Source organism: Dyella sp., from assembly GCF_035685805.1.
Classification (GTDB): domain Bacteria; phylum Pseudomonadota; class Gammaproteobacteria; order Xanthomonadales; family Rhodanobacteraceae; genus Dyella_A.
Genome location: NZ_DASSAB010000006.1, coordinates 57,672 through 104,178, shown reverse-complemented (window position 1 = coordinate 104,178; position 46,507 = coordinate 57,672). Strand labels below are relative to the sequence as shown.

Below are 46,507 nucleotides of genomic sequence, written 5' to 3'. Positions count from 1 at the left end.
TCGGCAGCCCTGCTTGCCGCTGTGATGCTGGCGGGCTGCACTCAATCCCAGGCACCCGCTTCCGCGCCTGCGTCGTCCGCCGCGCGGCCCTCTGCTTCGGCATCGGCGGCCTCGGGCGCTACCGCGGAAGCGCCGACGCCGGTGACGGATGACCGGGCAGAGCCGGGCCTGGCGCGCTATGACGGCTATGGCGACATGCGGTTCGGCATGGACGAAGCAGCCTTTCGCCATGCCTGGCAGGGCGACCTGGCCGGCCAGGTCGATCCGGCCGGCGGCTGCAGCGTTCTGCGGCCGGCCTGGGTGAAGCAGCCGCAGAGGTTTGGTTTTCTGTTCGAGCAAGGCCGCTTCGCGCGCTATGACGTCGGCACCGACAAGGAGTCCGCGCCCGGCGGTGGTCGCGTGGGCATGCAAGCGGGGCAGATCCGGGCGCTGTACGGCGACGCCGTGCAGGTTGCCCCGCACAAGTACGAAGCGGGCGCCAGCGTGCTGCGTGTCGCCGCGCCCGACGGGCGCGGTGCGTTGGTGTTCGAGACCGATGCCGCCGGCAAGGTCACGCGCTGGCGCGTGGGCGTGCCGCCGGCAATCGATTACGTCGAAGGCTGCGGTTGAGCGCAGCACCCATGGAGCGTTGAAACATGAAACTTGGTTCGTTGAAGGAAGGCGGCCGCGACGGCACGCTGGTTGTCGTCAGCCGTGACCTGACGCACGCGGTGCGTGCTGTCGGCATTGCCGCCACGCTGCAGGCCGCGCTGGACGATTGGTCCAACGCCGCGCCGCGATTGAACGCGCTGTCCGACGAACTTCATGCCGGTACGGCACCGGGGCGCTTCGCGCTCGACCTGGACACCCTGGCCGCCCCGCTGCCGCGCGCCTACGAGTTCGTCGACGGCAGCGCGTACCTGCCGCACGTCGAGCGCGTGCGCAAGGCTCGCGGCGCGGAGGTGCCGGCGAGCTTCTACACCGATCCGCTGATGTACCAGGCGACCAGCGCCGGCTTCCTCGGCCCGCGCGATCCGGTGGTGGTACCCAGTGAGGAGTTCGGCATCGATCTGGAGGCCGAGGTGCTGGTGGTGACCGACGACGTGCCGATGGGCGTGACGCCGGCGCAGGCGTCGCAGCACATCCAGCTGGTGGGCCTGGTCAACGATGTGAGCCTGCGCGGGCTGATCCCGGGGGAGCTGGCCAAGGGCTTCGGGTTCCTGCAGTCCAAGCCGCGGTCGGCGCTGTCGCCGGTGCTGGTGACGCCGGACGAACTGGCCGACGCCTGGCAGGGCGACAAGCTGCACCTGCCGATGCGCACCTGGCTCAACGGCAAGTGGTTCGGCGAAGCCGAGTGCGGCGTCGACATGCAGTTCAGCTTTGCCGAACTGGTAGCGCACGTGGCGAAGACCCGTCCATTGACCGCCGGTACGCTGGTGGGCTCGGGCACCATCGCCAACCAGGACACCGGCAAGGGCGCCTCGTGCCTGGCCGAGCAGCGTACGGTGGAAACCCTGCGCGACGGCGCGCCGAGCACGCCGTTCCTGCACTTCGGCGACACCGTGCGCATCGAGATTACCGATGCACGGGGCCAGTCGATCTTCGGCGCCATCGAGCAGGTCATCGCTCCTCTGGCGCAGTAGCCCGGCCGGTGCACAGGCCGCCATGCGGTGCGTGGCGGCATATGCATAGACACAGCCGTTATCACGCGGGAGCCGGTCGCTGGCTAGAATCAGCGGCCTATGAGTGAACCCGCCATGACACCTGCCGCCAACGCCGCCGACACCGCCTCGCACCTGAAGCGGCTTGAAGCGGAGAGCATCCACATCCTGCGCGAGGTTGCCGCGGAGTTCGCCAACCCGGTGATGATGTACTCGGTCGGCAAGGACTCCTCGGTGCTGCTGCACCTGCTGCAGAAGGCGTTCCATCCCGCGCCGCCGCCGATCCCGCTGCTGCACGTGGACACCACCTGGAAGTTCCGAGAGATGATCGCCTTCCGCGATCGTCGCGCGGCGGAGGTGGGCGCGAAGCTGATCGTGCACATCAACCAGGAAGGCGTGGCCCAGGGCGTGGGCCCGTTCACCCACGGCGCCAGCGTGCACACCGACATCATGAAGACCCAGGCCCTGAAGCAGGCGCTGAACGCACACCGCTTCGACGCGGCCATTGGCGGCGCGCGTCGCGACGAGGAAAAATCGCGCGCGAAGGAGCGGGTGTTTTCGTTCCGCACCGCGCAGCACCGCTGGGATCCGAAGCGCCAGCGTCCGGAGCTGTGGAACCTCTACAACGGTCGCATCGCCAAGGGCGAGAGCGTGCGGGTGTTCCCCCTATCGAACTGGACCGAGCTGGATATCTGGCTCTACATCTATCGCGAGGCGATCGAGGTGCCGTCGCTGTATCTCGCCGCGCCGCGGCCGGTGGTCGAGCGCGACGGCATGCTGATCATGGTCGACGACCAACGCATGCCGCTGGCGCCGGGAGAAAAGCCCGAGTTGCGCAGCGTGCGTTTCCGCACCCTCGGCTGCTATCCGCTCACCGGGGCGATCGAGTCCGACGCCGACGACCTGCCCAAGGTGATCCAGGAAATGCTCATCGCACGCACCTCGGAGCGACAGGGCCGGGCGATCGATCACGATCCGTCGGCCTCGATGGAAAAGAAGAAGCAGGAGGGGTATTTCTGATGGGCTTCGACGACACCCCCTCCCTCGACAGCTACCTTGCCCTGCACGAGTCCAAGGGCCTGCTGCGGCTGATCACCTGCGGCAGCGTGGACGACGGCAAGAGCACCCTGCTCGGCCGCCTGCTGTACGACTCCAAGCTGCTGTTCGACGACCAGCTCGCCGCACTGGAGGGCGACAGCCGTCGCCATGGCACGCAGAACGGCGAGCTGGACTTCGCGCTGCTGGTGGACGGCCTGTCGGCCGAGCGCGAGCAGGGCATCACCATCGACGTGGCCTACCGGTTCTTCGGCACCGAGCGGCGCAAGTTCATCGTCGCCGACTGTCCCGGCCACGAGCAGTACACCCGCAACATGGCCACCGGTGCGAGCACCGCGGACCTCGCCGTGGTGCTGGTCGACGCGCGCAAGGGCCTGCTCACGCAGACCCGTCGCCACAGCTACATCAGCGCGCTGCTGGGCATCCGCCACGTGCTGCTGGCGGTGAACAAGATGGACCTGGTCGACTACGACGAAGCCACCTTCCGCACGATCGAGGCCGACTATGCCGCGCTGGCCCGCGGCCTGGGCATTTCCCACGTCACCGCCATTCCGCTGTCGGCGCTGCGCGGCGAGAACGTCAGCAGCGCCTCGCGGGTGATCGACTGGTATCGCGGCCCGAGCCTGCTGGAGCACCTGGAAACGGTGGCCATCGAGCGACCGGCAAGCGCGCTGGGCTTCCGCATGCCGGTGCAGTGGGTGTGCCGTCCCGACCAGAGCTTCCGCGGCTACGCGGGCCAGGTGGTGGCAGGGGTACTGTCGCCCGGCGACGAGGTGGTGGTGCTGCCCGGCGGCGCACGTTCGCGCGTGGCACGCATCGTCACCGCGGACGGCGATCGCAAGCGCGCCAGGGAAGGCGAGGCGGTGACGCTGACGCTGGAAGACGAGCGCGACGTCAGCCGCGGCGATGTGATTGCCGCCGCACACAACCCGCCGCAGGTGGCCGACCAGTTCGCCGCGCACGTGCTGTGGATGGACGAGTCGGCGCTGCTGCCGGGCCGGGGCTACTGGCTGAAGATCGGCACGCGTACCGTGGGCGCGCAGGTCAGCGAGATCAAGCACAAGGTCGACGTCAACACGCAGGAGGAGCTGGCCGCCAAGCGACTGGAGCTCAACGAGGTGGGCTACTGCAACCTCGCCCTGGACCAGCCGATTGCGTTCGAGCCGTACGCGCAGTGCCGGGAGCTGGGCGCCTTCATCCTGATCGACCGGCAGACCAACGCCACGGTGGCCGCCGGCACGCTGGACTTCGCCTTGCGCCGGGCCGACAACATCCACTGGCAGCACCTGGACATCGACCGGGCCGCACGCTCGCGGATCAAGGGCCAGGGACCGGCCTGCCTGTGGTTCACCGGCCTGTCCGGCTCGGGCAAATCCACCGTGGCCAACCTGGTGGAGAAGCGGCTGTTCGCGATGGGCCGGCATACCTACCTGCTCGACGGCGACAACGTGCGCCACGGCCTGAACCGCGATCTCGGCTTCACCGACGAGGACCGGGTGGAGAACATCCGCCGCGTCGCCGAGGTGGCGAAACTTATGGTTGACGCGGGGCTAATCGTGCTGGTGTCCTTTATCAGCCCGTTCCGCGAGGAGCGTCGCATGGCGCGCGAACTGTTCGCGCCAGGCGAGTTCCACGAGGTGTTCGTCGATACCCCGCTGGAGATCTGCGAGGCGCGCGACGTGAAGGGGCTTTACGCCAAGGCGCGGGCCGGCGGAATCAAGAACTTCACCGGCATCGATTCGCCCTACGAGGTGCCGGAGGCGCCGGAGATCCACCTGCATGCGGCCGAGCAGGTGCCCGAACAGATGGCCACGCGGGTGATCGAGGCGCTGCTGCGGGAAGCGTGACGGGTTCGATCGACGCGCCGGCTCCGCGAGGCGCCGGTATCGCCTACGATGGCGATCCATTTCCAATAGAGAGGTCGCTGCCATGTCGCATCACGTCACCCTGAAAGGCAATCCGGTCGAAGTGCTCGGCGACCTGCCCGCACGCGGCGACAAGGCGCCCGGCTTCCGGCTGGTGGGCAAGGACCTGTCCGACGTCTCGCTGGCCGACTTCACCGGCAAGCGCAAGATCCTCAATATCTTTCCCAGCGTCGACACGCCGACCTGCGCTACCTCGGTGCGCCATTTCAACCAGTCGGCGTCGAACCTGGACAACACCGTGGTGCTGTGCATCTCGGCCGACCTGCCGTTCGCGCAGGCGCGCTTCTGCGGCGCGGAAGGCCTGGACAACGTGGTCACGCTGTCGACCCTTCGCGGCGCGGATTTCCTCAAGCACTACGGCGTGGCACTGGCCAGCGGCCCGCTGAGCGGTCTGGCCGCCCGCGCGGTGGTGGTGCTGGACGCCAACGATCATGTGCTGCACGCCCAGCTGGTGCCGGAGATTGCCGACGAGCCCGATTACGATGCGGCGCTTGCGGCATTGAAGTAAGGCGCTTGCAGAGGGTGATCCAACAGTCGGCTGCCGGCCACACGGTCGCTTTGCGATTCGCCGGTCGCATCGCGCAGCGACCCCTAGGGTGAACCCGGCTACTCCCTGAGGCGTCATTCCCGCGAACGCGGGAATCCATCGTGCTGTTCCACGCCATCAAAGTGGATGGCCAGACGTTCGTCTGTTGAGAGCCCCGCTTGCGCGGGAATGACGGCAGAAGAGCGGGGCCGCCCGCCTTTGACCGCGCGGGCGTGCAGGGAAGGGTCCGTGGACGAGCCCGACAAAAAGAAAGGCGCCCTCGGGCGCCTTTCTTCGTATCAGCGGAAGCGAGGACTTATTTCGCCACTACCCGCACCATTTCCAGGCACTTGTTCGAGTAGCCCCACTCGTTGTCGTACCAGGACACCAGCTTGACGAAGGTGGAGTCCAGCGCGATGCCGGCCTCGGCGTCGAACACCGAGGTGCGGGTCTCGCCGCGGAAATCGGTGGCGACCACCTTGTCCTCGGTGTAGCCCAGCACGCCCTTCAGCGCGCCTTCGCTCTGCGCCTTCATCTCCGCGCAGATCTCGGCGTAGGTGGCGGGCTTCTCCAGCTCGCAGGTCAGGTCGACCACCGACACGTCGGAAGTCGGCACGCGGAAGCTCATGCCGGTGAGCTTCTTGTTGAGCTCGGGGATCACCACGCCCACGGCCTTGGCCGCGCCGGTCGATGACGGAATGATGTTCTCCAGGATGCCGCGGCCGCCGCGCCAGTCCTTGTTGGACGGGCCATCGACGGTCTTCTGGGTGGCGGTGGCAGCGTGCACGGTGGTCATCAGGCCACGCTTGATGCCCCACTTGTCGTTGATCACCTTGGCCAGCGGCGCCAGGCAGTTGGTGGTGCACGAGGCGTTGGAGATGATCGCCTCGCCCTTGTAGCTCTTGTCGTTGACGCCGTAGACGAACATCGGCGTGTCGTCCTTGGACGGGGCCGACAGGATCACCTTCTTCGCGCCCGCGTCGAGATGCTTCTGCGCGCCTTCCTTGGTCAGGAAGATGCCGGTGGACTCGATCACCACCTCGGCGCCGACCTCGTCCCACTTCAGCGCGGCCGGGTCGCGCTCGGCGGTGAGGCGGATCTTCCTGCCGTTGACCACCAGCGTGTGGCCGTCGACCGAGACCTCGCCCTTGAAGCGGCCGTGCACGGAGTCGTACTGCAGCATGTAGGCCAGGTAGTCCGGCTCGAGCAGGTCGTTGATGGCAACGATCTCGATATCGTCGTTGAAGTTCTGCACGGCGGCGCGCAGTACGTTGCGCCCGATGCGGCCGAAGCCGTTGATGCCCACCTTGATCGTCATTGCCCGGAACTCCTGCTCGTGGCGTGGCCTGTAGAAACAGCCTCTTATGGTAGCAGGGCGACCCTCGCGGTTGCATCGCCGCGCACCGCTCGCGGCCGCTGTGACGCGCCGTCGCGCGTCGCCGTGGCGCGCCTGCGGCACGGTTGCGCTGTGGCACACTGCCGCTCGTTTTGACCCTCCCCCAGCGATTGCCCATGACGCCACGCTCCGCCACGCCCGCCGCTACCACTCTCCCCGCCCGCCGAACCCGTTACCTGACCCGCGTCGCGGCGTTCGCCTGCGCCGCCGTGCTGACGCTCTGTGCACCGCTGGCCGACGCGTGGGGACCGGAAGGCCACGCCATCGTTGCCGACATCGCCCAGCAGCATCTTGATCCCGCCGCCGCGGCACAGGTCAGGACGCTGCTCGGCGTGGAGGGCTTGCAGCGGCTGGACCAGATCTCGTCCTGGGCCGACGGCAACCGCAAGGAGCGCCCGCACACCGGCAGCTGGCACTACGTGGATATTCCGCTGCACGCGAACAGCTACGTGCCGGCGCGCGACTGCGCGCGGAACAATTGCGTCATTGCGCAGATCAGCCATTTCGCGCAGGTGCTGGCCGATCGTTCGGCGGCGCCCGCGGCCCGGCTGGAGGCACTCAAGTGGGTGGTGCATTTCGTCGGCGACGTGCACCAGCCGCTGCACGCCGAAGATGATGACGACAAGGGCGGAAACACGGTGCAGGTGCAGTTCTTCGGCCGCGGCAGCAATCTGCACGCCGTGTGGGACGGCGGCGTGCTGCGCCATGCGCTTGGGCTGGTGCCCGGCCCTAACTACAGCTTCGACCATGCTGCGGTGCAGGCCGCTGCAATGCGGCTGGACGAGGCGATCAGCCCCGCCGATCGCACCGCGTGGTCGGCGATCGGCGGCTTGCCCGCGCTTTACCACCAGACCGTGAGCTGGGCCGGCGAGTCGCACACGCTGGCGCGCGATGTCGCCTATGCGCATCTGGATGGCCGAAACCAGGCCGGCTGGTCGCAGCGCTATCAGGATCTGGCCTGGCCGGTGACGCGCACGCGCCTGCAGCAGGGTGGCGTGCGGCTGGCGGCGGTGCTCAACGAGCTGCTGGGCGGCTGATTTGGACGGCCATTCGTCGGCGTATTGAAAACGAATGCAGTATGGCGGGGTCGTCGGCTTCTGCTAGGTTTGCGTGATGAACCCGACCTCGCTCCGCCGTACCAAGATCGTCGCCACCCTCGGCCCCGCCACCGATGCACCGGGCATGCTCGAGAAGATCATTGCCCAGGGCGTCAATGTCGCCCGGCTCAACCTGTCCCACGGTGCACCGGACGATCATCGCGCCCGCGCCAATGCGGTCCGTGAGGCGGCCGCCCGGGTCGGCGTGGAGGTGGGCATCCTGGCCGATCTGCAAGGCCCGAAGATCCGCGTGGAGAAGTTTGCCGACGGTCCGGTGATGCTGGAGCCGGGCGATGCGTTCACGCTCGATTGCCGCGCCGAGGCGCCCGACGGCGACGCCAGCCGGGTCGGCGTGAGCTACCTCAACCTGCCCAACGACGTGCATCCCGGCGACGTGCTGCTGTTCGACGACGGCCTGGTGGCGATGGACGTGGAGTCCATCGACGGCGACCAGATCCACTGTCGCGTGACCATCGGCGGCAAGCTGTCCAATCGCAAGGGCCTCAACCGGCAGGGCGGGGGACTGTCGGTGGACGCGCTGTCGGACAAGGACCGCAGCGACATCAAGCTGGCGGCCGAGATCGGCGCCGATTTTCTCGCCGTGTCGTTCGTGCGTTCGGCAGCCGACATGCATACCGCCCGGCGCCTGATGACCGAAGCCGGCGGTCATGCCGGCATGGTCGCCAAGATCGAGCGCGCCGATGCGATCCCGGTGCTGGGCGAGATCATCGATGCCTCCGACGTGGTGATGGTGGCGCGCGGTGATCTGGGCGTGGAGATCGGCGACGCGGAGCTGCCCGGTCTGCAAAAGAAGATCATCCGCGAGGCGGTGCAGCGCAATCGCGCCGTGATCACCGCCACCCAGATGCTGCAGTCGATGGTGCGCTCGCCCATTCCCACCCGTGCCGAAGTGCTGGACGTGGCCAACGCGGTCATCGACGGCACCGACGCGGTGATGCTGTCGGAAGAATCTGCCGCCGGCGCCCACCCCGACAAGGCCGTTGCCGCGTTGTGCCGCATCTGCCTCGGGGCCGAGCGCCAGTTCGAGCCCAAGGACGACCGCATCCTCGACGCCGTGCTGCAGCTGGACCGCGCCGACCAGGCGATCGCGCTGGCGGCAATGGTGCTGGCCGGCCACCTGGGCGTGCGCGCGATCGTGGCGTTGACCGAATCCGGCGCCACCGCCCAGTGGCTCTCGCGTTACCGCAGCGCGGTGCCGATCTACGGCATGTCGCCGTTTGGCGAGGCCCGTCGCCGCATGCTGGTGCTGCGCGACGTGCATCCGGTGGCTTTCAGCCACGGCGAGCAGCAAAGCATGGCCGCCTCCACCCGTGCCGCCGTGCGCCTGCTGTTCGAGCAGGGCAAGCTCGGCGAGGGTGATCGCGTGGTCATCACCTACGGCGACCGGGTTGGTCATGCCGGCGGCACGAACACACTGAAGCTGCTGCTGGTGGGTGCCGACGGATTCGTCGAAAGCCTGCGCGACCTCTAGCAGCCACCCATCCGACGCGAGGGATCGCCCACATGAAGACGACACTGCACACCGTGCTGTGCGTGGCTGTAAGACTGGGCGCCGTGCTGCTTGCCGTCGCTGCTTTGGAAAACCTCGCACGCGTGGTCGTGCAGGCGCAGGGCGACACCCGCGTGTGGCTGGGCACCGCCCTGTTTTCGCTGCGTTACCTGGCGACTGCGGCCGTGCTGTGGCTGTGGCCGGGCATGCTTGCCTGGTGGGCCAGTGGGCGTGCCGGCCATGAGGTGCTGGAAAGTCCGATCGAGGCGAACGCATTGCAGCGCATCGCGCTGTCGGTGCTCGGCGCATGGATGGCGGTTGCCGGCCTGTCCGGCGTCATGGGTCACGGCCTCACCATGTGGTTCCTGCATGACCGCCTGAGCGACTACTCCAGCGCGCGACTTCCGGCTTCCGAGTGGCGCTGGCTGATCTACTACCTCGTCCAGATGCTGGCCGGCGCGTGGCTGGTCGCGGGGGCGCGGGGGCTGACGGCACTGCTGGCCGGTCTGCGTGGCCCGGCCGTGCCGGTCGGCAGCGAAGACGCCGTCCCGCTCCGCTGAGGCTAGACTGGCAGCCCCACCCGAACCCGGAGGCTCCCATGAAAACCCTGCTTCGCCTGCAGCTGCCGCTGTGTCTGCTGGCTTTTGCCGTCGCCACGCCGCTGATGGCGCAGGCACGGCGGGTAGCTCCCGAGCGCCTCAATGCCTACTGGATACTGCTCAACCAGCACGTCGGCGTGGACGTGCCCAACAGCGGGCGCAACATCTACAAGCCCGGCTGCGTGGCGGTGACCTACACGATCGGCTCCGATGGCGTCACGCGCGATGTGAAGGCGGTGAACGTGGTCCCCGACAGCGACCTGGGTCCGGTCGCCGAGAGCGCCGTGAAGAGCTTCACCTATGGCCCCTCGTTGACCAACCGGGCCGGTGAGGTGGTATCGACCTACTACGTGGTGCCATTCAATGCGCCCGACGACAAGGCGGCCCAGCAGCAGCTGATGGCGCCGTGCCAGCTGCCCGGCTACGACGCCGGCTGAGCCGCCGCGCCGGCGTCGACGGTGAGTCCCGGCGATCTGGCATATACTCCGCCGTTTTCAGCCTTGCCGCCCCTGCCGGGGCGGCGTCATTCTGCGCGGCGCCACGCCGCCGTTGTTCCCACGGAGTCGTCATGAGCATCGAAGATCTGGAAAGCATCGCACTGGCAATGGTTGCGCCCGGCAAGGGCATCATCGCCATCGATGAGTCGACCAAGACGATCGCGAAGCGGTTTGAGGCGGTCGGCATCGAGAACACCGAAGAGAATCGCCGCGGCTACCGCGAGCTGCTGCTCACCACCCCGGGCCTCAACGAGCACATTTCCGGCGCAATCCTGTACGACGAGACGATCCGCCAGTCGACCAAGGACGGCGTGCCGTTTACCCAGGTCATGAAGAAGCTCGGCATCATCCCCGGCATCAAGGTGGACAAGGGCCCGGTGCCGCTGGCCGGGTTCCCGGGTGACGTGGTCACCGAAGGCCTGGATGGGCTGCGCGAGCGCCTGCAGGAATACGCCAGGCTCGGTGCGCAATTCGCCAAGTGGCGCGCCGTGATCAACATCTCCGAAGACAACCCCAGCTCCACCGCGATCGAGGCCAACTGCCACGTGCTGGCCCGCTACGCGGCGCTGTGCCAGGAAGCGGGCATCGTGCCGATGGTCGAGCCGGAAGTGATCATGGACGGCGACCACAGCATCGAAGTCAGCTACGAAGTGCACGAGGCGGTGCTGCGCAGCCTGTTCAACGCGCTTTACGAGCAGAACGTGATGCTCGAGGGCACCATTCTGAAGGTGTCGATGGTGATCCCGGGCAAGGACGCCGAGGAGCAGGTCGACGTGGAGGAGGTGGCCGAGGCCACGGTGCGCATGCTCAAGTCCACCGTGCCGGCGTCGCTGCCGGGCATCGTGTTCCTCTCCGGCGGCCAGACCGACGAGCAGTCCACCGCACACCTCAACGCCATGAACCGCATCGGTCCGCATCCGTGGCCGCTGTCGTTCTCCTATGGCCGCGCCATGCAGCAGGCGGCGCTGAAACTGTGGTCGAAGGACATGAAGGCGAACTATGCCGACGCGCAGAAGACGGTGGCCGCGCGGGCGAAGGAAAACGGCCAGGCCGCCCTGGGTCGGTGGACCGGCAAGTAAGCGACATCCGTCGCGGCAGCTTCGCCGCGGCATGAAAAAGGGCGCCCCGCGGGGCGCCCTTTTTTTGTTCGCGGAACCATCCCGGTTCCGCCCAGCGTCGCTGCTTAGAAGCGGTATTCGGCGCTGACCGAGACCATGTCGGTGCTCAGATCGACGTCGTGCTTCTTGGCATCGTAGTAGTCGTAGTTGATGCCGACGCTCACGTTGTTGCTGAAGTCATAGCCCACGCCGGCGCCTGCGTACCAGCTGGTTTCGTCCAGGCCCTGGCGGACCGGGTTCGAATCGTTGCTCAGGCCGTGGCCCTTCCAGGCATACAGGCCGGTGCGGCCGCTGAGGTACCAGTTGGGGCTCAGGTTGAAGTGACCGTTCACGCCGGCCGTCCAGCCGTGCAGCTGCGACTTGCCGGGCTCGACCACGTCGTTGCTGTTGAAGGCGTTCTTGACATGGATGTTGCCGAGATCGTTGTAACCCGCTTCCACGCCGATGGCGGCGTTGGGAGCCACGCTCCAGCGATAACCGCCGTTGATGGCGTAGCCGGTGTCGTGGCCGTCATACGGACCCTTGTTGATCGAGGTGCGTCCGGCGTTGCCGTTGACGAACCAGCCGCTGGCGTCCGCAGGCGCGTTCTGCGCGAACGCGGGCACGGCGGCGAGGCCGGCAGAAACGAAAGCAAGAGCGAGCAGAGTCTTTTTCATCGGGGAGATCCTTTGTTTTTATGGGCGGCCGGACCATCAGGCGCCAGCCGCCGGGGGACGTGCCGCCGGGGGAGGGCGTGCACCCGGAGTTAGATGTGGCGGCGTCGGAAAGATTCAATACCGACAAGTACAGTATTAATCGTCAGTTAAGCGAGGCGCCGCCATCGCGGCGGCGCCATGGCCATCAGAACCGGTACTCGGCCGTCAGCGAGGCCGTGTCGGTGGTCAGGTTCACGTGATCCTTGTTGGCGTGGAAGTAGTCGTAGGACAGCCCCAGGCCGAAGTGATCGTTGAAGTCGTAACCCACGCCGGCGCCGGCGTAGTAGTCCACCTGATCAAGATCGTGACGGTTGATGTCCTGGTCGCTGTAGCCGTGGCCCTTCCATCCGTACACGCCGGCCCGGCCGCTGACGTACAGACCCTGCCAGACGTTGATCCGGCCATTGACGCCCGCGGTCCACCCGCGCAGCGCATTGCGCCGGCCGGTCAGATTCACCTCGTCGCTGTTGAAGGCGTTCTTCACCTTGAAGTTGCCCAGATCGTTGTAACCCGCTTCCACACCGAGCCCGAGATCCGGTCCCACCTTCCAGCGGTAGCCGCCGTTGAGGGCATAGGTGGTGGGGTGATCGTTGAACGGGCCCTTGTACATGTGGGCTTGGCCGACGCTGCCGTCGATGAACCAGTTGCCGGTCCCGACCGGTTGGCTCGGCTGATAGTTGCCCGGCGCCGAGCCGGTGGTGTCGGTGTCGGTGAGGGTGGTGCCGGCGTCGTTACCCATGGTGTCCTGAGCCAGGACGGGCAGCGAGCAGGTGCCGGCAGTAACGAATGCAATGGCGAGCAAGGACTTTTTCATCGGGGAGTTCTCCTTCTTATGGTCCTGCGCTGCCGGGCGTGGGGACGCCGCGGCAGGCTGCGTCTGGGGAGTGACGCGGCGGCCATTGAACGCATGCGCGCCTGAAGCGCGCCGATATCCGGGGGCGCGAAGTTAAGCGCCAATTAAGAGCTCCGCCCTGGTGGACCCCATGGGGAAGCGAGGTTGCGCTGCGCCTGCAGGCGGACGGTGGCGCGACGTGCACGCACGAATCGGCGACAATGGCGGTCTTTAGTTCCCCTCCGGAGATGTGCTGATGACCACCCGCCGAGAACTCGCCAATGCCGTGCGCGCCCTCGCCATGGATGCCGTGGAAAAGGCCAACTCCGGCCATCCCGGGATGCCGATGGGCATGGCCGACATCGCCGAGGTGCTGTGGAACGACTTCCTGCAGTTCAATCCGGCCAACCCGAAGTGGGCCAACCGCGATCGCTTCGTGCTCTCCAACGGCCATGGCTCGATGCTGCAGTACGCGCTGCTGCATCTGAGCGGCTTCGACCTGCCGATGGAGCAGTTGAAGCAGTTCCGCCAGCTGCACTCCAAGACCGCCGGCCACCCCGAGGCCAGCGAAACCCCGGGCGTGGAGACCACCACTGGCCCGCTCGGCCAGGGCCTGGCCAATGCCGTGGGCTTCGCCCTGGCGGAAAAAGTGCTGGCAGCGCACTTCAATCGCCCCGGCCACGCCGTGGTCGACCATCACACCTACGTGTTCCTCGGCGACGGCTGCCTGATGGAGGGCATCTCGCACGAGGTCGCCTCGCTCGCCGGCACCTGGAAGCTGGGCAAGCTGGTGGCGATCTACGATGACAACGGCATCTCGATCGATGGCGAGGTCCACGGCTGGTTCACCGACGACACGCCGGCCCGGTTCGAGTCGTACGGCTGGAACGTGATCCGCCACGTCGATGGCCATGATGCCGATGCGGTGAAGCGGGCGATCGCCGCGGCGACTGGCCAGGGCGACAAGCCCACCCTGATCTGCTGCAAGACCATCATCGGCTTCGGCGCACCGCACAAGCAGGGCAAGGAAGAGAGCCACGGCGCCGCGCTCGGCAAGGATGAAGTGGCCGCCACCCGCGATGCGCTCGACTGGCGCCACGGGCCGTTCGAGATTCCGGCCGAGATCTACGCCGGCTGGGACCACAAGACCAAGGGTGCCGCGGTCGAAAAGGCCTGGGACGAAGCATTTGCTGCCTACGCATCGGCACACCCAGAGCTCGCGGCTGAGTTCGAGCGCCGTTTCAACGGCGAGCTGCCGGCCGACTGGGCGGACGAGTCGCAGGCGCTGGTGGCGCGGATTCAGTCCGAGGGCCCGGAGGTCGCTTCGCGCAAGGCCTCGCAGATGGCACTGGACGCGTTCGGTCCGCTGCTGCCCGAACTGATTGGCGGCTCGGCCGACCTAGCCGGCTCCAACCTGACCAAGTGGAAAGGCAGTCACGACGCCGCCAATGGCGACAGCACCGGCGGCGAGGGCAACTACGTCTATTACGGCGTGCGCGAGTTCGGCATGACCGCCATCGCCAACGGCCTGGCGCTGCACGGCGGCTTCATCCCGTACGACGCCACCTTCCTGGTGTTTTCCGATTACGCCCGCAACGCGGTGCGCATGAGCGCGCTGATCCCCGCGCATGCCATCCACGTCTACACCCATGACTCGATCGGCCTGGGCGAGGATGGCCCGACGCACCAGCCGGTGGAGCACCTGGCGAGCCTGCGCTACATCCCGGGCAACCAGGTCTGGCGACCGTGCGATGCGGTCGAGTCCTTCGCTGCCTGGAAGGTCGCCATCGAGCGCAAGGGGCACCCCGCGTGCCTGGTGTTCTCGCGCCAGACCCTCAAGCACCAGCAGCGCAGCGCCGAACAGCTGGCCGACATCGGTCGCGGCGGTTACGTCTTGTCCGATCCGGCCGACAACCAGTTCAAGGCGATCCTGATCGCGACCGGCTCGGAGGTGGAGCTGGCGATGGAGGCGATGCGCACGCTGGCCCAGCAGGGGGTGGCGGTGCGGGTGGTGTCGATGCCGTGCACCGAACTGTTCGACGAGCAGCCGGCGGCGTACCGCGAGGCGGTGTTGCCGGGCTGGTGCCGTGCCCGCGTTGCCGTGGAGGCTGCCACCGCCGACTTCTGGCGCAAGTACGTCGGACTGGACGGCGAGGTGATCGGCATGACCACCTTCGGCGCCTCCGCGCCGGCGCCGCAGTTGTTCGAGCACTTCGGGTTCACCGTCAGCCATGTGGTCGACGCGGTCAGGCGCGTGGTCGGCTGAGGCTGCCAAAACCGTCCTCGATCGGGCCGCGCAAGCGGCCCGATTTTCTTCACCAGGATGCTGCATGACCGGGAACGATCGCTTCATTGTCTTTGGTGCCCCCAGCATCGGCGAGGAAGAAATCGCCGAAGTCACCGCCTGCATGCGTACGGGCTGGCTTGGCACTATCGGTCGGTCCCGGAGCATCCCTACTACCAGCAGCGTTACGGCTGGACGCCGGAGCAGTGGCCGCACGCGATGAGGCTGGGACGGCAGACCGTCAGCCTGCCACTCTCGCCGGGGCTGTCAGACGCCGACGTTGAGCGTGTGATCGCAGCCGTGCGGCGCATCGTGGGGCGCGAAGCGCGTGCATGAAGAAGGCCGCGCCAGGCGCGGCCTTCCGGCGTCTCCTGCCACGGTGATCAGCCGTTGGCGCGTGCCCTGAGCGCGGCCACGGCGGGCAACTCCTTGCCCTCCAGGAACTCCAGGAACGCGCCGCCGCCGGTGGAGATGTAGGAGACCTCGTGCTCGATGCCGTACTTGTCCACCGCGGCCAGGGTGTCGCCGCCGCCGGCAATCGAGAAGGCCGGCGAGGCGGCGATCGCGCGGGCCAGCGTCTCGGTGCCCTTGCCGAACGCGTCGAACTCGAACACGCCGACCGGACCGTTCCACACCACCGTGCCCGCGTGGGCGATGAGCTCGGCGTAGCGTGCGGCCGTCTCCGGGCCGATGTCCAGGATCATCTCGCCGTCCTTGACCTGGTCCACCGGCTTCACCGTGGCCGGGGCATGTGCGGAAAACTCCGGCGCCACCACCACGTCCACCGGCATCGGCACCTCGGCGCCGCGCCGCCTGGCATCGGCCAGCACCTTACGGGCCGCGTCGAGCAGGTCGCGCTCGTACAGTGAGTTGCCGACGTTGTGGCCAGCGGCGGCGATGAAGGTGTTGGCGATGCCGCCACCGACGATCAGCTGGTCGACCTTGCCGATCAGGTTCTCCAGCAGGGTCAGCTTGGTGGACACCTTGGAGCCGGCAACGATCGCCAGCAGCGGCTTGGCCGGATGTTCCAGCGCCTTGCCCAGCGCATCGAGCTCGGCCGCCAGCAGCGGGCCGGCAGCGGCGACCGCGGCGAAGCGGATCACGCCGTGGGTGGATGCCTGCGCGCGGTGCGCGGTGCCGAAGGCGTCCATGACGAAGATGTCGCACAGGGCGGCGTACCGCTTCGACAGCGCCTCATCGTCCTTGCCTTCGCCAACGTTCATGCGGCAGTTCTCCAGCACCACCACCTCGCCGTCCGCCACCTCGACGCCGTCGAGGTAGTCGCGGACCAGTCGCACCGGCTTGCCGAGCTTGTCGCCCAGCCACGTCGCGACCGGCGCCAGCGAGGAGGCCTCGTCGAACTGGCCTTCCTTCGGGCGGCCCAGGTGCGACAGCACCATCACCCGGGCGCCCGCGTCCCGCGCGGCGCGGATGGTGGGCAGCGAGGCATCCAGACGCTGGGTGGAAGTGATACGGCCGTCTTCGATCGGGACATTCAGGTCTTCGCGGATCAGTACGCGTTTGCCGCGCAGATCGAGGTCGCTCATGCGGAGAAAGGACACGGCAGGACTCCTGTGGGGACGGGTGGCACGGGACGGGCAGGCTCAGCCGGCAGTCGACGCGCCGCAGCGGCGCATTGTCGTGGTGGCCTCCGGGCGATGCAAACGCTGGCGCCCGCTATGCTTGCGGCCGATATCGACTCATTTGCCGGGAGGATGCACGCATGGCTTCGGATCTGGCGTTATACGGCTACTGGCGCTCCACCGCGGCGTATCGGGTCCGCATCGCGCTGGAACTGAAAGGACTGCACTGGGAGAACCGCCCGGTTCACCTGGTGCGTGACGGCGGCGAGCAGCATGGTGCCGCCTACCGCGCGCTCAATCCGCAGGCGCTGGTGCCTGCGCTGCAGGACGGCGAGCGCGTGGTCACTCAGTCGCTGGCGATCATCGAGTACCTGGACGAAACCTGCCCGGAGCCACCGCTGCTGCCGGTGGATCCGCGCGGACGGGCGCGCGTCCGTGCGCTGGCCCTCACCATTGCCTGTGACGTCCACCCGCTGGGCAACCTGCGCGTGCTGCAGCAGCTGGAGCGGCAGTTTGGCGCCAGCGAAACGCAGCGGGCGGAGTGGACGCGGCACTGGATGGCGGCCGGATTTGCCGCGATCGAGGCGATGCTGGCCGACAATGTGGCCACCGGTGCGTTCTGTCACGGCGACACACCGGGGCTGGCCGACCTCTGCCTGGTGCCGCAGATGTACAACGCCGTGCGCTGGAACTTGCCGCTGGATCCGTACCCGACGGTGCAGCGCATCCACGCGGCGTGCGCGGAGCTGGAGGCGTTTCGGGCCGCCGCGCCGGAATCACAGCCGGACGCGCCTGCGGCGGGCTGAGATCACCAAAGGTCACGCCCAGGCTGGCGGCGGGTAGCGATGACTATCCGCCGGTCGCGCGCACGCCGTTCTGGCGATCGACAGCGGGCGCGGCGAGCACGTCCGCCGGGTTCAGAAGCCCAGGCCGTAGGGATCGTTGCCGGCCAGCTCATTGTCGGCGCTGGCGCCGCCACCCTCGGACAGGCGGATCTTCAGGGCCAGGCCATCGCGCGAGTCGGCCTTGGCCAGCGCCTCTTCCAGCTCGATCCGGCCTTCGCGGTAGAGCTTGTACAGCGACTGGTCGAAGGTGCGCATGCCTTCCTGCAGGCTGCGGTCCATCGCTTCCTTCACTTCGTGGATCTGGCCGCGGCGAATCATGTCGCGGATCAGCGGCGTGTTGAGCAGCACTTCGCTGGCCGGCAGGCGGCGGCCGTCCTTGCCGATCACCAGGCGCTGACTGATCACCGCACGCAGGTTGAGCGACAGGTTCATCAGCACGTTCTTGTGTGCCGATTCGGGGAAGAAGTTGAGGATGCGCTCCAGCGTCTGGTCGGCGTTGTTCGAGTGCAGCGTGGCCAGGCAGAGGTGGCCGGTCTCGGAGAACGCGATGGCGGCCTCCATGGTGTCGGTATCGCGGATCTCGCCGATCATGATCACGTCCGGCGCCTCGCGCATGGCGTTCTTCAGCGCCTCGGCGTAGCTGTGCGTGTCCAGCCCCACTTCGCGCTGGTTGACGATCGAGCGCTTGTGGCGATGCAGGTACTCGATCGGATCCTCGATGGTGAGGATGTGTCCCGGAGAATGCGTGTTGCGGTGGTCGATCATCGCCGCCAGCGTGGTCGACTTGCCCGAGCCGGTGGCACCCACCACCAGGATCAGTCCGCGCTGCTCCATGATCAGGTCGCGGAAGATGGTCGGCAGCTGCAGCTGCTCGATGTTGGGGATCTCGCTCTTGATCGCGCGGATCACCATGCCCACTTCGCCGCGCTGCTTGAAGACGTTGATACGGAAGCGGCCGGCCTCCTTCACCGCGAGCGCCATGTTCAGCTCGAGGTTGCGCTCGAACTGCGGCACCTGGCCCTCGTCCATCAGCGAATAGGCGATCTTCTTCACCATGCCGCCGGGCAGACCGGTGTTGCCCAGCGGGTAGAGCTTGCCCTCCACCTTGATGTTCACCGGGGCGCCGGTCGTCAGGAACATGTCCGACGCGCCCTTGTCCACCATCAGCTTGAGGAAGTAACCGATATCCACAGAAGTCCCCTGAATTCAACTACATTGCATTGGGCGATTATGCCCACCGACAATACGCCGCAACACTACGAGGTAATGAGTGATGGTGCACAGCTTTTCCCGGCCTGACGCGTGCTCCGGACATATCGGCCGCGGCCTGCAGGGCTTGACCCTGACGGCGCTGCTGATACTCGGCGGCTGCGCCAGTGCTCCCCCTCCCGACGGCGCGATGAACATTGCCCAGGCGCAGCTGCAGGCGGCGCGCGATGCGGACGCGGCCGATTATGCGCCGGTGGATCTGGGTTTTGCCCAGAACAAGTTCCAGCAGGCGCAGGCGGCCATGGCGAGTCGCGATTACGAGGAAGCTGCAAATCTGGCCGATGAGGCCCGTGCTGATGCCGAACTGGCGCTGGCCAAAGCTCGACTGGGCGAGGCTCGGGCGAAGATCCAGTCCAAGATGAACGCCAATGCGCGCCTTCGCGAGCGCATGGAGCAGGCCCACCCGGAGCTGACAGCACCCCCTGCGCAGCGCGCCGTGGCACTGCCGCCGTTGCCCGGAGCGCCGTCACAGCCCGGTGCCGCAGACATGCCGGCACCGGCGAGTTCGGTGCTGTCGGCCCCGTTGCCCCAGGAGGGTGGTTTCCAGACTGTTCCGCAGCAGGCACCGCCATCGGCGGCTGATCAGGGAGAGCAACCATGAACCGCTGCATCAGGGTCGCCGCCCTCGTGCTATTCGCCATCGGCGGCAATGCCGCGTGGGCAGCCAGCGACGATATCGACGTGAACCGTCTCAGCAACAGCCTCGATCAGCTGGCCGCCGATCCGGTGCTTGGCAATTACGCGCAGGCCGAGCAGGCGCGCGCCCGCGACGCGCTCGCCCAACTGGCCCAGGCGCGTTCACGCGATCACGCCCATGCGCTCTACCTGGCCGAGCGCCGGGTGGATCTGGCGCGGGCGGCGGCGCAGTTGCAGGACGCCCAGTCGAAGCTGTCCCAGCTCGACCGTGAGCGGGACCAGATCATGCTCGAATCGAGCCGGCGCGATGCCGAGGCCGCGCGGATGGAGCTGGAGCGCCAGCGCATGCAGTTCCAGATGGCGCAGGAGGAGGCGGCGCGCCTGCAACAGCAGGGCATGGAGGCTTCGCAGGCGGCCGAGCAGGCGCGTGCCGAGGCCGAGCAGGCGCGCAAGCTGGCGGCGGCGCAGCGCAAGGTCGCCAATGCGGCCAAGCGCGAGGCCGCACTGGCAGCCCAGGCGGCGCGCGCCCTGCGCTCGCAGATGCAGGATCAGGATGCGCCGGCGTCCTCCGACGGCGCTGCCAAGCCACCTGGCAGCGGCAAGCGCTGAGGCCAGGCCGCCCGCCGCCCGCTGGCCACCGGGCGGCGGCGCGAGGCTGTTTCATAAGCAACTGAAAAATAACGTTTTCAGCCTGCATATCATTGCATTGGCCGTGCCATCGTCGGCGCTTGCGGGGCCCGGCGACGCGGAGTAGCGTCGATCATCCACGCGGCATTCCCGCCGCGTGGATCATGACCCGAATGCATGCGCCTACCTGCACAACCCACGCCTCGTCCGTTGCCGCCCTGCGGCAGCGGGCGTCGGCGCATGCGCACACCGCCACGGGCGCACCGGTCATGCGTCCGCTTGCCAAGCGAGGAGGTCGAACCATGTTCGAAAACCAGCAGCGTGATGATGTCGAGGCATTGCTCAAAGCCGATGCGAACTTCCGCCGGCTCTACCAGCGTCACCGCGAGCTCGACAGCAAGGTGCACGACGCCGATGCCGGCGTCCTTCCGATCCCCGAGGCAAAGCTCTCGGTGATGAAACGCGAGAAGCTCTACACGAAGGACCGGTTGCAGCGCTTGTGGGACACGCGGACCGCGCGAAACCACTGATCACGCTTGTTGCACGACCACCGGATGGCCCGGAGTTCCGCAGGAGCTCCGGGCCATCGCTTGTTGAGCAGGCTCAATTCGGCGGTTCGCGATGCTCGGTTATCATGCCGCACTGCGTGGTCGGCGGCGTGTCGTTGTCGACCCATTTTTTGATCCCGCGGAGTCTTCATGACGGTTCAGCACAGTGTCCTCGAGTTGATCGGCAATACCCCGATGGTGCGTGCCAACCATCTCGACGCGGGACCGTGCGAACTCTTCCTGAAACTAGAGAGCGCCAACCCCGGCGGGTCGATCAAGGACCGCATCGGCCTGTCGATGATCGAGGGCGCGGAAAAGGCCGGCAAGATCACGCCCGGCGCCACGCTGGTGGAAGGCACCGCGGGCAACACCGGTATCGGGCTTGCACTGGTGGCGCAGCAGAAGGGTTACCGCCTGATCCTGGTGGTGCCGGACAAGATGAGCCGCGAGAAGATCTTCAACCTCAAGGCCATGGGCGCGGAGGTGGTGCTCACCCGGTCGGATGTGGCCAAGGGCCATCCCGAGTACTACCAGGACATGGCCGAGCGGATCGCACGGGAAACGCCGGGGGCCTACTTCATCAACCAGTTCGGCAACCCGGACAACCCGCGCGCACACTACGAGACCACTGGCCCGGAGATACTCGAGCAGATGGACGGGCGCGTCGACGCCATCGTGTTCGGGTGCGGCTCCTCCGGCACCATGACGGGCCTGTCGCGCTACCTCGCCGAGCAATCGCCACACACCGAGCTGGTGCTGGCCGACCCGGTCGGATCGATCCTCGCGCAGTACATCAACGAGGGCACCCTGTCGGAAAAATCCGGCAGCTGGATGGTCGAGGGCATCGGCGAGGATTTCCTGCCCAGCATCAGCGACTTCTCGCGGGTGAAGAAGGCCTACGCCATCTCCGACAAGGAAAGCTTCCTGGCCGGGCGCGAGCTGCTTGCCAGGGAGGGGGTGCTGGGTGGTTCGTCCGCCGGCACGTTGCTGGCCGCGGCGCTGAAGTACTGTCGCGAGCAGACGGTGCCCAAACGGGTGGTATCGATCGTCTGCGATACCGGCAACAAGTACCTGTCCAAGATGTACAACGACTACTGGATGCTCGACAACGGCTTCCTGGAGCGCGAGCAGCATGGCGACCTGCGCGACCTGCTGTTGCGGCCGTTCGCGCAGCGCGACACGGTGGTGGTCGGGCCGAACGAACTGCTGATGACCGCGTACACGCGCATGAAGCTCTACGACGTGTCGCAGCTGCCGGTGATGGACGGCCAGCGCCTGGTCGGCATCCTGGACGAATCCGACGTGCTGCTGCACGTCCATGCCGAGCAGTCGCGCTTTCGCGATCCCGTATCCACCGCGATGACCCGCAAGCTGCAGATGCTCGACGTGCACTCGCCGATCGAGGCGCTGTTGCCGGTGTTCGAGCACGGCCTGGTGGCCATCGTGATGGACGGTGACCAGTTCCTGGGCCTGATCACCCGCATCGACCTGCTCAACTACCTGCGCCGGCGGGTGCCGTGAAGCGCTGATCGAAAGGACGCTGGAAGATCTCCGGCACATACAGAGCACGACCGGCTTCGATGCCGGCACAAGAGCGAAAAGGAACCGACCCATGTGTGGAATTGTTGCCGCCGCCGCCCAACGTGACGTGGCACCGCTGCTGATCGCCGGCCTGAAGGCGCTGGAATATCGCGGCTACGACTCAGCCGGCATGGCCGTGATGGAGGAAGGGCAGATCGCCCGCGTGCGCGCCAAGGGCAAGGTGCGCGAGATGGAGGCGCTGTACCTGGCCGAGCCGCTCGCCGGCGGCACCGGCATCGCCCACACCCGCTGGGCCACCCACGGCGTGCCGAATCAGGTGAATGCCCACCCGCACATGGCCGGTCGCGTGGCGCTGGTGCACAACGGCATCATCGAGAACTACGTCAGCCTGCGTGCCGAGCTGCAGGCGGCCGGGCACGTGTTCACCTCCGACACCGATACCGAAGTCATCGCGGCGCTGGTGGAAGCGCGTCTGCGTGCAGGCGGCAACCTCCTGCAAGCGGTGCTTTCGGTGGTGCGCGAACTGGAGGGCGCGTACGCCATCGCCGTGATCAGCCAGGACGAGCCGGGCCGGGTGGTGGGCGCGCGCCGGGGTGCGCCACTGCTGGTGGGCGTAGGCATTGGCGAGCACTTCCTCGGGTCCGACGCCCAGGCGCTCATCCAGGTCACCCACCGGATGATGTACCTGGAAGAGGACGACGTGGTGGAGATCACCCGCGAGGCGGTGCAGGTGTACGGCCTGGACGGCTCGCCCGTGCAGCGCGAGGTGCATGAGAGCGAGCTGTCGACCGACGCCGTCGAGCGCGGCGAATACCGCCACTACATGCAGAAGGAAATCTTCGAGCAGCCGCGCGCAGTCGCCGACACGCTGGAGGCCCGGCTCGGGCCGCACGGCGTGCTGCCGAATATCTTCGGTGTGGGTGGCGACGAGCTGCTGGCCCGGGTGCGCAACATCCACATCGTTGCCTGTGGCACCAGCTACCACGCCGGCATGGTCGCGCGTTACTGGATAGAAGAGTTCGCGCGCCTGCCGGTGACGGTGGAGGTGGCCAGCGAATACCGCTACCGCGAGGTAGTGGTACCGGACGACACGCTGTTCGTGGCGATCTCCCAGTCCGGCGAAACGGCCGACACGCTCGCGGCGATGCGCGAGTCGCGCCGGCGCGGCTACCTCGGCACGCTCGCCATCTGCAACGTGCCGGAGTCGTCGGTGGTGCGCGAGGCCGACCTCAAGCTGATGACCCGCGCCGGCCCCGAGATCGGCGTGGCCTCGACCAAGGCATTCACCACCCAGCTGGCGGCGCTCGCGCTGCTGTCCCTGCAGCTGGCCGGCCACCGTGGCCTCGATGAAACGCGTCGTGCCGATCTGTGCGCGCAGCTGCTGCATCTGCCGCGCGCGATCGAGGATGCGCTGGCGCTGGAGCCGCAGGTGATCGAACTGGCCGGCCGGTTCATGCATCGCCAGCACGCGTTGTTCCTGGGCCGCGGCGCGCAGTACCCCGTGGCGCTGGAGGGTTCGCTCAAGCTCAAGGAAATCTCCTACATCCACGCCGAGGCGTATCCGGCCGGCGAGCTCAAGCACGGCCCGCTGGCGCTGGTGGATGAGGAGATGCCGGTGGTCGCCGTGGCTCCCAGCGGACCGCTGCTGGACAAGCTCAAGTCGAACCTGCAGGAGGTGAAAGCACGTGGTGGCGAGCTGATCGTCTTCGCCGAAGACGCCGGCCTGGGATCGGAGGCCGGAAACGGCATCACCCTCCAGGTGGCCTCAGGCGGCGACTTCATCGCCCCTGCCGTGTTTACCATCCCGCTTCAGCTGCTGGCTTATCACGTCGCCGTGCTGCGCGGCACCGATGTGGATCAGCCGCGGAATCTGGCCAAGTCGGTCACGGTGGAGTAGTTTCCGACGCCGGCCCGGGTACCGCTCGCGCCGGCATCCATTTGGTTTTTCTGCAGCGCCGATCGAAGATGGCGGCGTTCATGGGGTGGCAAAGCGGGCCACGCCAGATCGGCTTGTCGTGCAGTTTGAGCAGACGCACGTAGAGGCCGGGCGAAGCAGCCGCGATCGCGGCGATCGTCTGTTGCTTTCGGGTAAGCGATTGTATGCGCCGTCTTCCCAGGCTCTCAAAAGCACCGTGTTGCCGAGGCTGTTTCCGCTGCTCCTGCGCGCCGCGCCGGTGGCGTCAGGCGCGCCCGTAGACGTCGTCGTAGCGCACGATATCGTCTTCACCTAGGTAGCTGCCGGACTGCACCTCGATCAGTTCCAGTGGGACCTTGCCCGGGTTGCGCAGGCGGTGAACGCTGCCCAGCGGGATGTAGGTGCTCTGATTCTCGCCAAGCAGGAACACTTTCTCGTCGCAGGTCACTTCAGCGGTCCCTGACACCACGATCCAGTGCTCTGCGCGATGGTGGTGCTTCTGCAGGCTCAGTGAGGCGCCGGGTTTCACCACGATGCGCTTGACCTGAAACCGCTCGGCCGACTCCAGCGAGTCGTAACTGCCCCAGGGGCGCAGCACCACGCGGTGCAGCGAGTGTTCGCTGCGGCCGGAGGCCTTGAGCTGCTCGACGATCTTCTTCACGTCCTGGGTGGCATCCCGGTGGGCGACCAGCGTGGCGTCGGGCGTGGTCACCACCACCAGGTCGCGCACTCCGACTGCCGCGATCAGGTGTCGATCATGCGAACGGAGCAGGCTGTCGTGCGTGTCCACCGTCAGTGTGTCGCCCTCGCGCAGATTGCCATCGCTGTCGCGCTCGCCGGCCAGCCATAGCGCGCCCCACGAGCCGATGTCGCTCCAGCCGCAGCTCACCGGGAGCACGGCAGCACGCGAGGTCCTTTCCATCACGGCGTAGTCGATGGAGTCACCAGGCACCTGCGCGAAAAGCGTGGGGTCGATGCGTACGAAGTCCAGGTCGGCCTTGGCCGAGGCGTGTGCCTCGCGCACCGCGGCGAGCATCTCCGGGGCGTGCAGGCCGAGCTCTTCGAGAAAGCGCGCAGCCTTGAACAGGAACATGCCCGAGTTCCAGTCGTAACCGCCGTCGGCGAGGTACGACTCGGCCACCGCGGCGGAGGGCTTCTCCACGAACTGCTGCACCCGGAAGCCCGCCTCCGGTAGCGGCTCGCCACGGCGTATGTAGCCGAAACCCGTTTCCGGCCGGTCCGGCCGAATGCCGAAGGTCACCAGCCACCCGGCTTCGGCCATCGGCAGGGCGCGCGTGACGGCGTCCACGAACTGTGCGCCATCGCCGATCAGATGATCGGCAGGCAGCACCAGCAGCAACGCGTGCGGATCGGAAGCCGCGGCCTGCAGCGCACCCAGCGCGATGGCGGGCGCCGTGTTGCGTGCCAGCGGCTCCAGCATGATCGTCGCTCGCTCGATGCCGGTGGCGCGCAGTTGCTCGGCGGCCAGGAACCGCTGGTCCTCGCTGGCCACGACCAGCGGTGGGCCCACCTCCGGCAGCTGCCGCGTGCGCCTGACTGTCTGTTCGAACAGAGTGCCATCGCCTGCCAGTGACAGAAATTGCTTGGGCAGGTTGCTGCGCGAGACGGGCCAGAGGCGGGTGCCGCTGCCGCCGCTGAGGATCAGGGGTATCAACATGGGACGCGGTTCCTGGGGATCGGGACGGGGGCATGGCAGGGGGACTGGGCCGACGCGCCCGCGACCGCTGATTTTCACGTAGCGCCGGCAGCTATGCCAGCCTTGCTGCACTCACGGCCAATCGGGCGTGAGGCTTTCAAGCCCTTGCACGAAGTCGCGCAGGTCCTCTTGCCACGGCGGCAGAACCGCGCCAAACGTCTCGGTGAAGCCGCGATTTTCGAGCACCGCATGGCGTGGGCGGCGCGCCCGGGCAGAGAACATCGCGCTGTCGACCGCTTCGATTGCGGGCGTCGCATCAAGCAGGCCGGCCGCGCTCGCCTGCGCCATGATTTCGGTGGCGAAGCCATGCCAGGTGGTGGCGCCGCTGGCGACCAGGTGATGAATGCCCTGCATGCTCTGGCGTTCGCCCGCTTCGGCGGCGAGCCACCGCGCCAGTGCAGCGCACGTGCCGGCGGCGACGCGCGGCGTACCGGTCGGCGTGCCGTGCTGGTCGTCGACTACTCGCAGCGGGGCGCGCTCGGCCGCACGGCGAAGCATCGTGAACAGGAAGTTGGGCCCGTGCCGGCCGTACAGCCAGGCTGTGCGGAAGATCATGTGCGCCGCACCGCTCGCCTGCAGTGCCCGTTCCCCGGCGAGCTTGCTTCGCCCGTATACACCCAGCGGCGCCGTCGGGCTGGCCGGCGTATACGCCGCGTTCTGCGAGCCATCGAATACATAGTCGGTCGAGTAGTGGACGACCAGCGCCCCGTGCGCTGCGGCCCACCGGCCCAGCTGCCGGGGTACATCGCCGTTTACACGCGTGGCCAGTGGCTCGTCGAGCTCGGCCTGATCCACCGCCGTATACGCGGCGGCGTTGACGATCAGTTGCGGTGCGACGCGATCCAGCAGCGCAGAAAGCGCCGCCTCGCTGGTCAGCTCGACCGACTCGGCGAGAGCACCGCTTCCGTGGCGGCCGTCGCGCGTGGCGGGAGTGAGCTCCAGCGCGGGGTGGCGAGCCAATGCCTCGTGCAGATCCCTGCCGAGCAGGCCGTTGGCACCGAGCAGCAGCGTCTTCACGGGGCGCAGGAGGGCAGCCGGTGACGCGGGATATCCGCCAGGAACGGTGCGGCCGCGTCCTTGTCGGAGAGCAGCGGCTCGCTGACCGGCCAGTCGATCTTGAGGCGGTCGTCGTTCCAGCGGATCGCCGCGTCGGCCTGGCGGTCATAGAGTGCGGTGCACTGGTAACTTAGCGTGGCGAAGTCGGAGGTCACGCAGAATCCATGCGCGTAACCTTCGGGGATCCAGAACTGGCGCCGGTTCTGCGCCGTCAGCATGACGCCGGTCCATTGCCCGAACGTGGGCGACTCGGGGCGGATGTCCACCGCCACGTCGTAGGCTTCGCCCTCGAGCACCGTGACCAGCTTTCCCTGCGGGTTGGGCCACTGATAGTGCAGCCCGCGCAGCACACCACGAGCGGAACGCGACACGTTCGACTGCACGAACGACACATCGATGCCCGCTTCCCGGAACGTCTGCTGGTTGAAGCTTTCGTAGAAGAAGCCCCGTGCATCCGACAGCACACGCGGTTCGACGATCAGCGCCCCTGGCAGGCTGGTGGTAATCCACTTCACGACGTGCGTCCCTGCTGCGCAAGCGTTCGCAGATAGTCGCCGTAGCTTGTCTTGGCCAGCGGTTCGGCCAGGCGCAGCAGCTGTGCGGCGTCGATCCAGTGCTGCAAAAATGCGATCTCTTCCGGGCAGCACACCTTCAGACCCTGGCGCTTCTCGATCGTCTCGATGTAGTTGCCCGCGTCCATCAGCGACTCATGGGTACCCGTGTCGAGCCATGCGAAGCCACGGCCCAGCTGCTCGAGATGGAGTGCTCCATCGCGCAGATAGCGCCGGTTGAGGTCGGTGATTTCCAGCTCCCCGCGCTCCGAAGGCGTAAGTTCGGCGGCGTAGTCGCAGGCGTTGGCATCATAGAAATAGATGCCCGTCACGGCGTGGTGGGACTTGGGTGCCGCCGGTTTTTCTTCCAGCCCGACAACGCGTCCTGCCGAGTCGAACTCCGCCACGCCGTAGCGCTCCGGATCCTTTACCCAGTAACCGAAGACGGTCGCGCCGTGGTCGCGCGAAGCCGCCCTGCGCAGCCGTTCCGTGAGTCCAACGCCGTAGAAGATGTTGTCACCCAGCACCAGGCAGCTCGGTTGCCCGTCGATGAACTTGCGCCCGATCACGAACGCCTGCGCCAGCCCGTCGGGCGAGGGCTGCACGGCGTACTGAATCTCGATGCCCCACTGCGATCCGTCGCCCAGCAGTCGCTGGAAAAGCGCCTGTTCGTGCGGGGTATTGATGATCAGGATCTGCCGGATGCCTGCCAGCATGAGCGTGGCAAGCGGGTAATAGATCATGGGCTTGTCGTACACCGGCAGCAGTTGCTTGCTCACCGCCTGGGTGATCGGGTAAAGCCGGGTGCCGGTGCCGCCGGCCAGAATGATGCCCTTTTGCGTGGTCACGAGCCGAGGCGCTCCATGCGATAGCTCCCGTCGAGCACGCGTTGGATCCACGGCTGGTTGGCGAGGTACCAGTCCACCGTGAACGCCATGCCGGAGTCGAAGGTGTGGGTGGGGCGCCAGCCAAGCTCGCGGCGCAGTTTGCCGGCGTCGATCGCGTAGCGGCGATCGTGCCCGGGGCGGTCCTTCACGTGCGTGATGAGCTTGTTCCGGGCAGCGCCGTTCGCCAATGGCTGCCTTTCGTCCAGGAGCGCGCAGATGGTTCTCACCACGTCCAGGTTGGTGCGTTCGGCGTTCCCGCCGACGTTGTAGGTTTCACCCACGCTGCCTGCCTTCAGCACCTGGCGAATCGCCTGGCAGTGGTCGCCCACATAGAGCCAGTCGCGAACGTTCAAACCGTCGCCGTACACCGGCAGCGGTTCTCCGGCGAGCGCTTTCTGGATCACCAGTGGAACAAGCTTCTCCGGGAACTGGTATGGGCCATAGTTGTTGGAGCAGTTGGTGGTCAGCACCGGCAAGCCGTAGGTGTGATGAAACGCCCGCACAAGGTGGTCCGAGGCCGCCTTGGAGGCCGAATACGGGGAGTTCGGGGCGTAGGGCGTCTGCTCCGTGAAGGCGCCCTCGTCCCCAAGCGAGCCATACACCTCGTCGGTCGACACGTGCAGAAAGCGGAAAGCGCGGCGCTCCTGCAGCGCCAGGGCGGTCCAGTAGTCACGACAGCTTTCGAGCAGGCCGAGCGTCCCCACCACGTTGGTCTCGACGAAGGCCGCGGGGCCATCGATGGAACGATCCACGTGAGACTCGGCGGCGAAGTTGACTACGGCATCGGGTCGATGCTGCGCCAGCAACTGCGCAACCAGCGCCCGGTCACCGATATCGCCCCGCACGAAGACATGGTCACGATGCCGCTCCAACGGCGCCAGCGTAGTCACGTTGCCCGCGTAGGTGAGCTTGTCCAGCGTGACTACCCGCACGCCGTCGGCGACGGCCTGCAGCACGAAATTGGCGCCGATGAAACCCGCGCCACCGGTAACGAGGAGAACGGTCATGGAACTTGATCGGGTTTTGGGTCCGCCATTCTGGCATGCGGCCCGGCCCATTGCCCGTCGAGGGAGCGGCTCATCGGCGGTTTTGGGAACACCACGTGCAAGCAGGTATCATGACAGGCTGTTTTCAACCGCTTGCGCGGACGGGCGCGTACCTTATGAAAAAGACAGTTGCTCGCAAGCCCCTTGGGCTCGGAACTCGCGCGATCCACGCAGGGCAGGCGCCCGATCCGACTACCGGCGCCATCATGACGCCGATCTACGCGACCTCCACCTACGTCCAGGAGAGCCCCGGCAAGCACAAGGGCTTCGAGTATTCGCGGTCGCAGAATCCCACCCGCATGGCTTACGAGCGCTGTGTGGCGGACCTGGAGGGTGGCAAGGCCGGCTTTGCGTTCGGCTCGGGCCTCGCTGCGGCCTCCACCGTGCTGGACCTGCTCGACTCGGGCAGCCACGTGATCGCCATGGATGACCTCTACGGCGGCACGTACCGACTGTTCGAGCGCGTGCGCCGGCGCTCGGCGGGTCTCGATTTCAGCTTCGTCGACCTCAACGACGGCGCGGCTTTGAAGGCGGCCCTCAAGCCCAATACCCGCATGATCTGGGCGGAGACGCCGACCAATCCCATGCTCAAGCTGGTGGATCTGTCAAAAGTGGCGGCATTCGCACGCAAGCACGGGCTGATCCTGGTAGTGGACAACACCTTCTGTTCGCCGATGCTGCAGCGGCCGCTCGAGTTCGGCGCGGACCTGGTGCTGCACTCGGCCACCAAGTACCTCAACGGTCACTCCGACATGGTCGGTGGCATCGTGGTGGCAGGCGGCAACGAGCTCGCCGAGCAGATGGGCTTCCTGCAGAACTCCGTCGGCGCCATTGCTGGCCCGTTCGACGCTTTCCTCGCCCTGCGCGGTCTGAAGACTCTGCACCTGCGCATGAAGGCCCACTGCGAGAGCGCCATGGAACTGGCCAAGTGGCTCGAAAAGCACCCGGCCATCGAGCGCGTGATCTATCCGGGCCTGAAGAGCCACCCGCAGCACGCGCTGGCCAAGCGGCAGATGGACGGGTTCGGCGGCATCATCAGCGTGGAGATCAAGGGTGGCCTGAAGAAGGCCCGTCGCATGCTGGAACGGTGCGAACTGTTTGCCCTGGCCGAGTCGCTCGGCGGGGTGGAGAGCCTTATAGAGCATCCCGCGATCATGACGCATGCATCGGTGCCGGCGGCCAACCGCAAGCGGCTGGGCATCAGCGATGGACTGATCCGACTGTCGGTTGGAACGGAAGACGTCCGCGACCTTGCCGACGAATTGCAGTACGCCCTGCACGCCTGAGGATTTTTTTGCATGGAAGTCTCCCCGAGCGTGATCCACCGATCCCGCCAGGCTATGCAGTCGCTGTTTGGCGACCTGGCCGAAAGCCTGCGCCAGCCGGAATTCTGGGCGTACTCGTCGTGGCTGGACATCGTCACCCGCTACCGCAAGCTTTATCTGGGCATGCTGTGGGTGCTGATTCCTCCGGTGGTGTACATATTCGGCCTTGGCTACATGTACAAGACCATCTCCGGACGTAGCGAGAACTTCATCTCGCACCTGGGTATGGGCTGGGCGCTGTGGCGTTTCACGACGATGGTGATCAACGAGTCGACCAGCGTCTTCTCCAGCTACAAGGCTTTCATCATGGACGGGCGTACGTGCCTGACCGACTTTCTGTTGCGCACCCTGTCCAAGGCCATGTTCTACCTGTTCTTCTCCCTGATCGTGGTGGTGCTGGTATTGCTGCGAGATCCGTCGGTGCATGCCTCGGCGATGCTGACGATGGTGCTGACGTTGCCGGTTTACCTGTTGAACCTGATGTGGTTGTCGGTGGTGATCGCGCTGCTCGGCGCGCGTTACCCGGACGTGCGGGAGTTCGTGAGCACCTTCCTGATGTTCGGTTTCTTCTTCACGCCGATCCTCTGGAGCGCGCAGACGCTGCCGGCGAACTCGCCGCGTGGTCTGATCGCGCGATTCAACCCGGCGTTCCACTTCATCGAATTTGTCCGTGCTCCGGTACTGGGGCAGCCCATCGAACACGCATCGCTGGTGGTAGTGGCGCTGATGAGCGTGGGAGGCTGGCTGATCGCTTCGGTGCTGTACCGCCGCTATGCGCGCTTCGTGCCGCTGTGGGCGTGAGGGCAAGGCAATGACAGCTCATATAAAAGTGCGCACCCTCACCCTCGAGGTGCCGCTGTACCTGCAAAGCGAGCGGTCGGCGAAATCCTGGGTCAAGACGCTGCTCGGAGCAGCCACGGCGCGGCCGGAGCGCCAGTTCCTCACGACCTTGGACGATGTCTCCTTCGACGTGGGCGAAGGCGATCGGCTGGCGCTGATCGGGCGAAACGGCGCCGGCAAGTCGACCCTGTTGCGGGTGCTCACCGGTGCCTACATCCCGACCCGGGGCCTGGTCGATGTCCAGGGTACGCGTCAGGCACTGCTGAACATTTCGTTGGGTTTCAGCATGCAGGCGACGGTGATGGAGAACATCTACCTGCGCGGCACCGCCATGGGAATACACACCTCGCAACTCGGTGCGCTGGTCGAGCCGATCCTGAGTTTCGCCGGCCTGCAGGATGTCGCGCAGCGCCGCCTGCACACGCTTTCCTCCGGCCAGAAAATGCGACTGGGCTTTGCCATCGCCACGTCGATCGAGCAGGACATCATCCTCATGGATGAGTGGCTGGGCGCGGGAGACGCGGAGTTTCTCAAGCACGCCAAGAAACGCATGGACGATCGAGTCCAGGGCAGCAAGATCGTCGTGCTCGCCAGTCACAACGACAACCTGCTCAAGCGCATCTGCAACAAAGGCCTGCTGCTGGATCGCGGCAAGGTGGTCCACTTCGGTGCGGTCGAGGATGCACTGGATGCCTACAAGAGCCTGATGGCGGCCAATCGGGCGCGCGAAAAGCAGCTTGCTGGCCAGGTTCCCTGATGACGGTCGTGCGGACTGTTCTTGTTGCCGTGGGCACGCGACCCGAGGCAATCAAGATGGCACCGGTAATCCGCGCGCTGCGCGAGCAGCCCTGGGTGCGGCTGCGTGTGCTTGCCACCGCGCAACACCGGGAGATGCTCGATCAGGTGTTGACGACGTTCGACATTGTTCCGGACATCGACCTTGATTCCATGCGGGCCAATCAGCAGCTGGCGGGGCTCACCGCCCGGCTGCTGGAGAAGATGGATGAGGTGATCGAGCTCGAAAAGCCGGACCTGGTCCTGGCGCAAGGCGACACCACAACCGTGTTCGCTACTGCGCTCGCATGCTTCTATCGGCGTGTCCCCTTCGGACACGTCGAGGCGGGATTGCGTACGGGGGACATCAATTATCCGTTTCCCGAAGAGATGAACCGGGTCGTCGCTTCGCGCATGGCCCGGTGGCACTTCGCTCCGACGGCACGAGCGCGCGCAAATCTGCTTGCCGAAGGTGTGCCGGAGCCGCACGTGCATTTGACCGGGAATACGGTCATCGATGCGCTGTATCACGTTGCCAAGGGCCTGCAACCTGCAACGGTACCCGCGGACCGCCGGCGCATGATCCTCGTCACGACGCATCGGCGGGAGAATTTCGGCGAGCCGCTCCAGCAGGTTCTGCGAGCGTTGCGCCGCCTGATCGAGCAGCGCGACGACATCCGCATGCTTATCCCGGTACACCCCAATCCCAATGTGGCGCCGGAGGTGCGGCGGATGCTGGGTGACCTGCCGCGTGTGCAGCTCTGCGAGCCGCTCGACTACATCCCCTTCGTGGCGGCGATGCAGGAATCCTTTCTCATCCTGAGCGATTCCGGAGGAGTGCAGGAGGAGGCTCCCGCGCTGGGCAAGCCCGTGCTGGTACTGCGCGACGAGACGGAACGGCCCGAAGCGGTGGAGGCGGGTGTGGCACAGCTCGTGGGCACGGACTCCCATGCCATTGAATCGGCGGTGGGCCGGCTGCTCGACGATCCGGAAGCCTACCGACGAATGGCTACGGGCGCGTCGCCCTACGGCGACGGCTTTGCGGCCAGGCGCATCGTCGACATCCTGCGTCACGACCTGATCGGTTGAGGCGTCACGTGCGTATCCTGCTGGTTGCTTACGAGTTCCCTCCCGCGCACTCTCCGCGCGCGCTGCGCTGGCGTTATCTGTGCCGGGAACTTGTCCTGCTCGGTCACGAGGTCCATGTGCTGACACCGGATCGCGCTGGCCTGCGGCAAGCCGCGACGGCGCTTGCAGCGCTGCAGCTGCACGCGGTATTTCCAGGGCCGCTGACCTGGCTTTTGCAACGGCGTACGGGGGGTGGCCACCTGCCATCCGGCGGCGGTCCAGTGGCCGCCTCGGCGAGCGGCGGACAAGCCGGACGGCTGAACTGGAAGGGGCGCCTGGCACAGCGGATGAAGGGCCTGCTCGGATTGCTCCTGTTCCCCGACGCTTCCTCGGAGTGGCTGCCCTGGGCACGCGGCTCGCTGCAACGACTCTTGCGGGACTCTCCGCCGGACGTCGTGGTGACGTCTCATGAGCCGGCGTCAACGTTATTGCTCGGCCGTGCCGTCCACGCTCGCGGGTTTCGCTGGGTGGCCGACCTAGGGGATCCGGTATGCGCCCCCTATACCCCGCGGCGCTGGAGGCGGCGGGCGTGGGCGCTGGAGGCGGCGGTCGTCGCCGAAGCGGATCACATCATCGTCACCAATCAGGGCGCCTGCGCGATGCTGTCCGACCGGCACGGCATGGCGGCGGAGATGTGCTCCGTGCTGCCGCAGGGCTTCGACGACCGGCGCATGGCGACGCTGCCTGCCGACAGCGCTGCGCCCGCAGCGGACGCGCCACTGGAGCTGCTGTTCTGCGGGCGCCTCTACGGATTTCGCGATCCCGCGAACCTTCTTCAAGCGGTGGAGCAGACCCCCGGCATCCGGCTCACATTGGTGTTGGGCGACCCGCCAGTCGGAGGAATGCTGGATCGGCTGACTTCCAGCGGCCGGGTTCGTGTGGTGGACAATCTGCCTCATGAGCAGGTACTGGACCTGCAGCGCGGTGCGGATGTTCTGGTGAACATCGCCAATCGCTCGATGCCGGCACAAATGCCCGGCAAGCTGTTCGAGTACCTGGGCGCTGGTCGGCCGATCCTGCACGTGCGTGCCGCAGGTGAGGATGCGGACGCCGCCTCCCAGCTGCTGATCGACGGCCGCAGGGGCTGGTCGGTGTCCGATGACCCGCGTCAGCTCGGCAAGCTGCTCGGCGACCTGCTGGCACTCAAGCGGGACGGGCTCCTGCAGCACGGCCTCGATCTGGCTCCGCCCCGCGAGTACGCCATCTCGGCCCTTGGCGAGCGTTTGTCCGACATACTTGAACAAGTCGCTCGCGCCAAGCGCAAGCTGCCGCCCGTCCCGGCGCAGGCATGACTCCCTTTCCCTTCAAGGTTTCAAAGAGCGCCGCATGACGTTATCCGATCCCACAGCGCCCACTGCGTCGGCCGATCTGCCGGTACGCACCCTTTCCGTGACTGGCCTGGGCTATATCGGCCTGCCCACCGCCGCCATGTTCGCGAATGGAGGACTGCAGGTCACCGGGATCGACGTCAACGATGAGGTAGTCGCGACCGTCAACGCGGGGCGCATCCATATCGAAGAGGGCAACCTCGACAGCCTGGTGGCGACGGTGGTCGCCAGCGGGAGCCTGCGCGCGTCGACCCAGCCGGTTGAGGCGGACGTGCACATCATTGCCGTGCCGACACCTGTGGCCCATGACGGAAGCTTCAAGCCCGATCTCTCGTACGTGCGTGCCGCCGCCCTTGCCCTGGCCCCCGTCCTGCGACGCGGCGACCTGGTGATTCTCGAATCCACCTCTCCGGTAGGAACCACGGCGATGCTGTCTGCATGGCTGGCAGAATCTCGCCCAGATCTCGCTTTCCCGGGCTCGGCTGGCGCCGGAATCGATGTCCATCTCGCGTATTGCCCCGAGCGGATCATCCCTGGCCGCATGCTCGACGAGCTGGTGGCGAACGACCGCATCATCGGAGGCATGACTCCGGCGTGCGCGAGACGCGCGGCGCAGGTGTACAAAGTGTTCGTTCAGGGTGAGTGCCTGCTCTCGGACGACCGCACGGCGGAAATGGTCAAGCTGGCCGAGAACGCCTATCGGGACACCAGCATCGCGTTCGCCAACGAGCTGTCGATGATCTGCGACGACCTGTCCCTCAACGTCTGGGATGTGATCGGCTTTGCCAACAGGCACCCCCGCGTTTCCATCCTCAACCCCGGACCGGGAGTCGGAGGCCACTGCATCGCCGTCGATCCCTGGTTCATCGTGGCCTCGGATCCCGCGCGGGCGAAGCTGATCAGGACGTCTCGCGAAATCAACGATGCGAAAACCGACCACGTGATCCATCAGGTCGACCAGGCCGTCGCCGGCACAAGCACCGGTACGATTGCCTGCCTGGGTCTGGCCTACAAGCCGGACGTGGACGACTTCCGCGAAAGCCCTGCGTTGAAGATCGCGCAAACGCTCTCGGCAAAGTATCCCGGACGCGTGCTCTGCGCCGACCCCCACGCAGACGCGCTGCCGGCCGACGCCGCGCGAGGATTGCAGCTCGCCGACGCCGCCGCGGCGCTGGAGCAGGCCGGCGTGGTGGTCATGCTGGTAAACCATTCGGCCTTCCGCGTGCTGCCGAAGCCGCGCCACTGTGCCGTGGTGGACACCATCGGCTTCTGGCGCTGATGGTGGCGATCCGCTCTCGCCTGGCCTCATGACCATGCGCAGCAAGCTATTGCTGGGCTGCGTCGCCGTCGCTGCCTTTGGGATCGCCGGGGCCGTGCTGTTCCGCCATGCCCGGTATGCAGGGCCTATGCCGCAGCCGATCGCATTGCAGAAAAGCGATTTCATGGTTTTCGGTGGCGACTACGAAGCGCAGAATCGCGAAGGATTCCAGCCACGTGCCGATGTTTCGCCGTTTCCACTACAGCATCCGCTGGACTGGAACACCGATCCGTTCAACGACCGCAACTGGCAGTTCCAGCTGAGCGCCTGGCGCATGCTCAATCCGATCTGGAGCCGCTGGTATGGTCGCGACTGGCCACGCCTGGTCGACGAACTCATGCCGTGGATACACGACTGGTACGTCTACCACGTGGTTCAGAAAAAGCAGTCGGAGTTCGAGTGGTATGACATGTCCACCGGATACCGCGCGCAGCATCTGGCGCTGCTGCTATGGCTCCAGAAAAAGGGTCGATTGACGCTGTCGCCGGGGCAACTGCACGAGGTCCGTGCGCTGGCGCACTGGCACATTGCAAAGCTCCGCGACCCCGACTTCATTACCCACGGCAACCATGCAATCTTTCAGCTGCAAGGGCTGCGCCTGTTGTGTCTGGCATGGGCGGATGACGCGTGTCGCGGTGAAGAGGCCTACACCGCGCGCCTGATGGGCAACCTGCTGCGCTCGCAGTTCGGCAAGGACGGCGTGCAGACAGAGAATTCGCCGGGCTACCACCTGTTCGTGCTCGACACCTTCGCGCGAATCCGGCCGGCGCTGTATCCGCCGATCGAGCGGGATTTCGCCCGCACGCTGGCCCAGGCGCGCGCCGTGGCGCCGTGGTTCACCCTTCCAGACGGGCAGGTCGTTCCGATGGGTGACAGCGCAGGCCATGGCGCGAAGTTCCCTAGGGAGGGCGTACCGGCATGCTCGTCCCGGGACCGGTCCGGGTCCTGCATCATCAGCAAGGATCTGATTGCCGGCGGTTACGCCGTCGTGCGTACCTCGCCAGGCACCGTATCGGCCAAGGCCTCGATGCTGATTGTCGACGGCGCCTCGGTGGTGCCGAGGAGCCATGATCACGCAGACGAGCTGAGCTTCGAGCTCTATACCGGCGGCCGCCGCGTACTGGTCGATTCCGGCAAGTTTTCCTATAACGACGACCGCTGGCACCGCTACTTCCAGAGCAACCGCGCCCACAACGTGGTCGGTGTGGAGGGCCGGTCCTTCGGGCCCGACGACACCGTGACCGACGGTTCGGCGCTGCAGTCCATGGTGTTCGAGGATGGTTCGTACATCGTCACCGGGCAGGTCGAGCGCAAGGGCATGGTCCACCGCCGGCGCATCAGCTATCGGCCGGACGAGTCAGTACTCGTGGCCGACCACCTGGAGGGCGCCGGCAAGATGCGGCCGGTGGTTTACTGGCATCTGGCGCCCGAGCTCGACGCAACCGTCACCGGCACGTCGGTTGACGTTGCGGCAGGTGACGACATCGTGGCGCGCGTGGCGCTGCTGGAAGGCAACTGCAGCCCTGCGATCGTCAGAGGCCAGGGTGGCGGTACGATCCAGGGGTGGGTCAGCCCCTCCTACCTGAAGCGGCGGCCTGCAACGGTGATCGAGTACCGCTGCGCCCCGGGGGTGCAGAATATTCGGACCAGGATCGGGTTGGCCGGGCCAGCGACCATCAAGTCAGCCAAAGCCCCGTAACCTGATGGCTGGTAATTATTCACGCTCGCGAACCGGACGAAGTGGCTGCCACGAACTTGCTTCGATCATTTTGATGGCCCCGTCCTCCCCGGATGTCATGCGCCCCTGCACCATGAATTCAGCCGACCATGCCTGAGCAAGAAGATCTTTCGACAGGGTCGGCCGGGAGTCCGGAGCCCGGTTCCAGTGAACTGGTTCTGCTGCGTGCGGTGACGCGCCGAGATCAGCGTGAGCTGGACAGCTTGCGCAGGCAGCTGCTGGCCATGACCGATGCCGCCGATCTGGCCCGCAGGCGCTTGACCGAGACCGAAAGGCGGCTCGAACAGGCCCGTGCTTCCATCGACGTGCTCGAGCACTCGTTCTCGTTCCGGTTCGGCAATGCCCTGGTGACGTCGGTAAGATCCCCGCGCCAGCTGTTGCGCTTGCCGCGCACTCTGTGGCAGATGGTCCGCGACCGGCGGCGCGGTGCGCCCGAGCCGCGGCTCGAGGGGCTGGCAAGCCGAAGCGCGCCAGCGGCGCCGCTCGGCGATCTGCCGCCGGAACCGACGATGGGATACGACGGTTTTCTGCGCAAACCGGCCACGGCTCCTCGCTTGCTCGCCGAGCTTCGCGTGGCCGCCATCATGGACGGGTTCACCCACGCATGCTTCATGCCCACCTGCCGCATGCAGTCGCTGCATGCGCAGCACTACGAACAGCAGTTACTGGATGACCCACCGGATCTGCTGCTGGTCGAGTCGGCCTGGCGGGGCGAGGCCGACTCGTGGAGGAACATGATCGCTTCGCGTTCGGGTGAGCTGCTGGGGCTGCTCGACATGTGCCGCCGCCGCAACATCCCCACCGTGTTCTGGAACAAGGAGGATCCGGCGCACTTTGCGACCTTCCTCGAAACGGCGCGCTTGTTCGACCACGTCTTCACCACCGATATCGACAGCATCCGTCGCTACGTGGCTGCGTTGGAGCACACCCGGGTGCACCTGCTTCCCTTCGCCTGCCAGCCGCGCGTCCACAATCCGGTGGTGCCGGCGGCGCGAAGGGAAGGGGTTTCCTTTGCCGGTTCCTACTACCACCGCTACCCCGAGCGGTGTGACGACTTCGACCGCCTCATTTCCACGCTTGCGGAAGTTGGGCCGGTCGTCATCTACGACAGGAACAGCGAGCGAGCAGACCCTGCGTTCGCGTTCCCCAGGCGCTTCGCATCGATGCTGCAGCCGGCGCTGCCGTACGAGCGCATCGATGAAGCGTACAAGGGCCACCGTTTCGCCGTGAACATGAACACCATCAAGCAGTCCCAGAGCATGTTTGCCCGGCGGGTGTTCGAGCTCATGGCCTGCAACACGGTGGTCGTGAGCAATTACTCGCGCGGCATGCGCAACTTCTTCGGCGAACTGGCCGTGTCCACGGATCAGGCCGACGTGCTGGGGCAGCGCGTGCAGCCGATGATGGCTGCGCCGGAGCGGACGCGGCGTCACCGCCTGCTGGCGCTGCGCAAGGTGCTCTCCGAGCACACCTACGAGCACCGCATGCGGCAGCTTGCCCAGGTGGTGCTGGAGCGGGCTCCGTCGATCGACGGTGTGCCGATGGTCGTGGTGGCGCGGGTCAACTCCGCGCATGAGCTCGAGCAGGTGCTTGGTGCGTACCAGCGGCAAGTCCACGCGTTGCGTGAGCTGATCATCGTCGCCGCTGCCGGGTTGTCGATGGAGGCGGCTCCCGCGCGGCGGGATTGCCGCGTGCTGCGCGAAACCGATGCCGCCGGCTTCGCATTGTCGTCACTCGGATCGAAGGCGTGCGTGGCGGTATTTCATCCGGCGGACTACTACGGACCGCATTATCTGGCGGACCTCGCGCTGGCCACCCTGTTCAGCGACGCGCCGATGATCGGCAAAGGTGCCCTGTTCCGGAGCACAGACGAGCGGGTGGCACTGATCGAGGGGCCGCGCTACCAGCCAGACCGGCCATTGCTGCGCAGGTCCAGCATGGCAAGAGGCGCGGCGCTGGAAGGGGCGAGCCTTCTGGAATGGCTGGATGCAGCCGCGCTGGATGATGGTGAGCCGCGGTGCGCAGGCCTGAGCGTGGACGAGTTCAGTTACTGCCGCGATGGTGCCTTGATCGCAGGCGTCCCGATCTTTGTCGATGTGGACGGTCGCGGGATGGATCTCGGTATCGATTACCAGCAGATGCTCGATCGTGCCGAAGCACTCCGCCGGTTACCGCCGCGCCCCCCACAGCCGCTTCGGGAGGACGCCGCTGAAGTCAACGCCAGACCGGCAGACTTTGCCGGCTGCATCGCTCGGAGCGATCAACTGATCGTGGCGGAGGACGTTGCCCAGCTGGAGTGGCTGGTCGCTGGCAGCGGGGCGGATGTCTTTCTCTGCGGCACGGATACAACGCGCAGCTTCAGCGAGTGGGGGCCGCTGCAGCTCCTGCACGGTGGAGTGGGGGATCTGCGTGATCTGCTGGAGCAGAACACATACGGTGAGTTGAGGGTGCAGGCACCCGGTGCCGGGCTTTGCGAGGTGTTGGCCGAGCACGCTCCGGTGCGCCGCGTGAAGATCCAGCCCCGCTCCTCCGACCTGCGTGCCGCCGACGGCAGTACCGGGTGGGTGAAGTTGCTCTCCCGGCGGCTGCCGCGCGTTACGGTGGCGCTCGCTACTCAATCCGATGCGCAGCGGCTCTGGAGCATCCTCGGCGCGGAGCTCGATCCATGCCAGTGGCAGATCGGCGTCGACGCGACCTCACCGCGGCCCGCAGCTGGCGGAAATCGCCTGGGCGTGGAGCCGGGTCATGTCTGAGCCGGTCGAGCGCGCAAGGCGGCAGGCGCATCGCCGCATCGATGACCTGGAGCGGCATCTGGAGGCTGCGCGGCAACGAGCCGACCGAGCCGAACACGAACTTGCCCGGATCAAGGGCAGCGTGTGGTGGCGAGCGCTTGCCCGGTTGCGCCGCGCGCTGCGGCCTCGCGTCGCGGCAGCATCCACGGCACCGCTGCTCGCCACCCGCAGTCCGACGATGTGGGCCGGTAGCGCGGCGCAGTTCATCGGCTGCCTGCCCGCGGATGCGCTGGCAGACCCTGCTTCGACTCCGGTTACTGATACAGGCGTGTTTCGCCGCATCGATCTCGCGGCGGTGATGCCGGAGCTGCACGCCGCATTCGCCATGCCGGCGACCAACGGCTCTGTCCGGCCTCCCACGGCGGCTGACGATGCACGGGCTGCTCGCTGGCGCATCGCCTTGATCGGCAGCGGAGAGCTCCACCGCGATCTGGCCTTCGACGCCGCCGTCACGGCGCTGGACCGGCCGGGCTGGCGGGACCAGCTGGCTACGGCTGCCTTTGACTTTCTGCTGCTCGAAGCAGGATCGCTGCATCCGTCCCACGCCTGGTCGCCAGCCTTCGCTGGCGACCCCGCGGCCATCGAGGAACTGACGTCGCTGTTGCGCGAGGCGCGCCGCCGCGGTATCCCTTCCGCCTGCTGGAAGCTGACGACTGGTGCAGCGGACAGCGCGATAGATAGCCACCTGCGAGCGCTGGTGGACGCTGCATTCGCTTGCGCACCCGCAGCCGCCGAAGGCAGCGTGGAAGCGGCCGGCGCCCACACGGTCGAACGGCTGGCGCCAGCCGTACAGCCGAAGCTGTACAACCCGGTCACGGTGCCCGCGTTGCTCAAAGCGGCCCGGTTCGCACGCCGCTGCGTTCTGTCGGACGATCTGGAGGCCAGCGTAGCGGCGCAGGATCTACCGCCATTCCTTGCGCCACTGCGGGACCGGCTGTTGCTCACGGACAGCCGCTGGGCCGTCACCGAATCGGCGCTCGAGACGTCGAGCCAGCTCGCCACGTGCGCGGTGGGGTCCATTAGCGGTGCCGATCGCGCAGCGCTGCTTCGCCTGGTGGGTGCCGAGGCGTTTTCGGCGACAGGCGCTGATGCGGCGCGTGCGATCCAGGCCAGGGCGTGCGGTGCGCTGGTGCTCGATCCGGAGACCAGTCCCGAGTTACGCCAAGCCTGGGAGGCCGCAGACACGAGCACGCTGGAAAGGGCGCGGGCGGCGCATCTGCAGGTCCGACAGGTTTTGTCCGGTGACTGCATCGGACACCGACTGGAGCAGATCGCCAGGACGCTGGGACTGGCTGCGAAGCCGGTGACCGATATCCCGACAGTCGCATGCCTGCTTGTTTCGCGGCGCCCCGACTTGCTTGTCGCCTGCCTGGAGCGGTTTCGAGCCGACCGCTACCCCGCAAAGGAACTGGTGATCGTCGTGCACCGCAACGAAGCTGATGTTCAGGCGCTTCGTGATCACGTGCGTCCCGGGGAACGCGTGACGGTGCTGCAGATGGGGGAGCAATGGGGGCTGGGCGCCTGCCTGAACCTCGCTTTCGCCCATACCGATGCGCCGTACTGGGCGAAGTGGGACGACGATGATTTCTACGGCCCCCACTACCTGTCGGACTTCATGCTCTACCGGCGCGCTGTCGACTTCGATATTGCCGGCAAGCCGCGGGCCTTCTCCTGGTACGAGCAGTCGGGCGAGCTGCATTGGGACGAGCGCTGGGCCGCGCGGGCGAATGTGCTGCGTCGCCTCGTGGATACCCGCAACACTGGCATCGCCGGGGCGACCCTGGTTGGCCATCGACGTGTGCTCGAGGCCACACCATTCCCCGAGGATCGCAGGCGCGGTACCGATAGCGCGTTCCTGCGCAGGGCGATGGAGCATGGGTGGACGGTACTGTCGACCGATCCGTTCAATTTCGTGCGCTTTCGCGCTGCCGATCCCGCATTCCATACGTGGCAGATCCGCGAGGCGGAGGCGGGCGTTTCATCACGATGTGTCGGTGGCGCCGAGGCGATCGCCTCGGTTGCGTTCCTGTAGCCAAGCCGATGAAAGTCGTGTCGCGATATCATGCGCAGGTTTGTTCACCCGCTCCTGCGTCCGGAGCCCAACAGCTGTCCGCGCTTCAAAAGGCCTCGTCACCATGAAACTCACACCCAAGCTCGCGCTGGCGCTTGCGTTGACCGTCGCCGGGCTGGCGTCCGTCGCCGCGGGGACGCTCAAACAGCAGCCGCTGGTGACAGCGGCGGGCTGGCTGGCGCTGGCAGGCTGTGTCCTGCTGGTTGTCCTTGTCACCTACCGGCATGTCGTGGCGCTGACCGACCTGGTCCGGCACCTTGCCGGTCAGTCGCGCGAATACAGCCGCGCCGTGGGTAAGCAGTTCAAGCGGGTCGAGGCCGCGCAGGAAAGCCAGGCGCGGCTGCTTTCAGACATCAAGGCGCTGCACGCCTCTCTGGCCCAGCAACAAGTCGAGTTGCGTGCACAACTTCAGCGACTGGAGGAGACGGCGCGCGCGTCGTCCCGCCAGAGTGCTGATGGGCAGCACTTTGTCCTGGGTGCCTTTCGGCAGCTGAGCGAGCGGGTGGACAGCATGGTTGCCTCCATCGCTGATGCCCAGAAGGAGTCCCGCCGGCTGGTCAAGCACGTGGACGAAAAGAGTGCTGCAACCATCACGGAGGTCGTGAAGTCACGCGACGGCACGGCGTCCACGCTGGAGCTCGTACAGAGCAAGGTAGTAAGCGAGATAGGCCGCAGCAGGACCGAGACGCTGCACGAAACCGAAGCGATGCTTCAGCTGATGCAGTTGTTCGACCTCGTTACTACGGTTCCTTTGCTCGGCGGCTGGGCGATGGAGCCGTCGAGCATGCTGTCGCTCGTCACGACGATCCTCCAGCGAAAGCCGGAGCTCGTGGTCGAATGCGGCAGCGGCACCTCTACCATCTGGCTCGCCTATGCCCTGGCTGCCAACGGCAAAGGACGGTTGGTATCGCTCGACCACGAGGCCGAATACGCGTCCGCGACGCGTCGTGCCGTGGCAGCACATGGCCTGGAAAACATCGTCGACGTGCGCCTGGCATCGCTGGTACCTCATCCGATCGGGGACGAGCAGTTCCTCTGGTACGACGCAGCCCAGTGGAACGACCTGCGCCACATTGACGTGCTGATCGTCGATGGTCCGCCGTCTGCCACCGGTCCGCTGGCGCGCTACCCCGCGCTCCCGTTGCTCGGCGATTACCTGAGTGATCGCGCACTGGTAGTTGTTGACGACGCCAATCGCAAAGACGAGAAAACCATCATGCGGCGTTGGAAAAGCGAGTTGCCGGGCGTTGGCGATCCTGCGCATCTCGCATCGCGCACAAGCTCGATCGAGTTTCAGCGCGTGCTCGACTGAACCCACGTTCGCGCCGCACCCGCACGCGGCACCTCCCTTCATTGCTTACGGAAGCGACCACATTGACTCATTCATCCCTGCTCGCCAGATGTCGACGCGCCGTCTCGACGATCGAGGCCTTGGCGATGGCCTGGTTGGGACTGAACAGCGCCGCCGGTGTGGCATGCCTCGTCCTGCAGCAGTGGGTGGGCGCGGCGTGGATGCTGTTTTCGCTGGTCGTATCGGGTGGTGCGATCGCCCTTTTCGCGGCGCGACGCTCGCGCGTAGCTGCGCAGCGGCTGTTGCTTGAGCTGGGAGAGCAGACCCGGTTCCTGACAAAGCAAAATCGGCAGCATGGCCGGGTGGCGATCGAGCACGCTGATGCTGGTGGCGGCAATGCACAGCCGGTGGCCGGCGCGTCCGGAATTGCCTCCGCCAACGGATCTGCCGTTCCCGGCGGGATGGACAACCGCCTGATCTCCACCTATCTCGAGATTGCCGAGGACATGCCGGACCACCGCTGGCTCGACGGGACCATCCTGCGCAATGGCTCCATCAGCGGGCGCGAGCTTCTTGCATGGCGCGCCTCCGGTGGCCGCTACAGCCAGGAGCAGATCGAGGGCTGGTTGGCGAGGTATCGTCATCGGGAAACCGAGAAGCTGGCGCTGGCGGCTCTCGCCACGCTGGAGCTGGAATGGGCGCTTCGCCTGGCACGGGTGATGGCGTTGCAGGATCTTCTGGCCGACGACCGGCTCAATGCGCTGACCCTGTACCGCTCGATGTACGTGCTTCACGGCCCGGGTGCCATCCGGCCGCCGCATACGCATGCGCGAGTCTTCCAGGCGATCGCCTATCAGCTGGGCGAGTTCAAGCTTGCCGAAGAGTTGCTTCGCAGGGTGCGCCACGCCGGTTCGGAGCTCGGGCACATGCGCGCCGACCTGCTCAACCCTTTCACCGCCAGTCCCTACAAGGACCATGAAAAGTGGCTGGCACTGTTCAACGAGAACTTCGTGAATTGTGGGCTGGAGCCGCTCACGCTGGCCGAGGCCTCGAACGACACGGATCCTTTCGATCGGCTCCGTTGCGTTCCTGGCACGAGCGTGGAGACCGGGCCGCTGGTGAGCATCGTGGTGTCGTCCTGGAAGCCGGGCCCGGGCCTGTTGACGGCGGTGCAGTCGCTGCTAGTGCAGTCGTATCGCAACATCGAGATTCTCGTTATCGATGACTGCTCGCCAGAGGAATTTTCTACCTGGCTCGACCAGGTGGCGAGCATGGATGAGCGGATCCGGGTAATCCGGCAGCCGGTCAATGGCGGAACCTACATGGCGCGCAACACTGGCATGGACGAGGCGAGGGGCGAGTTCATGACGTTCCTGGACTCGGACGACTGGAACCATCCGCGACGCATCGAAATGCAGGTTCAGGCGATGGTCGCGGACAACAACCTGGTCTACACCACCAGCCGTGCCCTGCGCACCACGCCTGATCTCGTCTTCTGCCTGCCCGGCGTGCTGGCGCAGCGCGAGAATGCGTCATCGATGATGTTCCGCCGCGAGCTGGTGCGTCAGCGCGTCGGCTACTTCGACAACGTGCGCAAGGGCGCAGATACCGAGTTCGCACTGCGCATCCGTTCCGCGTTCGGCGCCGATGCCTTCCGCATCGTCGAGCAGAACCTGTCGATGATCCGTCTCTCGACCGGCTCGCTGTCCCGGGAGGAGTTCAAGGCGGGCTGGCGGCACCCGTCACGCGCTGCCTATCGGCGCAGCTACGAGCACTGGCATCGCTCTCACCGTCTGCGCGGCACGCCGCTGCTTACTCCTGCACGCATGGAGAAGCGACCTTTCCAGGCGCCCCTGAGGTTCCTTCTCACGCAGCAGGGCGACGACGCCCTCGCCCGCGCCCATTTCGATATCGTGTTCGTCGGCGACCTGCGCCACGGCCAGGAAGCCACCCGGGCACTTCTTGAAGAAGCACAGGCGTGCCGGGCCGACGGCATGCGCGTGGGTCTGCTGCACGTGGAGTCGTTCCGTGACATGGAGCGAGTGGAGATGCAGCCTTTCTGGAGCCCGCTGCAGGCGGCCCTCGACGAGGGGCACTTCGCCGAAGTGCTCACTACCGATGCATCCACCGTGGAACTCCTGCTCGTTCGCGACCCCTCGGTGCTGCAGTTCATCGATGCCCGGCCGCTTTCACTGGAGGTGCAGCAGCTGCTGGTGGTAGCAGGTGCGCCGCCGCGCGATGGAGAAGGGCGCTGCTGGTACGAGCCGTCGCTCTGCCACCGCCACGCCCAGGCGATCACCGGGGTCCGGCCGCGCTGGGCGACGGTCTCGGACAATTTGCGCAAGGAACTGCGTGAACTGCTTCCCCCAGCAGCTGTAAATGATGAAGTACTGCCGCCGGCAGTCGGCGGCAGCAGTGCACCGCGTCTACCGCGCCGCGTGTCCGGGCGTCCTCTGGTGCTCGGGCGGATCACCGACACGAGCGGCCCCGGCTATCCCGCCGCAT

At 66.5% G+C, this 46,507-nt stretch carries 39 protein-coding genes (1 of these 39 running past the window's edge); 29 read left to right on the top strand and 10 right to left on the bottom strand.

Translation table 11 applies throughout. From position 1 onward, the window contains the following. The 5 genes from VFG40_RS01305 to tpx form a co-directional block, all read left to right on the top strand. Nucleotides 1-609: lectin (locus tag VFG40_RS01305; protein WP_324894066.1), on the top strand; the 609-nt coding region annotated here is incomplete at its 5' end. Between the two features lie 26 nt (nt 610-635). Beyond that, entirely contained in the window at nt 636-1,622 is a 987-nt protein-coding gene (locus VFG40_RS01300; RefSeq protein WP_324894063.1) for a fumarylacetoacetate hydrolase family protein, read from the top strand. Nucleotides 1,623-1,736: 114 nt separating this feature from the next. Further along, a complete protein-coding gene (cysD, locus tag VFG40_RS01295) occupies nt 1,737-2,660 on the top strand; it encodes a sulfate adenylyltransferase subunit CysD (protein WP_324894061.1) in 924 nt (307 codons plus the stop codon). Beyond that, complete coding sequence (gene cysN / locus VFG40_RS01290) at nt 2,660-4,543, top strand: sulfate adenylyltransferase subunit CysN (RefSeq protein WP_324894058.1); 1,884 nt, start codon at nt 2,660-2,662, stop codon at nt 4,541-4,543. The genes cysD and cysN overlap by 1 nt, the downstream gene beginning before the upstream one ends. 82 nt (nt 4,544-4,625) lie before the next feature. Further along, on the top strand, nt 4,626-5,129 hold the full coding sequence (gene tpx / locus VFG40_RS01285; protein ID WP_324894056.1) for a thiol peroxidase: 504 nt from the start codon (nt 4,626-4,628) through the stop codon (nt 5,127-5,129). Between the two features lie 334 nt (nt 5,130-5,463). Here tpx and gap read toward each other — a convergent pair whose 3' ends face one another. After that, nucleotides 5,464-6,465 carry a type I glyceraldehyde-3-phosphate dehydrogenase gene (gene gap / locus VFG40_RS01280; protein WP_324894054.1) on the bottom strand — a complete coding sequence of 334 codons (1,002 nt, stop codon included), beginning with the start codon at nt 6,463-6,465 and terminating at the stop codon, nt 5,464-5,466. A gap of 194 nt (nt 6,466-6,659) precedes the next feature. Here gap and VFG40_RS01275 point away from each other — a divergent pair, with 194 nt between their 5' ends. From VFG40_RS01275 to VFG40_RS01255, 5 genes are all read left to right on the top strand, one after another. Then, nucleotides 6,660-7,580 carry a S1/P1 nuclease gene (locus VFG40_RS01275; protein ID WP_324894052.1) on the top strand — a complete coding sequence of 307 codons (921 nt, stop codon included), beginning with the start codon at nt 6,660-6,662 and terminating at the stop codon, nt 7,578-7,580. Nucleotides 7,581-7,656: 76 nt separating this feature from the next. Further along, complete coding sequence (gene pyk, locus VFG40_RS01270) at nt 7,657-9,132, top strand: pyruvate kinase (protein WP_324894050.1); 1,476 nt, start codon at nt 7,657-7,659, stop codon at nt 9,130-9,132. A gap of 32 nt (nt 9,133-9,164) precedes the next feature. Continuing rightward, complete coding sequence (locus VFG40_RS01265; RefSeq protein ID WP_324894048.1) at nt 9,165-9,710, top strand: hypothetical protein; 546 nt, start codon at nt 9,165-9,167, stop codon at nt 9,708-9,710. A gap of 38 nt (nt 9,711-9,748) precedes the next feature. Beyond that, nucleotides 9,749-10,186 carry an energy transducer TonB gene (locus VFG40_RS01260; RefSeq protein ID WP_324894046.1) on the top strand — a complete coding sequence of 146 codons (438 nt, stop codon included), beginning with the start codon at nt 9,749-9,751 and terminating at the stop codon, nt 10,184-10,186. A 131-nt stretch (nt 10,187-10,317) separates the two neighbouring features. Next, nucleotides 10,318-11,325 (top strand): class I fructose-bisphosphate aldolase, encoded by a 1,008-nt coding sequence (locus VFG40_RS01255; protein WP_324894044.1) that lies wholly within the window; start codon nt 10,318-10,320, stop codon nt 11,323-11,325. 104 nt (nt 11,326-11,429) lie between these two features. On the opposite strand, the gene VFG40_RS01250 is transcribed toward VFG40_RS01255, so the two are convergent. Beyond that, nucleotides 11,430-12,020 (bottom strand): porin family protein, encoded by a 591-nt coding sequence (locus VFG40_RS01250; RefSeq protein WP_324894042.1) that lies wholly within the window; start codon nt 12,018-12,020, stop codon nt 11,430-11,432. 184 nt (nt 12,021-12,204) lie between these two features. Next, the gene (locus tag VFG40_RS01245; protein WP_324894039.1) at nt 12,205-12,873 is read right to left on the bottom strand and encodes an outer membrane beta-barrel protein; all 669 of its coding nucleotides are present in this window, start codon (nt 12,871-12,873) and stop codon (nt 12,205-12,207) included. Nucleotides 12,874-13,147: 274 nt separating this feature from the next. On the opposite strand from VFG40_RS01245, the gene tkt reads away from it, so the two are divergent. Further along, nucleotides 13,148-15,157 (top strand): transketolase, encoded by a 2,010-nt coding sequence (gene tkt, locus VFG40_RS01240; protein ID WP_324894037.1) that lies wholly within the window; start codon nt 13,148-13,150, stop codon nt 15,155-15,157. A gap of 57 nt (nt 15,158-15,214) precedes the next feature. Beyond that, complete coding sequence (locus tag VFG40_RS01235; RefSeq protein ID WP_324894035.1) at nt 15,215-15,511, top strand: DegT/DnrJ/EryC1/StrS family aminotransferase; 297 nt, start codon at nt 15,215-15,217, stop codon at nt 15,509-15,511. A 47-nt stretch (nt 15,512-15,558) separates the two neighbouring features. Here the strand turns inward: VFG40_RS01235 and VFG40_RS01230 are convergent, their stop codons facing one another. Next, a complete protein-coding gene (locus VFG40_RS01230) occupies nt 15,559-16,737 on the bottom strand; it encodes a phosphoglycerate kinase (RefSeq protein ID WP_324894033.1) in 1,179 nt (392 codons plus the stop codon). A 161-nt stretch (nt 16,738-16,898) separates the two neighbouring features. Between VFG40_RS01230 and maiA the strand changes: the two genes are divergently transcribed. Continuing rightward, the gene (gene maiA / locus VFG40_RS01225) at nt 16,899-17,564 is read left to right on the top strand and encodes a maleylacetoacetate isomerase (protein WP_324894031.1); all 666 of its coding nucleotides are present in this window, start codon (nt 16,899-16,901) and stop codon (nt 17,562-17,564) included. A gap of 111 nt (nt 17,565-17,675) precedes the next feature. On the opposite strand, the gene VFG40_RS01220 is transcribed toward maiA, so the two are convergent. After that, nucleotides 17,676-18,794 carry a PilT/PilU family type 4a pilus ATPase gene (locus VFG40_RS01220; RefSeq protein ID WP_324894029.1) on the bottom strand — a complete coding sequence of 373 codons (1,119 nt, stop codon included), beginning with the start codon at nt 18,792-18,794 and terminating at the stop codon, nt 17,676-17,678. Between the two features lie 82 nt (nt 18,795-18,876). Here VFG40_RS01220 and VFG40_RS01215 point away from each other — a divergent pair, with 82 nt between their 5' ends. From VFG40_RS01215 to glmS, 5 genes are all read left to right on the top strand, one after another. Continuing rightward, nucleotides 18,877-19,473 carry a DUF4398 domain-containing protein gene (locus tag VFG40_RS01215; protein WP_324894027.1) on the top strand — a complete coding sequence of 199 codons (597 nt, stop codon included), beginning with the start codon at nt 18,877-18,879 and terminating at the stop codon, nt 19,471-19,473. Next, a complete protein-coding gene (locus VFG40_RS01210; RefSeq protein WP_324894025.1) occupies nt 19,470-20,117 on the top strand; it encodes a hypothetical protein in 648 nt (215 codons plus the stop codon). Before VFG40_RS01215 ends, VFG40_RS01210 begins: the two co-directional genes overlap by 4 nt. 320 nt (nt 20,118-20,437) lie before the next feature. Then, nucleotides 20,438-20,665, top strand: coding sequence for an HP1242/YdcH family protein (locus tag VFG40_RS01205; protein ID WP_324894073.1), 228 nt, complete (start codon nt 20,438-20,440; stop codon nt 20,663-20,665). A gap of 168 nt (nt 20,666-20,833) precedes the next feature. Further along, nucleotides 20,834-22,204, top strand: a complete 1,371-nt coding sequence (locus VFG40_RS01200) for a pyridoxal-phosphate dependent enzyme (protein WP_324894023.1) — start codon at nt 20,834-20,836, stop codon at nt 22,202-22,204. A gap of 91 nt (nt 22,205-22,295) precedes the next feature. Next, on the top strand, nt 22,296-24,122 hold the full coding sequence (gene glmS / locus VFG40_RS01195; protein WP_324894020.1) for a glutamine--fructose-6-phosphate transaminase (isomerizing): 1,827 nt from the start codon (nt 22,296-22,298) through the stop codon (nt 24,120-24,122). A 283-nt stretch (nt 24,123-24,405) separates the two neighbouring features. On the opposite strand, the gene VFG40_RS01190 is transcribed toward glmS, so the two are convergent. The 5 genes from VFG40_RS01190 to rfbB form a co-directional block, all read right to left on the bottom strand. Beyond that, nucleotides 24,406-25,818 carry a mannose-1-phosphate guanylyltransferase/mannose-6-phosphate isomerase gene (locus VFG40_RS01190; RefSeq protein WP_324894018.1) on the bottom strand — a complete coding sequence of 471 codons (1,413 nt, stop codon included), beginning with the start codon at nt 25,816-25,818 and terminating at the stop codon, nt 24,406-24,408. 111 nt (nt 25,819-25,929) lie between these two features. Then, on the bottom strand, nt 25,930-26,874 hold the full coding sequence (rfbD, locus tag VFG40_RS01185) for a dTDP-4-dehydrorhamnose reductase (RefSeq protein WP_324894016.1): 945 nt from the start codon (nt 26,872-26,874) through the stop codon (nt 25,930-25,932). Then, nucleotides 26,871-27,428: a dTDP-4-dehydrorhamnose 3,5-epimerase gene (gene rfbC / locus VFG40_RS01180; protein WP_324894014.1), complete on the bottom strand. Its 558-nt coding sequence runs from the start codon at nt 27,426-27,428 to the stop codon at nt 26,871-26,873. Before rfbC ends, rfbD begins: the two co-directional genes overlap by 4 nt. Further along, the gene (gene rfbA / locus VFG40_RS01175; RefSeq protein WP_324894012.1) at nt 27,425-28,312 is read right to left on the bottom strand and encodes a glucose-1-phosphate thymidylyltransferase RfbA; all 888 of its coding nucleotides are present in this window, start codon (nt 28,310-28,312) and stop codon (nt 27,425-27,427) included. The genes rfbC and rfbA overlap by 4 nt, the downstream gene beginning before the upstream one ends. Then, nucleotides 28,309-29,358 carry a dTDP-glucose 4,6-dehydratase gene (gene rfbB, locus VFG40_RS01170; protein WP_324894010.1) on the bottom strand — a complete coding sequence of 350 codons (1,050 nt, stop codon included), beginning with the start codon at nt 29,356-29,358 and terminating at the stop codon, nt 28,309-28,311. Before rfbB ends, rfbA begins: the two co-directional genes overlap by 4 nt. A 155-nt stretch (nt 29,359-29,513) precedes the next feature. On the opposite strand from rfbB, the gene VFG40_RS01165 reads away from it, so the two are divergent. The 11 genes from VFG40_RS01165 to VFG40_RS01115 all read left to right on the top strand — a co-directional run. Continuing rightward, nucleotides 29,514-30,683: a trans-sulfuration enzyme family protein gene (locus VFG40_RS01165; RefSeq protein WP_324894008.1), complete on the top strand. Its 1,170-nt coding sequence runs from the start codon at nt 29,514-29,516 to the stop codon at nt 30,681-30,683. Nucleotides 30,684-30,695: 12 nt separating this feature from the next. Continuing rightward, on the top strand, nt 30,696-31,523 hold the full coding sequence (locus tag VFG40_RS01160) for an ABC transporter permease (protein WP_324894006.1): 828 nt from the start codon (nt 30,696-30,698) through the stop codon (nt 31,521-31,523). Nucleotides 31,524-31,533: 10 nt separating this feature from the next. Then, entirely contained in the window at nt 31,534-32,319 is a 786-nt protein-coding gene (locus VFG40_RS01155) for an ABC transporter ATP-binding protein (RefSeq protein WP_324894004.1), read from the top strand. Beyond that, on the top strand, nt 32,319-33,425 hold the full coding sequence (gene wecB / locus VFG40_RS01150) for a non-hydrolyzing UDP-N-acetylglucosamine 2-epimerase (protein WP_324894002.1): 1,107 nt from the start codon (nt 32,319-32,321) through the stop codon (nt 33,423-33,425). Before VFG40_RS01155 ends, wecB begins: the two co-directional genes overlap by 1 nt. Nucleotides 33,426-33,433: 8 nt before the next feature. Beyond that, complete coding sequence (locus tag VFG40_RS01145) at nt 33,434-34,756, top strand: glycosyltransferase (RefSeq protein WP_324894000.1); 1,323 nt, start codon at nt 33,434-33,436, stop codon at nt 34,754-34,756. 34 nt (nt 34,757-34,790) lie between these two features. Beyond that, nucleotides 34,791-36,071 (top strand): UDP-N-acetyl-D-mannosamine dehydrogenase, encoded by a 1,281-nt coding sequence (wecC, locus tag VFG40_RS01140; protein ID WP_324893998.1) that lies wholly within the window; start codon nt 34,791-34,793, stop codon nt 36,069-36,071. 28 nt (nt 36,072-36,099) lie between these two features. Further along, on the top strand, nt 36,100-37,809 hold the full coding sequence (locus tag VFG40_RS01135) for a heparinase II/III family protein (protein WP_324893996.1): 1,710 nt from the start codon (nt 36,100-36,102) through the stop codon (nt 37,807-37,809). 128 nt (nt 37,810-37,937) lie between these two features. Further along, nucleotides 37,938-40,601 (top strand): glycosyltransferase family protein, encoded by a 2,664-nt coding sequence (locus tag VFG40_RS01130; RefSeq protein ID WP_324893994.1) that lies wholly within the window; start codon nt 37,938-37,940, stop codon nt 40,599-40,601. Continuing rightward, nucleotides 40,594-42,672 (top strand): glycosyltransferase, encoded by a 2,079-nt coding sequence (locus VFG40_RS01125; RefSeq protein WP_324893992.1) that lies wholly within the window; start codon nt 40,594-40,596, stop codon nt 42,670-42,672. The genes VFG40_RS01130 and VFG40_RS01125 overlap by 8 nt, the downstream gene beginning before the upstream one ends. Nucleotides 42,673-42,775: 103 nt before the next feature. Further along, complete coding sequence (locus tag VFG40_RS01120; protein ID WP_324893990.1) at nt 42,776-44,023, top strand: class I SAM-dependent methyltransferase; 1,248 nt, start codon at nt 42,776-42,778, stop codon at nt 44,021-44,023. Nucleotides 44,024-44,085: 62 nt separating this feature from the next. Next, nucleotides 44,086-46,507, top strand: partial view of a glycosyltransferase gene (locus VFG40_RS01115; protein WP_324893988.1) — the 5' portion only. Its footprint extends 455 nt past the window's final position; the window shows 2,422 of its 2,877 coding nt (coding positions 1-2,422); its start codon is at nt 44,086-44,088; the stop codon falls past the right edge of the window.

Excerpts from the sequence above, each read along its gene's own strand:
- VFG40_RS01130 (WP_324893994.1), top strand. The coding sequence starts at position 37,938 with ATGCCTGAGCAAGAAGATCTTTCGACAGGGTCGGCCGGGAGTCCGGAG.
- VFG40_RS01200 (WP_324894023.1), top strand. The coding sequence starts at position 20,834 with ATGACGGTTCAGCACAGTGTCCTCGAGTTGATCGGCAATACCCCGATG.
- cysN (WP_324894058.1), top strand. The coding sequence starts at position 2,660 with ATGGGCTTCGACGACACCCCCTCCCTCGACAGCTACCTTGCCCTGCAC.
- tkt (WP_324894037.1), top strand. The coding sequence starts at position 13,148 with ATGACCACCCGCCGAGAACTCGCCAATGCCGTGCGCGCCCTCGCCATG.
- VFG40_RS01235 (WP_324894035.1), top strand. The coding sequence starts at position 15,215 with ATGCTGCATGACCGGGAACGATCGCTTCATTGTCTTTGGTGCCCCCAG.
- VFG40_RS01275 (WP_324894052.1), top strand. The coding sequence starts at position 6,660 with ATGACGCCACGCTCCGCCACGCCCGCCGCTACCACTCTCCCCGCCCGC.
- cysD (WP_324894061.1), top strand. The coding sequence starts at position 1,737 with ATGACACCTGCCGCCAACGCCGCCGACACCGCCTCGCACCTGAAGCGG.
- glmS (WP_324894020.1), top strand. The coding sequence starts at position 22,296 with ATGTGTGGAATTGTTGCCGCCGCCGCCCAACGTGACGTGGCACCGCTG.
- VFG40_RS01205 (WP_324894073.1), top strand. The coding sequence starts at position 20,438 with ATGTTCGAAAACCAGCAGCGTGATGATGTCGAGGCATTGCTCAAAGCC.
- VFG40_RS01190 (WP_324894018.1), bottom strand. The coding sequence starts at position 25,818 with ATGTTGATACCCCTGATCCTCAGCGGCGGCAGCGGCACCCGCCTCTGG.
- VFG40_RS01165 (WP_324894008.1), top strand. The coding sequence starts at position 29,514 with ATGAAAAAGACAGTTGCTCGCAAGCCCCTTGGGCTCGGAACTCGCGCG.
- tpx (WP_324894056.1), top strand. The coding sequence starts at position 4,626 with ATGTCGCATCACGTCACCCTGAAAGGCAATCCGGTCGAAGTGCTCGGC.
- wecC (WP_324893998.1), top strand. The coding sequence starts at position 34,791 with ATGACGTTATCCGATCCCACAGCGCCCACTGCGTCGGCCGATCTGCCG.
- VFG40_RS01160 (WP_324894006.1), top strand. The coding sequence starts at position 30,696 with ATGGAAGTCTCCCCGAGCGTGATCCACCGATCCCGCCAGGCTATGCAG.
- VFG40_RS01125 (WP_324893992.1), top strand. The coding sequence starts at position 40,594 with ATGTCTGAGCCGGTCGAGCGCGCAAGGCGGCAGGCGCATCGCCGCATC.
- gap (WP_324894054.1), bottom strand. The coding sequence starts at position 6,465 with ATGACGATCAAGGTGGGCATCAACGGCTTCGGCCGCATCGGGCGCAAC.
- pyk (WP_324894050.1), top strand. The coding sequence starts at position 7,657 with ATGAACCCGACCTCGCTCCGCCGTACCAAGATCGTCGCCACCCTCGGC.
- VFG40_RS01245 (WP_324894039.1), bottom strand. The coding sequence starts at position 12,873 with ATGAAAAAGTCCTTGCTCGCCATTGCATTCGTTACTGCCGGCACCTGC.
- VFG40_RS01215 (WP_324894027.1), top strand. The coding sequence starts at position 18,877 with ATGGTGCACAGCTTTTCCCGGCCTGACGCGTGCTCCGGACATATCGGC.
- rfbB (WP_324894010.1), bottom strand. The coding sequence starts at position 29,358 with ATGACCGTTCTCCTCGTTACCGGTGGCGCGGGTTTCATCGGCGCCAAT.
- VFG40_RS01155 (WP_324894004.1), top strand. The coding sequence starts at position 31,534 with ATGACAGCTCATATAAAAGTGCGCACCCTCACCCTCGAGGTGCCGCTG.
- VFG40_RS01255 (WP_324894044.1), top strand. The coding sequence starts at position 10,318 with ATGAGCATCGAAGATCTGGAAAGCATCGCACTGGCAATGGTTGCGCCC.
- VFG40_RS01300 (WP_324894063.1), top strand. The coding sequence starts at position 636 with ATGAAACTTGGTTCGTTGAAGGAAGGCGGCCGCGACGGCACGCTGGTT.
- VFG40_RS01120 (WP_324893990.1), top strand. The coding sequence starts at position 42,776 with ATGAAACTCACACCCAAGCTCGCGCTGGCGCTTGCGTTGACCGTCGCC.
- VFG40_RS01210 (WP_324894025.1), top strand. The coding sequence starts at position 19,470 with ATGAACCGCTGCATCAGGGTCGCCGCCCTCGTGCTATTCGCCATCGGC.
- wecB (WP_324894002.1), top strand. The coding sequence starts at position 32,319 with ATGACGGTCGTGCGGACTGTTCTTGTTGCCGTGGGCACGCGACCCGAG.
- VFG40_RS01135 (WP_324893996.1), top strand. The coding sequence starts at position 36,100 with ATGACCATGCGCAGCAAGCTATTGCTGGGCTGCGTCGCCGTCGCTGCC.
- VFG40_RS01265 (WP_324894048.1), top strand. The coding sequence starts at position 9,165 with ATGAAGACGACACTGCACACCGTGCTGTGCGTGGCTGTAAGACTGGGC.
- maiA (WP_324894031.1), top strand. The coding sequence starts at position 16,899 with ATGGCTTCGGATCTGGCGTTATACGGCTACTGGCGCTCCACCGCGGCG.
- VFG40_RS01250 (WP_324894042.1), bottom strand. The coding sequence starts at position 12,020 with ATGAAAAAGACTCTGCTCGCTCTTGCTTTCGTTTCTGCCGGCCTCGCC.
- VFG40_RS01260 (WP_324894046.1), top strand. The coding sequence starts at position 9,749 with ATGAAAACCCTGCTTCGCCTGCAGCTGCCGCTGTGTCTGCTGGCTTTT.